Source organism: Pseudomonas solani (assembly GCF_026072635.1).
In the GTDB taxonomy this organism is placed as follows: Bacteria; Pseudomonadota; Gammaproteobacteria; order Pseudomonadales; family Pseudomonadaceae; genus Metapseudomonas; species Metapseudomonas solani.
In genome coordinates this window covers 2,399,748-2,454,828 of record NZ_AP023081.1, presented here as the reverse complement: position 1 = coordinate 2,454,828, position 55,081 = coordinate 2,399,748, and the positions used below count along the sequence as shown (strand labels likewise).

Below are 55,081 nucleotides of genomic sequence, written 5' to 3'. Positions count from 1 at the left end.
CGGCGCGGAGCCGGGCCATGGCGCTTACAGGTTGTAGCCGCGCTCGTTGTGCTGAGCCAGGTCGAGGCCTACGGTCTCTTCCTCTTCGCTGACGCGCAGGCCCATCACCAGGTCCAGTACCTTGAGGATCACGAAGGTGACGATGGCGGTGTAGACCACGGTGAAGGCGACGCCCTTGAACTGGATGAACACCTGGCTGGCGATGTCTTCGACGGCGCCGAAGCCACCCAGGGCCGGGGCCGCGAACACGCCGGTCAGCAGGGCACCGATGATGCCGCCGATGCCGTGTACGCCGAAGGCGTCCAGGGAGTCGTCGTAGCCCAGCTTGCGCTTCAGGCTGGTGGCGCTGAAGAAGCACAGGACGCCAGCGGCCAGGCCGATGATCAGGGCGCCCATCGGGCCGACGGTGCCGGCAGCCGGGGTGATGGCGACCAGGCCGGCGACCACGCCGGAAGCGATGCCCAGGGCGCTCGGCTTACCGTGGGTCAGCCACTCGGCGAACATCCAGCCCAGGGCAGCGGCGGCCGTGGCGATCTGGGTGACCAGCATGGCCATGCCGGCGGTACCGTTGGCGGCAACGGCGGAGCCGGCGTTGAAGCCGAACCAGCCGATCCACAGCATGGCGGCGCCGACCAGGGTGTAGCCCAGGTTGTGCGGGGCCATCGGAGTGGTCGGGTAGCCCTTGCGCTTGCCCAGTACCAGGCAGGCCACCAGGCCGGCGACACCGGCGTTGATGTGCACCACGGTACCGCCAGCGAAGTCCAGTACGCCCCAGTCCCACATCAGGCCACCGTTGCCGCTCCACACCATGTGGGCGATCGGTGCATAGACGAGGGTGAACCAGATGGCCATGAAGATCAGCATCGCGGAGAACTTCATGCGCTCGGCGAAGGCACCGACGATCAGGGCCGGGGTGATGATGGCGAAGGTCATCTGGAAGGTGATGAACACGCTTTCAGGGAAGGCGGAGGTCAGGCTGTCGACGGTCAGACCGGACAGGAAGGCCTTGCCGAAGCCACCGACGAAGGAGTTGAAGTTGACGACGCCCTGCTCCATCCCGGTGGTGTCGAAGGCCAGGCTGTAGCCGAAGACGACCCAGAGGATGCTGATCAGGCCGGTGATGGCGAAGCACTGCATCATCACCGAGAGGATGTTCTTGGAACGCACCATGCCGCCGTAGAACAGCGCCAGGCCGGGAATGGTCATGAACAGCACCAGCGCGGTAGCGGTCAGCATCCACGCGGTATCACCGCTGTTCAGCACGACCTCGTCAGCGGCCATGGCGAGGCCGGGGGTAACGAGGGACAAAAGGGCTCCTAGCCCTGCGGCTTTACGCAGAGTCATGTTGTTTTCTCCTGGGGCGTTGGGGTTCGGAGGCTTAGATCGCGTCTGTGCCGGTTTCGCCGGTACGGATGCGGATGGCCTGTTCCAGATTGACGACGAAGATCTTGCCGTCACCGATCTTGCCGGTGTTGGCTGCCTTGGTGATGGCCTCGATCACGCGATCCAGTTGATCGTCGGCGATGGCGACATCGATCTTCACCTTGGGCAGGAAATCGACCACGTATTCCGCGCCACGGTACAGCTCGGTATGACCCTTCTGCCGACCGAAGCCTTTGACTTCAGTAACGGTGATGCCCTGCACGCCGATCTCGGACAGCGACTCGCGCACGTCATCGAGTTTGAACGGCTTGATGATGGCAGTGACTAGCTTCATGAAACTCTCTCCCGTATTTGGTGGACTTGCCCCAGGAAAAACGAACCCGGCTCAAGTCTAAGCGCAGTGTCTGGCTTTGTAACGCGTCGAACCGCCCTGGCTCGGCCACTTCGAACGCAGACCAACCGCTTCCGGCGAAACACTCCCCCGCCTCGCCCGACACACCGGTACTGCATCGGTGCATGCGTCGTATGGCCTAAAGCAGAAAGCTTGCCAGCTCCACCAAAAGCGCAGTTTTTCAAGCAGATACTGGCCGTATGCCCCCTCGGCGCCGGAAGATGCCCCGGCATCGCGCACCAAGATGGCGCACCCGGCGAACAGCCATTGCTCAAAAATTGTGCGCCGCCCATCGGGATCGGCCATTCACCCCGCGTGGTAGACTGCCCGCCGCCTGACTATGGAAGCCCATCATGCTGCCACCCAAAGCTCTGCTAGACGCCCTCGGTGCCCACGCCTCCCGCTTGTTCAGCGGCGATACCCCGCTGCCCCGCGCCGAATTCGAAACCCAGTTCAAAGCCCTGCTGCAGAGCGCCTTCAGCAAGCTCGACCTGGTAAGCCGCGAGGAATTCGACAGCCAGATGGCCGTCCTCGCCCGTACCCGCGCCCGCCTCGAGGCCCTGGAAGCCAAGGTCGCCGAGCTGGAAGCCACGCCCACCCCTCCGCCGAACGAGTGACCCGGCGGGCGGGTGACGCGATCAAGGAGCGATCATGTCCCTGGCCCTCGTTCACAGCCGCGCCCAGGTAGGCGTCGAAGCGCCTGCCGTAACCGTGGAAGCGCACCTCACCAACGGCCTGCCGTCCCTGGCCCTGGTCGGCCTGCCGGAAGCGGCGGTCAAGGAAAGCAAGGACCGCGTGCGCAGCGCCATCCTCACCGCGGCTTCGAGTTCCCGCTGCGGCGCATCACCCTGAACCTGGCGCCGGCCGACCTGCCCAAGGACGGCGGGCGTTTCGACCTGGCCGTGGCCCTCGGCATCCTCGCCGCCAGCGGCCAGGTGCCGGTCGCCAGCCTGGCCGAGGTGGAATGCCTCGGTGAGCTGGCCCTCTCCGGCGCGCTGCGCCCGGTCCAGGGCGTCCTCCCCGCTGCCCTTGCCGCCCGCGCGGCAGGGCGCACCCTGGTGGTGCCGAAGGACAATGCCGAAGAAGCCAGCCTCGCCAGCGGCCTGCGGGTGATCGCCGTCGGCCACCTGCTGGAACTGGCCGCGCACCTCACCGGGCAAACGCCCCTCGAACCCTATGCCTCCGCCGGCCTGCCGAACCGCGCCGACGCCTACCCGGACCTCGCCGAAGTACAGGGCCAGGTGGCCGCCAAGCGCGCCTTGCTGGTGGCCGCCGCCGGTGCCCACAATCTGCTGCTCTCCGGGCCGCCCGGCACCGGCAAGACGCTGCTCGCCAGCCGCCTGCCCGGCCTGCTGCCGCCCTTGCAGGAGCAGGAGGCACTGGAAGTCGCCGCCATCCACTCGGTGGCCAGCAACACCCCACTGGACAGTTGGCCGCACCGCCCCTTCCGCCAGCCGCACCACAGCGCCTCCGGGCCCGCCCTGGTGGGCGGCGGCAGCAAGCCCCGCCCCGGAGAAATCACCCTGGCCCACCAGGGCGTGCTGTTTCTCGACGAGTTGCCGGAGTTCGACAGAAAGGTTCTCGAGGTCCTGCGCGAGCCCCTGGAAAGCGGCGAGATCGTCATCGCCCGGGCCAACGACCGGGTGCGCTTCCCGGCGCGTTTCCAGCTGGTCGCCGCCATGAACCCCTGCCCCTGCGGCTACCTGGGCGACATCACCAACCCATGCCGTTGCACCCCGGAGCAGATCCAGCGCTACCGCGCCAAGCTCTCCGGCCCGCTGCTCGACCGCATCGACCTGCACCTCACCGTCGCCCGCGAAGCCACCTCGCTGGACGACCCCAAGCCCGGCGGCCAGGACAGTGCCAGCGCGGCGAAAACCGTGGCCCTGGCCCGCCAGCGCCAGCTCGATCGCCAGGGCTGCGCCAACGCGTTTCTCGACCTCCAGGGCCTGCGTCGCCACTGCCCGCTGGTGGTGGAGGACCGTCGCTGGCTGGAAAACGCCTGCGAACGCCTCGGCCTGTCGTTGCGCGCCGCACACCGCATCATCAAGGTCGCCCGCACCCTCGCCGACCTCGATGGCACCCCGGCCATTGCCCGCCAGCACCTGGCCGAGGCGCTGCAGTACCGCCCGGCCACCGAGCCCTGAGCCCCGTAAAGCAGGGAAACACTTGCGCCGCCGGGCCACGCCAGGGCCGATGGCATACTGCGGCCCCACCCGCCAAGCCACCTGGTCCACCTCAATGAACAGCCTGCAAATCGGCCCTGTCGCCCTTTCCGCCTCCCAGGCGCTTTTCTACCTGGGCTTCTTCGCCGCACTCGGTTGTGGCTGGTGGCTGGGGCGCAAACGAGGCGCCAATCCCGAAGGCGCACTATTCGCCATGCTGGTCGCCGGGGGGCTGGCGGCGCGTCTCGCCTTCGTCGCTTTCTATTTCGCCGAGTACCGTGCCGAACCCTGGCGCATGCTGGATATCCGCGACGGCGGCTTCCTCCTGCTGCCCGGCCTGGCGCTGGCGGCACTGGTGGGCATTCTCCATGCCCGTCGCCACCCAGCCGTGCGCCGCCCCTTGGGTATCGCCCTGCTGGTGGGCGCCACGCTCTGGGGCGGGGGCAGCGCACTGCTGGGGGCACTGGAACGTGGCCGGCTGCTGCCGGAGGTGGCACTGAGCGACCTCGACGGCAAGCCTGTGGATATCCGCGAACTGGACGGCCGGCCGCTGGTGATCAACCTCTGGGCCACCTGGTGCCCGCCGTGCCGCCGCGAGATGCCGGCCCTGCAAGCGGCCCAGCAGGCCCGGCCCGACCTGCGCTTCGTGCTGATCAACCAGGGCGAGAACGCCGAGCACGTGAAACGCTTCCTGCAGGAGCAGGGCCTGGAGGTGCAGGACGTGCTGATCGACGGCGGCAACCGCTTCGGCGCGCTGACCGGCTCCTACGGCCTGCCGACCACACTGTTCTACGACGGCCAGGGGCGGATGCTGAAGAGCCACATGGGCGAACTGTCCCGGGCCAGCCTCAACCGTGAGCTGGAGAGCCTGACCACCGAGTGAGCGCCCTGGCAGAACGCGACCCAAAGAAAAGGCGCCCATCGGGGCGCCTTTTTCATTGCGGCGGAACGGCCGGACTCAGCGGAAGCGCCCCACTTCCTGGCACAGTTCCTCGGCCAGGCGGTCCAGCTCCTGGGCGGTCGGCAGAGGGCACGGCAACGCTGAAGAAATCTTACGCACCGTCATTCCAGAAGCGGCCATGGTCGGGCTCGCGGGCAAACCCGCCCAAATTGTCGTCAATGGACTCGGGGAGGTTTCGTTCATCAACGCCAGGGAGCAGACCTTGCCGATGCAGAAGCTCCAAAGGATGACTACCGAAGCTAAAGCCCAACTAGAAGCTTCTAAACCCTGGCCGGAGGTAAACGCCAGCGTCAGGAACAGCTCACTCGGACACCTCGCTCGCACTTTCTGAGTGACCTCGCGAGGAATCTGGCCTCGTCTTAGCGCCGAATAAAATTGACGCCAGAACCAGCCCCATGCCGATCAGGTGACCTGTCGACATCAACTCCCCCAGTACTAGCAAGCCGATCAATGCTGCACTGACGGGCATAACCCCAGTGAACAGGCCTGCTACGTTGGCTGGCACCTCTGAGATACCTCTGTACCACAGAAGAAAGGAGAGCACGCTAGCAGTAATGGAGTACAGCAAAATCCAACACCATAGCTCTACACTAGGCGTGCTCCAGTCAAAAGCAATTGCTTGGGGAATAGCGAGAGGAAGAAAAAGCAGTGCACCTATGAGGTTAACTCCAAACGCCATAGCCCACGGGTGAACAGATAACGAAAGCCGACGAGAGAAAACCGCAAATAGCGCCTCAGCAAGAACCGCACAAAGTACCAGCACATTACCCAGCATGCTGCTCTTTTCAGAAGAGCTTGCGTCGTGCACGTTTAGCAACGCGATGCCCAGCACAGCAAGCGCGATAGCAGTTGCACCCCGGCCATCTACTCTTTCACGAAGCCATAGCCATGCTAAAAGTGCTATGACTGACGGAAGTGCGCTCGTGATGATGCCGGCACTTGTCGCCGAAGTGTAGATCACGCCATAGAGCATAAAGAGGCTAAAAAGAAAGCAGCCAAAGAAAGACTGCATAAAAAGCCCACCCCAGCTAGACGAATTAAGCCCATGTCGAAATGAGGGCCTGATCATACCAGGGGCAAGAATGAGAGTTGCAATTAGAAAGCGCAACGCAGCGAAGAGAAAAACCGGCAGTTCTGCTACAACTATCTTACCAATACCGATATTACTACCGACCATACACATTGAGAGAGCAAGGCAGAAATAGGCGATTATTGGTGTCTTGTAGTTTTTTTGCGGCATAACCCCACCATGCATCTATGTGCTTGCTTGTACAAGGAGCTAATTTCTCGCCCCGAGAATTCTTGCTCCAACCCGTACCATAGTTGCCCCATGCGAAACTGCGCACACGTAGTCATCACTCATGCCAATGCTAAGCTCAGGCAATCCATAGGTATCTCTGATTTTTTTCATACGCAAGAAATATGGAGACGCGTCAACTCCAGCGGGAAGAATACACATAACCCCTGATATATTCAGGCAGTACTCCTCCGTAGACAGACGGAATAATTTTTCAAAATCTTCCGGCGACACGCCGGATTTTTGTGGTTCCCGACCGATATTTATTTGAATAAGACAGCTCACGCTTCTATTTTGCCGATCAATTTCTTTAGCGACTCGCATTGCAGTCTCTGGCTTATCTATAGACTGAATCACATCGAAAATTTTGACGATATCTTTAATTTTCTTTGACTGCATTGCTCCTATGTAATGAAGGCTAACGTCATTAAATTCCGCAGCAAGGGTTGACCACTTTTCCCGCGCCTCCTCCAACCTGCTTTCACCGAAGGTGCGATGACCATCTTCAAGCAAGGGGCGGATCCGCTCAACACCGTGAAATTTTGAAACTACGACTAACTGCACCTTCCTATCTTGCTCCGCACGGCGTTGGAGTTCCGAGTCGATCTCACTACTGACAACTCGAAAATTACTAACTACCTCATTCATTGGCTAGTACCTCCACACCAGCCTCTGCTACAGATATCTTCATTATCGTTTTAACGACGATTCCGGTCTCATTGAGAACCCGCTCAACTCCACGGCTTTCGACCTTCTCTACCACGCAGACGACTTCACCAACAGTTCCACCAGCTTCACGAATAGCTTTAATCAAAGCGATCAAAGCACCGCCTGTGCTTATAGTGTCATCAATAATTGCGACTGTGTCGCCCGGGAGAACACCATTCAAGTACAAATCACCGCGAAAGTACTCAGAATCAATTTTTACCTTTACCTCATTATGAGTGCCTAAGCTATAGGGGTACCAGCGAGCAATAGCCAGCGGAGTGTTTGTCATGACAGAGACCAAAGTGGCCAATGGCGCACCTTTATCCTCCTCTGTCACGATTTTATCCACAGTGAAATTGCCAGCCTTAACCACCGCTAAGGCCGCTTCCCAGAGGACCTTGGGGCGAAGTGCAGGCAACTGATCCGTGAACTCGTTGACGGTAGTGAAATGGCTTCCTGACCTTACTACTTTGGCAGATGTGTAAACGTCCTTGAGAAGCATATGTCTCTCCTTAGCGCTCAATAAAAATGGATTAGCCACCATTGTATTCCGGGTAAACCCCTGACCAACGACTCTTATACTTCCATGCAGAATCAAAGAACAGGGTAACTATCGTCTTACCCGTGACCGCCCTAGAGAGCTGCTCACAGACATACAGATTAGCTCCGCATGTAGGCCCAACACCAAGCTGCTCTTCTTCGATGAATTTCTTCATTCGGTTCCACGAGTAAGCCCCATCGACGACAACCACCTCATCGATGACCTGCTCATTAGTATTGCAAGACAGCACGCCTGCACCAAGGCCCATCATATTGTGTGGCCTATGACAAAACTCCAAATTGTTCTTTTTAGCGTAAAGCGGCGCAGACCTATCTACCTCAATGCCTATAGTTTTTATATTAGGGTATTTAGCTTTTAGAACCTCAGATATTCCAGAGAAGGTCCCACCAGTCCCAATAGAACACACAAAATAATCAGGTATTTCTTTCTGCTCTTCTAGCTGAGCAGCGATTTCATTACCACACTGGATCCATGCAGATTTATTTAGCAAACTGGAGCCCTGATCCAAAAAATAAAACTTATCGGAGGGCTTGTCCGCTACGTAATCTCTTGCCGCCTGCACCGAGCCATTGAGAAACTCATTTCTGTTTGTCTCGATGATGTCAGCACCAAACTCACGAATTTGACGCTTGCGCTCTTCGGTCATTCCCTCAGGCATAAAAATTACAACGTTGTACCCTTTCATCTTTCCAACCCATGCCAGAGCAGCTCCCCCATTTCCTGTGGAGCAGTCGACCAAGGTCATTCCAGGAGCTATTTTTCCTGCGGACTCAAGTTCAGCAACCATGTGCAAAAATGTTCTATCTTTATGGCTTCCTGTTGGATTCATAAATTCGCATTTTGCAAAAATCTTATTACCATTTGCACTGGCGCTTATTACCCGATGCATTCGGGTATTACCGACATTGTGAAGCCCCAACTCCGCCAACATAGTAGTGCAACTCCATCGCTCGTGATAATTGGCAACCAAGCCCTCTTCGCAAAGCAGGGCAAAGCCTTATTAGAGCTAATCAACTGACAGTTCGAGAACCGTGTCCTCCTGGCCATGAGTGCATTGCAAATGGCAAGAAATAGAGCTAGTGCTTGCAGATCTGGCGAGGGTACGAGGCATCGTGGGAGTCCTTGTCTTTTCGTTCCACCCGCGAAATGCTGCAGTGGGTAGAAGCTCAGTTCCTATGAATTTTAGCTTCGCATCGTTTCTGATAGGTCTGGGCGCAAGACTGGAGACGCCGCAAATTAAAATAACTACTGGCGCTAACTGATTTAATAAAGTGTCAGCTAGCTTCCTCACTGGATATTTATTTAACTTTTCCAATATTACAAGGCGAGAGCTTCACCTGTGGCACTCTACCTACATGAGTTATAGAGACTTCATACAGGTGGGAATTTTTAGCGCGCGACCTGCAATGGCAGGGTATACGCCTCCCTTGAACCGGATCCTGCCCGTTTTGCTTTGAGTCACCCCTGGCTTCGTAGTCACCTTCGAGCCTCATGCCAAGGCCCATCAGGGGTGCGACGAACAACCCGCGTTACTCTTAAGAACTCAAAACCGAAGCAGTCCAGCAAGTGACCAAGCGTGCCCGCGAATAGCCTGGACGCCTGGATCCAGCGCTACAGCAAGCCCCGGCTTGCGGGTGATAAGCAAGCCGAGCTGCGCCGTCTGCGCGAAGAATGCAAGCGGGTGTACGAAGAGCGAGACATCCTGAAAAAGGCCGCCGCGCACTCTGCAAAGAGTCTGGCTGAAGTACGCCTTCAGCACTACCCAATCGCTTGAGGCATCAGTTCACTGCTAGCGAGCCCAGCAAAGTACCTATGAAGGCTGGATGTACTTGGCGGTGGTGCAGGATCTGTCAGGTGTTTGGATGGTCGATGAAGCCATGGATGCTCAGCGAACTGACCATCGATACATTGTTGCTGGCGGTTTGGCGGCGCCAGTTCAAGCAAGAGAGAATTTAGCCACCGAGAGAGCACTCGGGCAGAACGCGACCCAAAGAAAAGGCGCCCATCGGGGCGCCTTTTTCATTGCGGCGGAACGGCCGGACTCAGCGGAAGCGCCCCACTTCCTGGCGCAGTTCCTCGGCCAGGCGGTCCAGCTCCTGGGCGGTCTGCGCCAGGTTGGCGACCACTTCGCGCTGCTCGCTGTTGGCCAGGGCGATGCTCTGCAGGTTGCTGCTGAGCAGGGTCGCGGTGCTGCTCTGCTCCTGGGTGGCGGTGGTGATGGCGGCGAATTGCTCACCAGCAGCGGTGCTCTGCTGGGCGATCTGCGCCAGGGCGGCGGCGACCTTGGCGTTGCGCTCCAGGCCGTCCTGCATCAACGCCTTGCCGTGCTCCATGGTGCTGATGGCACTGGCGGTCTCATCCTGGATGCTGCCGATCATGCTGGAGATCTCGGTGGTCGCCTCGCGGGTACGGGCCGCCAGGTTGCGCACCTCATCGGCCACCACAGCGAAGCCCCGGCCCTGCTCGCCGGCACGCGCCGCCTCGATGGCAGCGTTGAGTGCCAAGAGGTTGGTCTGGTCGGCGATGGCGGTGATGACCCCGACGATGCCGCCGATTTCCTGGGAGCGCTGGCCCAGGGTGTTGATCACTTCGGCGGTGCCGTTGAGGGCTGTGGATATCTGCTCCAGCGCCGCAGAGGCCTCGCCCATGGAGCTCTGGCCGATGCGGGTCTGCTGGGCGTTGTCGCTGGCCATGCGCTCGGTGGCACGCATGTTGTCGGCGATGTTCAGCGAGGTGGCGCTGAACTCCTCCACCGCGCCGGCCATGCTGCTGATCTCACCGGACTGCTGCTCCATGCCTTCATAGGCGCCGCTGGATAGACCCGACAGCACCTGGGAGCGACTGCCGACCTGCTGCGCCGAGCTGCGGATGTGCGCCACCATGGTCGACAGCGCCTCGCCCATCTGGTTGAAGCTGCGCGCCAGCTCGCCGATCTCGTCGTTGCTGGATACATCCAGGCGCACGCTGAGGTCGCCGGCGCCCAGCGCCCGGGCCTGCTCCACCAGTTCGCCCAGCGGACGCAGGCGCTTGCGCAGCAGCCAGATCACCGAGGTTACCGCCAGCACCATGGCCAGCAGGCTGCCGAAGGCCAGCTGGCCGCCGACGCTCCAAGTCACCTCGTGGATCTCCGCCTTGGGCATGCTCGCCACCACCTGCCAGGGGCCATCGGCGAAGGACACGGCAACGCTGAAGAAGTCCTCTTCGCCGTCGCTCCAGAAACGGCCATGGCCGGGCTCGCGGGCCAGCGCGGCGAGGGTGTCGCCGATGGCTTCCGGGCGGCGCACGCCGGCCGGGGTCACCAGCCACTTGCCGGTTTCGTCCATCAGCGCCAGGGAGCCGGTCTTGCCGATGCGGAAGCGCTGCAGGTTGGCGAACTGGGCATTCTGCGCATCGGTGTAGTCGAAGCCGACGAAGAGCACCGCGATGACCTGGCCGCCGCTGTCGCGCACCGGCGTGTACTGGGTCATGTAGTAGCGGTCGAAGAGCAGGGCGCGCCCCACGTAGTTCTGCCCGGACAGCAGGCGCTGGTAGGCAGGGTGGGCGTGGTCGAGCACGGTGCCGATGGCGCGGGTGCCGTCCTGCTTGTTCAGCGAAGTGGTGACGCGGACGAAGTCGGCGCCATCGCGGACGAACACCGTGGCCACGCCGGCGGTGAGGTGGCGGAACTCGTCCACCAGGGTGAAATCGTTGTTCAGCACCTGGCCGTTGAGGTACAGGGCCGGCGGGCTCAGTGCGGCGACCGGCACGCGCTCGTCGGCGTGCAGCGCGAGGCCGCTGGCGAAGCGCTGCTCGAACAGACTGGCGAGGCGCTGGGTGCTTTCGCGCAGGCTGCCGTGGAAGGTGCTGAGCTGGTCGGCGAGCAGGCGGGCCTCGCTGGCCAGGTGCTCTTCGCGGGTGGCCAGGTTGGCCTGGTCCAGGGAGCGCAGGGCGAAGAGCGTGCTGCCACTGATCAGCAACACGAGGATCAGGGCGAGGGCGGCGGCGAGCTGCCAGGCGATACGAGACCTGGGCGGGTTCATGGGGTTTCTCCAGTTTTTTGCAGGCAGGGCTGACGAGGAGCTTCTGGGGCTCCTTCGGCGGGCGGCGAGAATACTTGACCGTCCTACTGAGGTATAGGACGCATCTGCCGAAAGCACCGGAAAATTGTGTAAGCGCAGGCCACGCCGCTCTAGCGCTTGAAGCTCACCGGCGGCAAACGCATCGCCGCCACCTCGGCCAGCAGGTAATCCCGCAGGCGACGCAGGCGATCCTGGCCGCTGCGTGCCTTCGGCCACACCAGGTAGTAGCTCTGGCCGCTGGGCACGGCGCTGGGCCAAGGCAGGCCGATGCGCCCTTCCTCCACATCCTCGGCGACCATCACCAGGTCGCCGATGGAGATGCCGTAGCCCCGCGTCGCCGCGACTATGCCCAGCTCCAGGGTGTCGAACACCTGGCCGCCCTTGAGCGGCACGTCCTGCTCCAGGCCCATGGCGTGCAACCAGCGCCGCCAGTCGCGGCGATCCGGCGTGGGGTGCAGCAGCTCGGCGCCGCGCAGTCGCGCCAGGTCCCAAGGCCCCTCGGCGGCGGCCGACGGCGCGCTGACCGGGATCAGCCATTCGGCGAACAGCTCGACGCTCTCCCATTCATCGCTGAAGCCGCCGCTGCTCAGCAGCACCGCGCAGTCGAAGGGCTCGTGGTTGAAGTCGACCTTGTCCACATCCATCCAGGCGCTGGTCAGCTGCACCTCCACGTCCGGGTTCTGCAGGCGGAAGCGCGACAGCCGTGCCAGCAACCAGCGCATGGTCAAGGTCGAGGGCGCCTTGAGGCAGAGGATGCTGTCGTCCACCCGCAGCGTGGCGCAGGCACGCTCCAGGGAGTCGAAGCCCTCGCGCAGGCCGGGCAGGATCATCCGCGCCGGCTCAGTGAGCTGGAGGCTGCGCCCCTTGCGCTCGAACAGGCGGCAGGCGAAATGCTCCTCCAGGGTGCGGATATGCCGGCTCACCGCGCTCTGGGTGATGGCCAGCTCCTCGGCGGCACGGGTGAAGGAGGCATGGCGCGCCGCGGCTTCGAAGGCACGCAGGGCGTAAAGCGGTGGCAGGCGACGCGTCATGGTTGAGCCCATTCATGAGTCAGAGTCATGGAAGGCATCATTTTTTTCCCTTTGTGGCGCGGATTCAAGCGCTGGAGAATCCACCGTCTCTGGCCCGATGCGTTTTCGGGCCCGCCATGACAAGTGATCCAGACTCATGCCACAGCAGATCCGCTCCGAACTCCTGGCCATCCTCCGCCTCGCCGGCCCGCTGATCGCGGCGCAGCTGGCCAACGTGCTGATGGTGTTCACCGACACGGTGATGATGGGCCTGCTCGGCCCGGCGGAGCTGGCGGCCGGCGGCCTGGGCGCGGCGAGCTATTCATTCGTGTCTATCTTCTGCGTCGGGGTGATCGCCGCCGTGGGCAACCTGGTCGCCATCCGCCACGGCGCCGGGGACATCGCCGGCGCCGCGCGCCTGACCCAGGCCGGCCTGTGGCTGGGCTGGGGCCTGGCCCTGGGCGCAGGGCTGCTGTTGTGGAACCTAGGCCCATTGCTGACGCTGTTCGGCCAGGAGGCCCACAACATCGAGGGCGGCATGCGCTTCCTCTCCACCCTGGTATTCGCCTTGCCCGGCTACATGAGCTTCATGGCCCTGCGCGGCTTCACCAGCGCCATCGGCCGCCCCGGCCCGGTGATGGCCATCAGCATAGGCGGCGCGCTGGCCAACTTCGCCCTCAACTACATGCTGATCCATGGCTGGTTCGGCCTGCCGTCGCTGGGCCTGGCCGGCATCGGCCTGGTCACCGCCCTGGTGATGAACGTCATGGCGCTGCTGCTGGCCTGGCACCTCACCCGCCACCCGGCCTACGCCGCCTATTCCCTGCGCCAGGGCCTGTTCCAGCCGCGCCTGGACGACCTGCGCGAGCTGCTGCGCCTGGGCCTGCCCATCGGCGGCACCTATGCGGTGGAGTCCGGCCTCTTCGCCTTCGCCGCGCTGTGCATGGGCGCCCTGGGCAGCCTGTCGCTGGCGGCGCACCAGATCGCAATCATGTCGGTGTACGTGGCCTTCATGGTGCCGGTGGGCATCTCCTACGCGGTGACCTTCCGCATCGGCCAGCACTTTGGCGCCGGTCGCCTGGAAGACGCACGCCGCGCCGGGCGCCTGGGCATCGCCGTGGGCGCCGGCTGCATGCTCAGCTTCGCCGCGCTGTTCTGGTTGGCGCCGGAATGGGTGGTGGGCCTGTTCCTCGACCGCACTGCCGACGAGTACCAGGAGGTGGTCGCCCTGGCGGTGAGCCTGCTGGCCATCGCCGCACTGTTCGAGCTGTTCGACGGCATCCAGACCATCGCCATGGGCGCCATCCGCGGCCTCAAGGACGCCAAGACCACCTTCCTCGTCGGCCTCGGCTGCTATTGGCTGGTGGGCGCGCCCGCGGCCTGGCTGCTGGCCTTCCCCCTGGGAATGGGTGCCCAGGGCGTGTGGTGGGGCCTGGCGTCGGGCCTGGCCTGCGCCGCGGTCGGGCTGACCCTGGGGTTCGAGTGGAAGACCTTGCGCATGCTGCGCTCGCAGGCACCGCTCGGCGACGCCTGCAAGGCGGGCTGAGCGGGGTGCGCTAGAGGTTGGGCTGGCTGCTGAACAGCGGTTGGCGCACGCCGAATACCAGGAAGCGCGCCAGGTCGGCCAGGGGCAGCGGCTTGCTGATCCAGTAGCCCTGCACCTGGTCACAGCCGAACTGGCGCAGCAGGGCCAGTTGCTCGGCGGTTTCCACCCCTTCGGCCACCACCTCCAGGTTGAGGTTGTGCGCGAGGTTGATCATCGCGCGTACCAACTGGCGGTTCTCGGGGCGATCCTGCATGCCGCCGACGAAGCTCTTGTCGATCTTCAGCAGGGTGATGGGCAGGCTGTTGAGGTGGACGAAGGACGAGAAGCCGGTGCCGAAATCGTCCAGGGAGAAGCGCACGCCGACCTTGCCCAGGGCCTGCATGGTCTGCTGCACCTGTTCGCTGCGGCGCATCACCGCCGTCTCGGTCAGCTCGAACTCCAGCCACTGGGCGTCGACCCCGCGCTCGCTGATGAGGCGGTTCAGGGTCGGCAGCAGCTGGCTGTCCTGGAACTGGCGGAACGACAGGTTCACCGCCATGTGCAGGGCCGGCAGGCCGCGCCCGCGCAGCCACTGCATGTCGCGCAGGGCTCGGGAGATGACCCAGTAGCCGAGGGGAACGATAAGCCCGCTTTCCTCGGCCAGGGGCACGAATTCATTGGGCGACAGCAGGCCACGCTCGGCATGGCGCCAGCGCACCAGAGCCTCGAGGCCGACGATGCGGCCGGTCTCCAGGCACAGGCGCGGCTGGTAGTGCAGCTCCAGCTCGTCGCGGCGCAGAGCACGGCGCAACTCGCTTTCCAGGTCGGCCAGGCTGCGCGCACTGCGGTTGATACGCTCGTCGAACACATGGAAGGTGCAGCCCTGCACGGCCTTGGCCTGCTGCATGGCGATGTGTGCATGCCACATCAGCGGGTCGGCACCTTCGTCGGAGCGGGCATGGGCAATGCCCAGGCTGCAGCCGATGAGCAGGCTCTCGCCGTCGACCCAGTAAGGCTCGCCGAGGGCTTCGGCGATGCGTTCGGCGACCTTCTCGGCACGGGACGGGTCGCGGCGGGTATCCAACAGCAGGGCGAACTCGTCGCTGCCCAGGCGGGCCAACTGGTCGCCGGCAGCCAGTTCGCCCTTGAGCCGCGCCACCACCTGGAGGATCAGGCGGTCGCCGGCCTGGTAGCCGAGGGCGTCGTTGGCGTGGCGGAAATTGTCCAGGTCCAGGTGGCCGAGGGCCAGGCCGCGCCCGGCGAATTCGGCCAGGCGCCCCGCCAGCAGGGTCTGGAAGCCCTGGCGGTTGGCGATGCCGGTGAGCGGGTCCTGCTCGGCGAGGCTTTGCAGGGTGTTCTGCAAGGCGCTGCGCTCGCGCATGTAGCGCAGGCTGCGGCGCAGCACGTCGGGGCCCAGTTGGTCACGCACCAGCCAATCACAGACGCCGGCCGGCGCTTCATCGGGCTCCTGTTCCAGCAGCAGGATGGTGGGCAGGTGGCAACGGCCGGGGGCCGGCAGCAATTGCGGGGTGCAGAGCAGCAAGCCGCCCTCGCTGTCGTCGAACAGGCTGCTGGCGGCCTCCCAGGAGGGGGCGGTGATCAGGGGTGAAAGGCTGCCCAGCGAGCTGAGCAGCTCGCGTAAGGATTCCGCCCAGCCAGGCGATTCCGCCAGCAGGAGCATGCGCATGGGCTCGGCAAGCGCGGACAAATGACCTCCCCGGGGTCACAAAAACAGTGGGCAATTGGCCCAATTCGCGTCGTGATCGACGTCGTTCTTTTAGGTGTGCTCTTGAGGCGACTTGGCGAACTTTGCGCCAAATGTGAACAGCCATCAACAGTGTGTGTCGGAACAATCGTACTTGATGGTTCGAAATAGCCAAGCGCCAAGCTTCACCAAAGGGCGCTACGTCACACTGTTCGGCGCGCATCGGCAGATCGGGGCCGGCCTGTTAGAATGCGCGGCCATTCCCCCGCGAAAAATCGACCCGCATGTCCCGACTCAATCCCCGGCAGCAGGAAGCCGTGAACTATGTCGGCGGCCCGCTCCTGGTGCTCGCCGGTGCCGGCTCCGGCAAGACCAGCGTGATCACCCGCAAGATCGCCTACCTCGTCCAGCAGTGCGGCGTCCGCGCGCAATACATCGTCGCCGTGACCTTCACCAACAAGGCCGCCCGCGAGATGAAGGCCCGCGTCGGCACCCTGCTGCACGGCGCCGAAGGTCGTGGGCTGACGGTGTCCACCTTCCACAACCTGGGCTTGAACATCATCCGCAAGGAACATGCGCGGCTGGGCTACAAGCCGGGCTTCTCGATCTTCGACGAGACGGACATCAAGGCGCTGCTGACGGACATCATGCAGAAGGAGTACGCCGGGGACGATGGCGCCGATGAGGTGAAAAACTACATCGGCTCCTGGAAGAACGACCTGATCCTGCCCGAGGAGGCGCTGGCCAACGCGCGCAACCCCAAGGAGCAGACGGCAGCGGTGGTCTACCTGCACTACCAGCGCACCCTCAAGGCCTACAACGCGGTCGACTTCGACGACCTGATCCTGCTGCCGGTGAAGCTGTTCCAGGAAAACCCGGACATCCTCGAAAAATGGCAGCAGCGCGTGCGCTACATGCTGGTGGATGAATACCAGGACACCAACGCCAGCCAGTACCTGCTGGTGAAGATGCTGGTGCAGCACCGCGCGCAGTTCACAGTGGTGGGCGACGACGACCAGTCGATCTACGCCTGGCGGGGTGCGCGGCCGGAGAACCTGATGCAGCTGAAGGAGGACTTCCCCTCGCTGAAGGTGGTGATGCTGGAGCAGAACTACCGCTCCACCAGCCGCATCCTCAAGTGCGCCAACGTGCTGATCGCCAACAACCCCCACGTGTTCGAGAAGCAACTGTGGAGCGAGATGGGCGTCGGTGACCCGATCCGGGTGATCCGCTGCCGCAACGAGGACGCCGAGGCCGAGCGCATTGCCATGGAGATCCTCACGCTGCACCTGAAGACCGAGCGGCCCTACAGCCAGTTCGCCATCCTCTACCGCGGCAACCACCAGGCCAAGCTGATGGAGCTGAAGCTGCAGCACCACCAGGTCCCCTATCGGTTGTCGGGCGGCACCAGCTTCTTCGGCCGCCAGGAAGTGAAGGACCTGATGTCCTACTTCCGCCTGCTGGTGAACCCGGACGACGACAACGCCTTCCTCCGGGTGATCAACGTGCCGCGCCGCGAGATCGGCTCCACCACCCTGGAAAAGCTCGGCAACTACGCCACCGAGCGCAAGATTTCGATGTACGCCGCCGCCGACGAGATCGGCCTCGGCGAGCACCTGGACAGCCGCTACACCGAGCGCCTGCAGCGCTTCAAGCGCTTCATGGACAAGGTCCGCCAGGACTGCGCGCAGACCGACCCCATCGCCGCCCTGCGCAGCATGGTGATGGACATCGACTACGAGAACTGGATCCGCCAGAACGCCTCCAGCGACAAGGTCGCCGAGTTCCGCATGGGCAACGTCTGGTTCCTCATCGACGCCCTGAAGAACACCCTGGAGCGCGACGAAGAAGGCGAGATGACCATCGAGGAAGCCATCGCCAAGCTGGTGCTGCGCGACATGCTCGAGCGCCAGCAGGAAGAGGAAGAGGGCGCCGATGGCGTGCAGATGATGACCCTGCACGCGTCCAAGGGCCTGGAATTCCCCTACGTGTTCATCATGGGCGTTGAGGAAGACATCCTGCCGCACCGCTCCAGCATCGAGGCCGACACCATCGAGGAGGAGCGCCGGCTGGCCTATGTCGGCATCACCCGTGCCCGGCAGAACCTGGCCATGACCTTCGCTGCCAAGCGCAAGCAGTACGGCGAGATCATCGACTGCTCGCCGAGCCGCTTCCTCGACGAACTGCCCCAGGAAGACCTGCAATGGGAAGGCTTGGAGGACACCCCGGTGGAGGTCAAGGCGGTGCGCGGCAACACGGCGCTGGCGGACATCCGCGCCATGCTCAAGAAGCCCTGAGGCCGCCGGCCAATGGGCAACCGGGGGCCGTGGCGCGACCTGTCAGAAGGGCATCGCGCGAAGCCCCCGCGCCAAGGTAGAATGCCGCGCTTCATCAGCGACAGCAGCTTCGCAGGAAGCCCCTCCCGTGAACATTCTCAAAGAAAAGATCCTCTCCGAAGGCATCGTGCTTTCCGACCAGGTGCTGAAGGTAGACGCCTTCCTCAATCACCAGATCGACCCGCAGCTCATGAAGCACATCGGCCATGAATTCGCCGAACGCTTCCGTGGCCAGGGCATCACCAAGATCGTCACCATCGAAGCCTCGGGCATCGCCCCGGCGGTGATGGCCGGCCTTGAGCTGGGCATCCCGGTGATCTTCGCCCGCAAGTTCCAGTCGCTGACGCTGAAGAACGACCTGCTGATCTCCAAGGTGTTCTCCTTCACCAAGCAGACCGAGAGCACCATCGCCATCTCCGCCAAGCACCTGACGGCATCCGACCACGTGCTGGTGATCGATGACTTCCTCGCCAACGGCCACGCCGCCAAGGCCCTGATCGACCTGATCGGCCAGGCAGGCGCGAGCATCGCCGGCATGGGCATCGTCATCGAGAAGTCGTTCCAGGAAGGCCGCACCCTGCTGGAAAGCGAAGGCTACCGGGTCGAGTCCCTGGCGCGGGTCCAATCCCTGGCCAACGGCACCGTGACCTTCATCGATTGAGTGCCCGGCGCTGCGACAATAAGCCGCAGCAGCCAGACACGAAAAAGCCGCCCGAGGGCGGCTTTTTCGTTGATGCCGGGTCCCTGTTACAGGCCGGACATCTTCTTGATGGCGCCTTTCAGCTCATCATCGGTGCAGTCGGCGCAGGTGCCTTTAGGCGGCATTGCGTTGATACCGGTGATGGCCTTGGCCAGGATGCCGTCGAGGCCGCCCTGGTGGTCGGCACGCTCTTTCCAGGCGGCGGTGTCGCCGATCTTCGGAGCGCCGAGAACGCCGGCGGTGTGGCAGGCGCCACAGTGCTTGGCGATGATGTCGTCCGGCGTCTTGGCGCCGCCGCCTGCGGAGGCTGCTACAGCTTCCACACCCTTGCACTCCTGGCCCTGGACACAGACTTCGCCTACCGGCTTGATACGCTCGGCGATGGCGTCATCGGTCGCGGCCTGGGCGCTAACAGCCCAAAGGGCCAATACGGCAACATGCGCTGCCAGCATCTTATTTATCAGGTTCACCCTTACACCCTCATCCTGGCTAGTGACGCCCGCGGCCACGGTTTCGCGGGCGGGCGCCAGTATAACGGTTAGCCCGCCATGCTGAAACAACCCTACTTGTCGCACGACTAAAGCATGAGCGCCTTGCGACCAGAGGCTGATCAGCCCGATACCTTCGCCCTCTCGACCGCACGCACATAGGTGCCGAAGACGTGGTCCCAGAGCGGCGAGGAAACCCCGAAGTTCTTCTCCACGCCCTTCTGGTGGTGCAGGTCATGGTTGAACACCAGCCCAGGGATGAAACGGTAGAACCAATGCCCGGGGCGGTGCATCACGTAGTGCAGCGAGATATAGAGAAAGTAGCCGGCAACCAGCCCGGCGAACAGCGAAGCCAGACCCAGGTAGGCACACAACGGCAGCAGCAGCGCATAGACCGCACTGGTCTTCCAGCTGGAGATGCCGATGAACGCCAGCACGTCGAGATGGTGGGTCCAGTGTTCACGGCGATACAGCGAGTGGAACAGGAAGCGATGCACCCCGTACTCGATGAGCGACCAGAGCAGCAGGCCGGCCAGCAGTTGCCAGGGCAGGATCGGGCCGACGAACAGGGCGATGAGGATGAATAGCGGAGCGGTGAAGAAGTCCAGGTAATAGGCGAGCGAGGACATCAACCATTTGTTCGAGGCAGCCACGGGACCTTCCTTGTCATGCGCCGTTGCGCTGGGCACGGCCTTGAGTGGATGAGCACGCCGCCTTTGCGGCGATGCGTGCGCAAACCTAGCATGCCGGCGCCGGTCCGATGACCGGCTCGGGTGAAGACCGCGCAGTGGCTCACGAAGCCACGCGCCGGAGGCTGGAACGGACTAGAAGTTGGCCGGCGTGGTCGCGCTGATCAGGCGGGCCGGAACGTCGAAGGGATTGCTGAAACGGTGCGGCTTGCTGCTTTCGAAGTAGTAGCTGTCGCCCGGTTCGAGGATGAACAGCTCGTTGCCGACGGTGAGCTCGAGACGGCCCTCCACCAGCATCCCGGCCTCTTCGCCCTCATGGGCGTACATCTCGTCACCGGTGTTGGTGCCCGGCGGGTAGGTTTCGTCGAGGAAGGCGATCGCGCGGCTCGGATGGGCCTTGCCCACCAGCTTCATGGTGATCGCACCACTGCAGATATCGGTAAGTTCGGAAGCCCGGTAGACCACCTGGGTCTGGTTGTCCTGTTCCAGATCGAGGGAAAAGAATTCCACCAGCGACATGGGGATGCCCCCGAGCACCTTCTTCAGCGAACTGATGGAGGGGCTGACGCTGTTCTTTTCGATCATGGAAATCGTGCTGTTTGTTACGCCTGCACGTTTGGCGAGTTCACGCTGGGAGAGGCCTTTGAGCTTGCGGATGGATTGCAGTCGAACACCGACGTCCAATGGTGGGATCCTCCTTGGGATTCTTGTTGAGGGGGGTGGTCACGGTGGCCGTATGATGCGGCCAGCGTTCAGTATTTACAACACTTCGGCCGTAAATCCTGCGCAAACTTTCACCACCCCGGAAAACCCCGAGGAAAATCAATTATTTGAACCATCATCAGCTGCGTAGATGGCTCTTTCAGAGCCGCTTCAGCGGTAGATCAACGGCACCCGGCGCAGGTTGCAGAAGATCTGGTAGGGAATGGTTCCGGCCTGGATGGCGACATCGCTGGCCAGGACCTGACCACCCCAGAACTCGACCCGGCTGCCGAGCCCGGCCTGGGGCAGGTCGGTGAGGTCGACGGTGAGCATGTCCATGGACACCCGGCCGATCAGCCGCGACAGCTGCCCGTCGATGGCCACCGGGGTGCCGGTGGGTGCATGCCGGGGATAGCCGTCGGCATAACCCATGGCGACCACGCCGACGCGGGTCGGGCGCTCGGTGATGAAGCGCGCGCCGTAGCCGACCGGCTGGCCGGCGGGCAGTTCGCGCACGCTGATGACCTTGGACTCCAGGGTCATCACCGGCTTCAGGCGCGAGGCCAGCTCATGGGCCTGCTCGAAGGGCGTTGCGCCGTAGAGCATGATGCCGGGGCGCACCCAGTCACTCGGCACCTGCGGCCAGCCGAGCACGGCGGGCGAGTTGCGCAGGCTGATCTCGGCGGCAAGGCCGGCGCGGGCCTGCTCGAAGACCGCCACCTGTTCGGCGGCGCTGTCGCTGTCCAGTTCGTCGGCACGGGCGAAGTGGCTCATGAGCACGATCTTGCCGACCTTGCCGCTGGCCATCAGGCGCTGGTAACCGTCGCGGTATTCCGCCGGGTGCAGGCCCACGCGGTGCATGCCCGAGTCCATCTTCAGCCACACCGTCAGGGGGCGGCTTAGGCTGGCGCGCTCGATGGCCTCGAGTTGCCAGGTGGAATGCACCACGCACCAGAGGTCGTAGCGCTCGATCAGCGACAGCTCATCGGCTTCGAAGAAACCCTCCAGCAGCAGGATGGGGCCGACGATGCCGGCATCGCGCAGCTCCAGTGCTTCCTCTATGCAGGCCACGGCGAAACCGTCGGCTTCCGCCTGCAACGCCTGGGCGCACCGCACCGCGCCATGCCCGTAGGCATCCGCCTTGACCACGGCCAGTGCCTTGGCACCGGTGGTTTCGCGGGCGAGACGGTAGTTGTGGCGCAGCGCTTCGAGGTCGATCAGGGCACGGGCGGGACGCATGGCAAAGGCTTCTTCTGGTTATATGAAAAACCCGGCGCGGACGCCGGGCAGAGCAAGGGTTCAGGGCAAGGCGGCAACCACGGTCATTTCCACCAGCACCTCGGGCGAGTACATCTTCGCCTCAACGCAGGCACGGGCCGGGGCGGCGCCCTTGGCGACCCAGGCGTCCCACACGGCGTTCATGCCGGCGTAGTCCGCGTCGATGTCATTCAGGTAGATGGTCACCGAGAGGATGCGGCTCTTGTCGGTGCCGGCTTCGGCGAGCATGCGGTCGACGGCATCCAGGGTTTCGCGGGTCTGGCGCTCGATGCCCGGGTTCAGCCCTTCATCCAGCTGGCCCGCCAGGTAGACAGTGCCGTTGTGGATGACGATCTCGCTGTAGCGGGCTTCAGTGCGCAGGCGCTGTAGTGACATGTTTCTGGCTCTCCTTGGTGTTGCCATAACGGAAGATATCCAGGCCTTCGGCGCTGATCTGCGGACGCTTGCGCGCCATCAGGTCGGCGAGCAGGCGGCCGGAACCGCAGGCCATGGTCCAGCCAAGGGTACCGTGTCCGGTATTCAGGAACAGGTTGCGGAACGGGGTCGCGCCCACGATCGGCGTGCCGTCCGGGGTCGCCGGGCGCAGGCCGGTCCAGAACTCGGCGCGAGTCAGGTCGCCGCCCTGGGGGTAGAGGTCGGCGGTGATCATTTCCAGGGTTTCGCGGCGACGCGGGTTAAGCGACAGGTCGAAACCGGCGATCTCGGCCATGCCGCCCACGCGGATGCGGTCGTCGAAGCGGGTGATGGCGACCTTGTAGGTCTCGTCGAGGATGGTCGAGGCGGGCGCCATGTCCGGGTTGGTGATGGGCACGGTCAACGAGTAACCCTTGAGCGGGTACACCGGCGCCTTGATGCCCAGCGGTTTGAGCAGCTGCGGGCTGTAGCTGCCGAGGGCCAGCACGTAGCGGTCGGCGGTCTCCAGCTTGCCGTCGATCCACACGCCGTTGATGCGATCACCGGCGAAGTCCAGGCGCTGGATGTCCTGGCCGAAGCGGAATTCCACGCCCAGGCCACGGGCCATCTCGGCGAGGCGGGTGGTGAACATCTGGCAGTCGCCGGTCTGGTCGTTGGGCAGGCGCAGGGCGCCGGCCAGCTTTTCGGTGACCTTGGCCAGGGCCGGCTCGGCACGGGCGATGCCGGCACGGTCGAGCACTTCATAGGGCACGCCGGAGCTTTTCAGCACGGCGATGTCCTTGGCGGCGGCGTCGAGCTGGGCCTGGGTGCGGAACAGTTGGGTGGTGCCGAGCTGGCGGCCTTCATAGGCGATGCCGGTTTCGGCACGGAGTTCGTCGAGGCAGTCGCGGCTGTACTCGGACAGGCGCACCATGCGCTCCTTGTTCACGGCATAGCGCGAAGCGGTGCAGTTGCGCAGCATCTGCGCCATCCACAGGTACTGGCCGATGTCGCCAGTGGCCTTGATGGCCAAGGGCGCGTGCTTCTGCAGCAGCCACTTGATGGCCTTCAGCGGCACGCCGGGAGCGGCCCAGGGCGAGGCATAGCCGGGGGAGACCTGGCCGGCGTTGGCGAAGGAGGTTTCCATGGCGACGGCGCTCTGCCGATCGACCACCACGACTTCGAAGCCTTCCCGGGCCAGATAGTAGGCACTCGCCGTACCGATCACACCGCTGCCCAGCACCATCACTCGCATGTCTGCCTCCAGCGCAAACGGGGGTAACCGCTGCGTTTGTTATTTTGAGCGTAGATGCCGCGCAGTATATGAAGAGCGCCCCAGTGATATTCACTATATAGCCAGCTATATTTGGCGATAATTCTTGGCCAATACGGCTTTTGCGGAGGGGCATCCACCATGCGTACCCAGCATCAATCGCGTCGTGAGTTAGACAAGATAGACCGGAATATTTTACGAATTCTCCAGGAGGACGGACGTATCTCCTTCACCGAGCTGGGCGAACGGGTCGGCCTCTCCACCACTCCCTGCACCGAACGCGTACGTCGCCTGGAGCGCGAGGGGATCATCATGGGCTACAACGCCCGGCTGAACCCGCAGCACCTCAAGGCGAGTCTGCTGGTGTTCGTCGAGATCAGCCTGGACTACAAGTCCGGCGATACCTTCGAGGACTTCCGCCGCGCCGTGCTGAAGCTGCCCCATGTACTCGAATGCCACCTGGTTTCCGGCGATTTCGACTACCTGGTTAAGGCGCGGATCAACGAAATGGCCTCCTACCGCAAGCTGCTCGGCGACATCCTGTTGAAGCTGCCGCACGTGCGCGAGTCGAAGTCCTACATCGTGATGGAAGAGGTCAAGGAATCCCTCAACCTGCCCATTCCCGAGTGAAGCCGGGGGCGCCGACGCCCCTGCCGATAGTTGCCTGCGAGGCACAGGGATTTTTCCTGGACGCCCCTTGGCGGTTGGCGTGCTTCGTGCTTATCCTCCGTCAAATTTTCCAAACATAATAATCAGGATTCCGCACATGAACGCCCGCGTTCGCCATCCGGTCCACAGCGACCAGCACGCCCCCTCCTACTACGCCGCGACCGCCAACCGTCGTATCGAACATCCGCCGCTGGCGGGCGAGGAGGTGGCCGACGTCTGCGTCGTCGGCGGTGGCTTCTCCGGGCTGAACACGGCCATCGAACTGGCCAAGCGTGGCTTCTCGGTGGTGCTGCTGGAGGCGCACAAGGTGGGCTGGGGTGCCAGCGGGCGCAACGGCGGCCAGCTGATCCGCGGCGTCGGCCACGATGTCGAGCACTTCGAATCGGTGGTGGGCAAGGACGGCGTCCGCGCCCTCAAGCTGATGGGCCTGGAGGCGGTGGAGCTGGTGCGCCAGCGGGTGGAAGAGTTCGCCATCGACTGCGACCTGACCTGGGGCTATTGCGACCTGGCCAACACCGCCCGTGACCTCGCCGGCTTCGCCGAAGACCTGGAAGACCTGAAGAGCCTCGGCTACCGCCATGAAATGCGCCTGCTGCAACCGGGCGAGATGCGCAGCGTGGTGGGCTCCGATCGCTACGCCGGCGGCCTGATCGACATGGGTTCCGGCCACCTGCACCCGCTCAACCTGGCCCTGGGCGAAGCCGCCGCCGCCAGCTCGCTGGGCGTGCGCATCTTCGAGCACTCGGCGGTACTGCGCATCGATTACGGCCCGGAAGTGAAGGTGCACACCGCCCAGGGCCAGGTCCGCGCGAAGACCCTGGTGCTCGGCTGCAACGCCTACCTCAACGACCTCAACCCCACACTCGGCGGCAAGGTGCTGCCGGCGGGCAGCTACGTCATCGCCACCGAGCAACTGCCCGAGGCACTCACCCGGCAGTTGCTGCCGCAGAACATGGCGGTGTGCGACCAGCGCGTGGCCCTGGACTACTACCGTCTTTCCGCCGACAACCGCCTGCTGTTCGGCGGCGCCTGCCACTATTCCGGCCGCGACCCCGCGGACATCGCCGCCTATATGCGGCCGAAGATGCTGGACGTCTTCCCCCAGCTGGCCGATGTGCGCATCGACTACCAGTGGGGCGGGATGATCGGTATCGGTGCCAACCGCCTGCCGCAGATCGGCCGCCTGCCGGACCAGCCCAACGTCTACTTCGCCCAGGCCTACTCGGGCCACGGGGTCAACGCCACCCACCTGGCGGGCAAGCTGCTGGCCGAAGCTATCAGCGGCGAGCAGAGCAACGGTTTCGACGTGTTCGCCAAGGTGCCGCACATCACCTTCCCCGGCGGCAAGCTGCTGCGCTCACCCTTGCTGGCTCTCGGCATGCTCTGGTACCGGATCAAGGAAAACGTCGGCAACAGCCTGGCGAAATGACCCTCGCCCCGCGCCACACGCGGGCTGCCTGAATCTTCCGGCTGCGCTGGCGTCTGAGCTCAAGGACCCGGCGAGTCGGAGGCCGACGTGCGCATTCCCCTGCTATTCATCTGCCTGCTGGCCGCACTCGGCGGCTGCGCCAGCCCGCCCCCGGCCCCCCCGAGCCAGGCGATCGCCGCTGCAGCGTCGCCCTTCGGCCAGCGCCTGCAGGCACTGGCGGCCGCGCACCCGGGGCAATCCGGCTTCCGCCTGCTGCCCGCCAGCAACGAGGCGTACAGCGCCCGCGCCGAGCTGATCCGCTCGGCCCGCAGCAGCCTCGACCTGCAGTACTACATCGTCCATGACGGCCTCTCCACCCGTGCCCTGTTCGACGAACTGCTACGCGCCGCCGACCGCGGCGTGCGTGTGCGCCTGCTGCTCGACGACACCAGCAGCGACGGCCGCGACGCCAGCATCGCGCTGCTGACCGCACACCCGAATATCCAGGTGCGGCTGTTCAACCCCCTGCACCTCGGCCGCGTCACCGGCGTCACGCGGACCCTCGGCAGGGCGCTGGACCTGGGCCAGCAGCACCGGCGCATGCACAACAAGCTGTGGCTGGCCGACAACGCGGCGGCCATCGTCGGCGGGCGCAACCTGGGGGATGAATACTTCGACGCCGAGCCCAGCCTCCACTTCACCGACATCGACCTGCTGGCCATCGGCCCGGTGGCGGAACAGCTGGGGCAGAGCTTCGACCAGTACTGGAACAGCGCGCTGAGCAAGCCCATCCAGCAGTTCCTCTGGCGCCAGCCGCAACGCCAGGAGCTGGACGAGGCGCGCCAGCGCCTGCGGGGCTACCTGGCCGAAGCGCGAGTACAGCAGAAGACCCTGTACGACCGGCTGCATACCTACCGCGACGACCCGCGACTCGACCTCTGGCTGCGCGAACTGATCTGGGCACCGGCCAGCGCCCTGTGGGACGCGCCGAGCAAGGTCCTGGCCAGTGGCACACCCGACCCGCACTTGCTCCTGGCCAACCAGTTGCAGCCGGTGCTGGCCGGGGTGAAGCAGGACCTGGTGCTGATCTCGGCCTACTTCGTGCCCGCCCGGGAGGGCATGGACTACCTCGTCGGCAAGGCCGACGCCGGCGTCGACATCCGCCTGCTGACCAACGCCCTGGAGGCCACCGACGTGCCCGCCGTGCATGGCGGCTACGCGCCCTATCGCCAGCGGCTGCTGGAGCATGGCGTCCGCTTGTTCGAGCTGCGTCGCCAGGCCGGGGATGGCGCCGGCAGCGGCGAGTACAGTTTCAGCGGCTCTTCCAACTCCAGCCTGCACAGCAAGGCGATGATCCTCGACCAGCGCCACGCCTTCATCGGCTCCTTCAACTTCGACCCGCGCTCGGTGCTGTGGAACACCGAGGTCGGTGTGCTGATCGACAGCCCGGAACTGAGCGCACACCTGCGCCGCCTGGCCCTGGAGGGCATGAGCCCCGGGCGCAGCTACCAGGTGCGCCTGCGGCCGGACGGCGGCATGGAGTGGATGACGGAGGAGGGCGGCCGCCAGCAGGTACTGCGGCAGGAGCCGGGTAGCCTGTGGCGGCATTTCAATGCCTGGTTCGCCGAGCGCGTGGGCCTGGAGCGGATGCTCTGACTCAGGGGTTTCCGGTCACGGCCGGCTCGCCACCCTCGTCGTCGAACAGCTCGCGGGTCCAGGCCAGCCAGACGAAGCCGGCTGCGCCGATGGCCATCATCAACGGCAGTGCATGGCCGCTGATCCACTGGCTGGCGGCACCGGTGACCAGCGGGCCGATCAGGCAGCCGATGCCCCAGAGCTGGGCGACATGGGCGTTGGCACGCACCAATTCGTCATCCCGGTAGCGCTCGCCGATAAGAATAAGCGCCAGGGTGAAGAGCCCGCCCGCGCTGGCACCGAATATCACCCAGATCGGCCAGATCAGCGGCGTGTGTAGGAACAGGGGAATACTCAGGCTGGACAGCAGCAGGGCCAGCCCGCAGCCGCGGAACAGCGTACGTCGCGACATGTGGTCCGCCAGCAGGCCGATGGGCAGCTGCAAGGCGGCATCGCCGACCACCACCACGCTGGCCATCAGCAACGCCACTTCCTGGTTGAAGCCCTGGCGCAGGCCGTAGATGGGCAGCAGGGTCAGCATCATCGCCTCGAAGGCGGCGAACAGCACCACCGCCCAGGCGATGGTCGGCAACCGTGCACAGAAGGTCAGCAGGCCGCGCCCCGAGGCGCTGTGGGCGTCCACGCTGGGCGCGCCGGTGCGCCCCAGCAGCAACAACGAGCCGCCTACCAGCAGGCCGGTACCGGTCCAGAAGCCGAGGTCGTTGCCGGTACCCAGCACGCTGAGCAGCAGCGGCCCGGACAGCTGGCTCAGGGCGTAGCCGGTGCCGTACAACGCCACCAGGCGCCCGCGCCACTTTTCCACGGCCAACTGGTTGATCCAGCTCTCGCCGAGGATGAATACCACCGTCAGCGCCACGCCAATGAACAGGCGCAGGGCCAGCCAGATGGGGTAGCTCTGCACCAGCGCCAGCATCGCCACCGAGACGGCGCTGACCAGCAGGCACAGCTGCATCAGGGGAGTGGTGCCGAAGCGCGCGGCGAGGCGCCCTGCCAGGGAAGCGCCGAGCAGCACGCCCACCGCCGGGGTGCCGGCCATCACACCGATGGCGAAGGCGTCATAGCCCCAGCTTTCCAGGCGCAACGAGACCAGGGGCATGGTCACGCCCAGCGCGAGCCCGATGCTGATCACCGCGCCGCAGACGGCGAAGTAGGTCCCCCAACGCATGGCGGTGTCCTCCGTTCCATGGGCCAGCATCCCGGGGGATTCTGGCAGGCAGAAAAGCAAAAGCGGCCGGGCTCCTGTGAAGGAAACCCGGCCGCAGGTGTGGCTCCAGGGGAGCCGGCCTCCCGAAGGAAGGCGGACCTTGTCAGGCGGTCATGCCGCCCTTTTTCAGAGCTTGATCCAGGTGGATTTCAGCTCGGTGTACTTGTCGAACGCGTGCAGCGACTTGTCGCGGCCGTTGCCCGACTGCTTGAAGCCGCCGAAGGGCGCGGTCATGTCGCCACCGTCGTACTGGTTGACCCAGACGCTGCCGGCGCGCAGCGCCTTGGCGGTCAGGTGGGCCTTGGACAGGTTGCTGGTCCAGACCGCAGCGGCCAGGCCGTAGACGGTGTCGTTGGCGATGGCGATGGCATCCGTCACGTCGTCGAAGGCGATGACCGAAAGCACCGGGCCGAAGATCTCTTCCTTGGCGATGCGCATGGCGTTGTCCACGCCGTCGAAGATGGTCGGCTCGACGTAGGTGCCGCCGGTCTCTTCCATCACGCGCTTGCCGCCGGCCACCAGCTTGGCGCCGTCGTCATGGCCGGCCTGGATGTAGGACAGCACGTTGTTCATCTGGGTGGTGTCGACCAGCGCACCGACGTTGGTTTCCGGGTCAAGCGGGTTGCCCGGCTTCCAGGTCTTGATCGCCGCGACCACCATGGGCACGAATTTGTCCTTGATCGAACGCTCCACCAGCAGGCGCGAGCCAGCGGTGCAGACCTCGCCCTGGTTGAAGGCGATGGCGCCCGCGGCGGCGTCGGCGGCGGCCTGCAGATCAGGCGCGTCGGCGAAGACGATGTTCGGGCTCTTGCCGCCGGCTTCCAGCCAGACGCGCTTCATGTTGGATTCGCCGGCATAGATCATCAGTTGCTTGGCGATCTTGGTGGAGCCGGTGAACACCAGGGTGTCGACGTCCATGTGCAGGGCCAGGGCCTTGCCCACGGTGTGGCCGAAACCCGGCAGCACGTTGAACACGCCGGCGGGGATGCCGGCCTCGATGGCCAGCTGGGCGATGCGGATAGCGGTCAGCGGCGACTTCTCGGACGGCTTGAGCACCACCGAGTTGCCGGTGGACAGCGCCGGGCCGAGCTTCCAGCAGGTCATCAACAGAGGGAAGTTCCAGGGCACGATGGCGGCGACCACGCCCACCGGCTCGCGGGTCACCAGGCCCAGTTCGTTGTGCGGGGTGGCCGCGACTTCGTCGTAGATCTTGTCGATGGCCTCGCCGCTCCAGCGGATGGCGCGGGAAGCGCTGGAGACGTCGATGTTCAGCGAGTCGCTGATCGGCTTGCCCATGTCCAGGGTTTCCAGTAGCGCCAGCTCTTCGCCATGTGCGTCGATCAGGTCGGCGAAGCGGATCATCACTTCCTTGCGCGCGGTGGGCGCGAGGCGCGACCAGACACCGGACTCGAAGACGGCGCGGGCATCCTTCACCGCCAGCTCGGCATCGGCCAGGTCACAGCTGGCGACCTGACCCAGCACGCGCCCATCCACCGGGCTGATGCAGTCGAAGGTCGCGCCGGAAACGGCGTGGGTGTACTCGCCATGGACGAAGGCACGGGTTTCGATCTGCAGGGACTTGGCGCGCTGTTCCCAGTCGGCACGAGTCAGGGTGGTCATGGGGCATTCCTCTTATTAGTAGAAAAGTGCCGGATCCTGGCTCCGGCACTGTCAAGAATTCTGCAAGGCCAGCATGCGGCCGAACCTGATCGCAACCCTAAACCAGAGGGCCCTGGGTTTTCAATATTTTTGACAAAATTCCAGCAAACGCCCTTGTCATGTTCGTTTTATTAAACATAGACTGCGGATCGGATCGCCCGGGCGTTTTCCCTCCCTCCCACGGGCATAGGGGAAGCCGCCGACAACTGGGCAGAATAAAAAACAGGTCCGCCGGGCGCGGACCACCCGCCAGCTGCAACGGAACCGCCATGAACATCGAATCCATCGTCGACTTCGCCAACAGCCCAGCCGCCGCCGAGCGCTACCGCCCAGCCCCCGAGAAAGTCCTCAAGGGCGACCCGGAGCAGAGCGTGCGCAACCACTACGGCAGCCCCTGCGGGCAGTTCAACGTGGGCATCTGGGAAGGCGCAGTCGGCCACTGGACCGTCAGCTACACCGAACACGAATACTGCGAGATCCTCCAGGGCGTTTCCGTCCTGCGTGACGCCGACGGCAACGCCAAGACCGTTCGCGCCGGCGATCGCTTCGTCATTCCCGCCGGCTTCTCCGGCACCTGGGAAGTGCTCGAGGCCTGCCGCAAGGTCTACGTGATCTTCGAACAGAGCAAATGATCCACCGCTTCACCTCCAGAAGCTCGTAATCCCCTTGAGCCCGCGAAAGCGGGCTTTTTTATGGGCGCGGGAAAGGCCGGACGACAAATCGCGGGCATGAAAAAGCCCGCCATGTAGGCGGGCTTCTTCGACAAGGGCCGGATCAATTACTTGATCTTGGCTTCCTTGTAGATCACGTGCTTACGCACGACCGGATCGAATTTCTTGATTTCGATCTTGTCGGGAGTAGTGCGCTTGTTCTTGTCGGTGGTGTAGAAGTGGCCGGTACCGGCGCTGGACACCAAACGGATCAGTTCACGCATGATTAGCTCCTTATACCTTCTCGCCGCGAGCACGCAGCTCGGACAGGACTACGTCGATACCACGCTTGTCGATGATGCGCATGCCCTTGGCGGAAACGCGCAGACGCACGAAGCGCTTCTCGGACTCGACCCAGAAGCGGTGGTGCTGCAGGTTCGGCAGGAAACGACGACGGGTTTTGTTGTTAGCGTGGGAAACGTTGTTCCCGGTAACCGGACCCTTACCGGTTACTTGACAGACTCTAGACATGCCTCAGCCCTCTAAACCTCATGCCCAACCCGGCATGGGTTGGCCGCTTGAACTCTCACTTGTGGGCGTTTTAGCGCCCGTCTCGTCAGGGTCTTACCGGCCACACACAGACTGCGAAAGACCGGGCCCCTAGAAAAGAGCGCTGCTTTATATCAGAAACCCCCTAGTGCAGCAAGGACTGCACCACTTTTGCCGAAAGCGGTGCCCAACCGCGAGGGCCTGCAACCGCAGCGACGCGGGCTGCGCAGAAAATAACCGCTCGTCGCCAGAAGCGCATTGCCCCGCTCCTGGCCATGGTCTAGCGTAGGGCCTCCGCCCGCCGCCACCGGCCAGGGCCACCGCAAATGGAGCCTGCCCATGCGATTCGCCGCCCTTCCCCTGCTGCTCGCCCCGCTGTTCGCCCAGGCGGCCAGCCTGAGCGTCTGCACCGAGGCCAGCCCCGAAGGCTTCGACGTGGTGCAGTACAACTCGCTGACCACCACCAACGCATCCGCCGATGTGCTGATGAACCGCCTGGTGGAGTTCGATGCCCAGCGTGGCGAGCTGGTGCCCGGGCTGGCGCAGAGCTGGGAGGTCTCCCCCGGCGGCCTGGCCTACACCTTCACCCTGCGCCCCGGTGTACGCTTCCACACCACCGAGTACTTCAAGCCCGGCCGCGAGCTGGATGTCGATGACGTGCTGTTCAGCTTCCAGCGCATGCTCGATGCGGCCAACCCCTGGCACAAGGTCGCCCAGAGCGGCTTCCCCCACGCCCAGTCGATGCAGCTGCCGCAACTGATCAAGTCCATCGACAAGGTCGCGCCACTGCAGGTGCGCTTCACCCTGAACAAGCCCGACGCCACCTTCCTCGCCACCCTGAGCATGGGCTTCGCCTCCATCTATTCGGCCGAATACGCCGAGCAACTGATGAAGGCCGGCACGCCGGAGAAGCTCAACGCCCAGCCGATCGGCACCGGCCCCTTCGCCTTCAAGCGCTTCCAGAAGGACGCCGTGGTGCGCTATAGCGCCAACCCGGACTATTTCGCCGGCAAGCCGGCGGTGGACGGCCTGATCTTCGCCATCACCCCGGACGCCAATGTGCGCCTGCAGAAGCTGCGCCGCGGTGAATGCCAGATCGCCCTGTCGCCCAAGCCGCTGGATGTCCAGGCCGCAAGCAAGGACGCCGCGCTCAAGGTGGTGCAGACACCGGCCTTCATGACCGCCTTCATCGGCATCAACAGCCAGCACCCGCCGCTGGACCAGGCCAAGGTGCGCCAGGCCATCAACCTGGCCTTCGACAAGCAGAGCTATCTCAAGGCCGTGTTCGAAGGCAGCGCGAGCGCCGCCAACGGCCCCTATCCGCCCAACACTTGGAGCTATGCCAAGGACCTGCCCGGCTACGCCCATGACCCGGAGAAGGCCCGCGCGCTGCTGGCCGAGGCCGGCTTCAAGGATGGCTTCAAGACCACGATCTGGACCCGCCCTTCCGGCAGCCTGCTGAACCCCAACCCCAGCCTCGGCGCCCAGTTGCTGCAGGCGGACCTGGGCAAGGTGGGCATCCAGGCCGAAATCCGCGTGATCGAATGGGGCGAGCTGATCCGCCGCGCCAAGGCCGGCGAGCATGATCTGCTGTTCATGGGCTGGGCCGGCGACAACGGCGACCCGGACAACTTCCTCACCCCGCAGTTTTCCTGCGCCTCGGTGCAATCGGGGCTCAACTTCGCACGCTATTGCGACGCCGAATTGGACAAGCTGATCAGCGACGGCAAGGGCCTCGCCGACCAGGCCGAACGCACGGCCCTCTATATAAAGGCGCAGCGCATCATCCAGGAACAGGCGCTGTGGCTGCCGCTGGCCCATCCCACCGCCTTCGCCCTGACCCGAGCCGGCGTCGAGGGCTACCAGGCCAATCCCTTCGGTCGCCAGGACTTTTCCCACGTCAGCGTGAAACCCTGATGGAGCTGAGCCAGCGCTACCTGTCGCAGTTCCAGTTCGTCGAGCGGCACCAGCTGCCACTGCGGGCAACGCCACGCCAGGCACTGGATGCGGTCGGCGAACTCGCCGTGCATGACGACCCGCTGGTGCGCACCCTGCTGTATATCCGCGAAGCGCCGGCACGCCTGGCTGGCGCGCTCGGGCTTAACAACAACCTCAAGGGCCGCGCGACCTTTGGCCTGCACGAATTCACCCTGCTGGAGCGGGACGCCGATCGCGCCATGGCCTATGGGCTCATCGGACGCTTCTGGCGCAGCGACTTCGGCCTGCAGCCGGTCAGCGACGCCAGCGCCTTCGGCGCCTATGCCGAGCCCGGCGTCGCCAAGCTGGTTTTGAGTTTTCACTGCAACCCTGGCGCGGATGGCCGCACGACCCTGCACACCGAAACCCGGGTCTATTGCCCGGACCGCCGCAGCCGCCTGCTGTTCACACCCTACTGGCTGGCCATACGCCCGGCCAGCGGGCTGATCCGCCGGCGTTTGCTGGCCGCCATCCAGCGCCGGGTCGACGACACGCGCTAGAGCCAGCCGTACTCGGCCATCGACAACGGCTCGCCGTCCCCCACCACGAAGTGGTCGAGCACCCGCACCTCGACCAGTGCCAGGGCCTCCTGCAGGCGCTGGGTCAGCAGGCGATCCGCCTGGCTGGGTTCGGCAACCCCGGAAGGGTGGTTGTGGGTGAGGATCAGCGCGGCCGCGTTGTGCGCCAGGGCCCGCTTGACCACCTGGCGCGGATAGACGCTGGCTCCGTCGATGGAGCCATGGAACAGCACCTCGAAGGCCAGCACCCGGTGCTTCGAGTCGAGGAACAGGCAACCGAACAGCTCATGGGGTTCATGGCGCAGCTGCGCCTTCAGGTAATCGCGCACCGTCTGCGGACTTTCCAACACCGAATTGCGGCGCAGCCCTTCGGCCAGGTGCCGACGCGACATCTCCAGCACCGCCTGCAACTGGGCGTATTTGGCCGGCCCGAGGCCGAGGCGGCTGCAGAAGGAGTCGATGTCCGCTTCCAGCAGCAGGCGCAGGCCGCCGAAGTCGTTGAGCAGATGGCGGGCGAGGTCCACCGCGCTCTGCCCGGCCACCCCGATACGCAGGAATATGGCGAGGAGTTCGGCGTCGGTGAGGGCCGCCGCGCCCTGCTCTAGAAGCTTCTCCCGCGGCCGCTCCGCCGCAGGCCAGTGACGAATGCTCATGGCGCCTCCGTGGTTGAGCGCACCGCTGTTCCCATGCGGTCGCTGTGCTATCTTAATCCACCTTTTTTGCGCGGCGATTGGCCTGGGGAGGCGTCGTCGCCGCTGCGCAATCTAAACATCCATAAGGCAGGCCTATGCAGCGGCTCTATCGGAAACGCATCGTACTGGGCGTGGGCGGCGGCATTGCGGCCTACAAGAGCGCGGAGCTGGTTCGCCGCCTGCGCGACCAGGGCGCGGAAGTACGGGTCGTGATGACCCATGGCGGGCGCGAATTCATCACCCCGCTGACCCTACAGGCCCTTTCCGGCCACCCGGTGCACCTCGATCTGCTCGACACCGCTGCCGAAGCGGCCATGGGTCATATCGAGCTGGCACGCTGGGCCGACCTGGTGCTCATCGCCCCTGCCACCGCCGACCTCATGGCCCGCCTGACCCAAGGCGTGGCCGACGACCTGCTGACCACCCTGGTGCTGGCCACCGACGCACCGGTTGCCCTGGCCCCGGCGATGAACCAGGCCATGTGGCGCGACCCGGCGACCCAGGCCAACGCCGAAGCCCTCGCCAAGCGTGGCCTGCACCTGTTCGGGCCGGCATCCGGCAGCCAGGCCTGTGGCGACATCGGCCTCGGCCGCATGCTCGAAGCCGACCAGCTCGCCCAGCTGGCCGCCGACCTGTTCCAGCACAAGGCCCTGACCGGCCGCCACGTGCTGATCACCGCCGGCCCGACCCAGGAAAACATCGACCCGGTGCGCTACATCACCAACCACAGCTCCGGGAAGATGGGCTTCGCCCTCGCCGAAGCCGCGGTGGAGGCGGGCGCCAAGGTCACCCTGATCACCGGCCCCGTGCACCTGCCGACGCCGGACCGGGTCAACCGCATCGATGTGGTCAGTGCCCGCGACATGCTCGCGGCCTGCGAAGCGGCGATGCCCTGCGACCTGCTGATCGCCGCGGCCGCCGTGGCCGACTACCGCCCGGAAGTGGTGGCGGCGCACAAAATGAAGAAGGACCCCACCAGCGGCGAAGGCCTGCTGCTGCAACTGGTGCGCAACCCGGATATCCTCGCGACCCTCGCCGGGCGCGCCGATCGCCCCTTCAGCGTCGGCTTCGCCGCCGAGACCGAGAACCTGCTCGAGTACGCCTCGCGCAAGCTCAAGGACAAGAACCTCGACCTGATCGTCGCCAACGATGTGGCCAACCCCAGCATCGGCTTCAACAGCGAGGAAAACGCGATCACCATCATCGATCGCGCGCTGCACCAGAACAGCTTCGCCCAGACCAGCAAGGGCAAGATCGCCCGCCAGCTGATCGCCTTCATCGCCGATCGCCTCAACCAGGCCTGAGACCCCATGCACTCATTGCAAGCCAAGATCCTCGACCCCCGCATCGGCCGCGACTTCCCGCTGCCCCAGTACGCCACGCCGGGCTCCGCCGGCCTCGACCTGCGCGCCATGCTCAAGGAAGACCTGACCCTGGAACCGGGCCAGACCGTGCTGATCCCCACCGGCCTGTCCATCTACATCGCCGACCCGGGCCTCGCCGCGCTGATCCTTCCGCGCTCGGGCCTGGGCCACAAGCACGGCATCGTGCTGGGCAACCTGGTCGGCCTGATCGACTCCGACTACCAGGGCGAGCTGATGGTCTCCTGCTGGAACCGTGGCCAGAGCGCCTTCACCATCGCCATCGGCGAGCGCATCGCTCAGCTAGTCTTGGTGCCAGTCGTGCAGGCGCACTTCGAGCTGGTCGACGAGTTCGACGAGAGCCAGCGCGGCGCGGGCGGCTTCGGGCACTCCGGCAGCCACTGATCCGGAACGACTTCAGGATGATCCGCGGGGGAGACCTTCAGTGAAACTCTTCAAGCGCAGCGCCAAGGATGCCGACACCGAGATCCTGGCCAGCCCTGCCGAAAAGAACAAACCGGCCCGTGACAAGGGCCTCGGCGACCTGCTGCCCGGCGCCATCGCTGCGGCACTGGGCGTGGCCGCCGCCGGCGTGCTGCTCTGGGCCGCACTGATCAACGGCGCCCAGCAGACCCAACGCAACCAGCTCAGCCAGGCCTGGGGTGAAAGCCAGGCCAGCGCCCTGCGCCAGGCCCTGGCGCAACTGGTCGCCGACACCGCCGCTGCCGCCCGCAACCCGGCGCTGGCCGAAGCGCTCAACAGCGCCGACACCGCCCAGGTGCAAGCGGCCGAGCGCGGCCTCGGCTACTGGAACGCCGTGGTCGACGCCCACCTCAACCTGCCCGGCCAGGCCCAGCAGAACAGCCAGCGCGCGGCACCGATGAACTTCGCCGCCCTGGACATGCTGCGCCGCGTCGAAGCCGGCCAGAAACCTGCGCCGGAAGCCTATCGGGTCGGCCAGCGCTGGCTGGTCTACAGCGCCGCACCGCTGCGCCTGACCGACAGTTCGCCGATCCAGGGCACCCTGCTGCTGGTGGTCGACCTCGACCGCCTGCTCGGCGCCCTCGCACCGCTGCCCGACGGTGTCGGCCAGCTGCAGTTCACCCAGCAGTTCGGCAACGCCCCGGCCCAGACCCTGACCCTGCGTGGCGCCCAGGCCGAAGGCGTACCCATCGCCCTGAACACCGGCAACCCCAACTGGAAACTGTCGTTCATTCCCGGCCCGCAACTGAGCGATTCGGGCATGTCCCCCATCCTGCTGGCAGTGGCCGCGCTCCTGGCCCTGGCCGGCGCCCTGATTGGCCTGTATCTGCTGCGGGGCGGCTTCAATCGCAAGCTGCATGCAGACGTGATCCAGCTCAACCAACTGGTGCAAGAACTCTCCAGCGGCAAAAGCGTCAAAGCCTTCAGTCTGCGCCTGTCGGCGCTTGACGCCCTGGCCCAGTCGCTCACCCGGCAGTCACGGCGCAAGCCGGAGCCGGCGGCGGGCAGCGCTAACGGCGATCGGCAACCCGGCCCGGCGGTTACCCCCGCCCCGGCCAAGATGATCGAGCCACCCGTGTTGGCCGATCCGCTTTTCCAAGATACCGACATCCTCGATATCGACATCCTCGACGAAGACCAGGACCTCCTGGGATTGGAGCAAGCCCCCGTCATGAGCACCCCGCAAGCCGCACCCAACCTGCCCGCTAGCATCTTCCGCGCCTACGACATCCGTGGCGTGGTCGGCGACACCCTGACCGCCGAAACCGCCTACTGGGTAGGCCGTGCCATTGGCTCCGAAAGCCTCGCCCGCGGCGAGCCGGCCGTATCGGTCGGCCGTGACGGTCGCCTGTCCGGCCCCGAACTGGTCCAGGCACTGATCCAAGGCCTGCTGGACTGCGGCTGCCAGGTCACCGACGTCGGCATGGTGCCGACCCCGGTGCTCTACTACGCCGCCAACGTGCTGGCCGGCAAATCCGGCGTGATGCTCACCGGCAGCCACAACCCGCCGGACTACAACGGCTTCAAGATCGTCGTCGCCGGCGAGACCCTGGCCAACGAGCAGATCACCGCGCTGCACACCCGCATCAAGAACAACGACCTGGCCAGCGGCGTCGGCAGTGTCGAACAGGTCGAGATCCTCGACCGCTACTTCAAGCAGATTCGCGACGACATCGCCATGGCCAAGCCCATGAAGGTGGTGGTGGACTGCGGCAACGGCGTGGCCGGCGTGATCGCCCCGCAACTGATCGAAGCCCTGGGCTGCACCGTCATCCCGCTCTACTGCGACGTGGACGGCACCTTCCCCAACCACCACCCGGACCCGGGCAAGCCCGAGAACCTGGTCGACCTGATCGCCAAGGTGAAGGAAGAGAAAGCCGACCTGGGCCTGGCCTTCGACGGCGACGGCGACCGCGTCGGCGTGGTGACCAACCAGGGCACCATCATCTACCCCGACCGCCTGCTGATGCTCTTCGCCAAGGACGTGGTTTCGCGCAACCCGGGCGCCGACATCATCTTCGACGTCAAATGCACCCGTCGCCTGACCGCCCTGATCAGTGGCTACGGCGGCCGCCCGGTGATGTGGAAGACCGGCCATTCGCTGATCAAGAAGAAAATGAAGGAAACCGGCGCACTGCTGGCTGGCGAGATGAGCGGCCACATCTTCTTCAAGGAGCGCTGGTTCGGCTTCGACGACGGTATCTACAGTGCCGCCCGCCTGCTGGAGATCCTCAGCCAGGACAAGCGCGACGCCGAGCACGTGTTCTCCGCCTTCCCCAGCGACATCTCGACGCCGGAGATCAACATCACCGTTACCGACGAGAGCAAGTTCCGCCTGATCGAGCGCCTGCAGCGCGACGGCACCTGGGGCGACGCCAACCTCACCACCCTGGACGGCGTGCGCGTCGACTATCCCAAGGGCTGGGGCCTGGTGCGCGCCTCCAACACCACGCCGGTGCTGGTACTGCGCTTCGAAGCGGACACCGAGGAGGAGCTCGAGCGCATCAAGGAAGTGTTCCGCGCCCAGCTCTACACCGTAGCCCCCGATATCAACCTGCCGTTCTGATCCACCGGAGCCCTGCATGACCCTCAGCCGTGACGCCGCATCCCAAGTCGCCCAGGTCCTGTCCGAAGCGTTGCCGTACATTCGCCGCTTCGTCGGCAAGACCCTGGTCGTGAAATACGGCGGCAACGCCATGGAAAGCGACGAGCTGAAAGCCGGCTTCGCCCGCGACATGGTCCTGATGAAGGCCGTGGGCATCAACCCGGTGGTCGTGCACGGCGGCGGGCCGCAGATCGGCGATCTGCTCAAGCGCCTGTCCATCGAGAGCCACTTCATCGACGGCATGCGCGTCACCGACGCGCAGACCATGGACGTCGTGGAAATGGTCCTCGGCGGCCAGGTGAACAAGGACATCGTCAACCTGATCAACCGCCATGGCGGCAGCGCCATCGGCCTGACCGGCAAGGACGCGGAGCTGATCCGCGCCAAGAAGCTCACCGTCAGCCGCAAGACGCCGGAGATGACCCAGCCGGAAATCATCGACATCGGCCACGTGGGCGAGGTCACCGGGGTCAATATCGAGCTGCTGAACATGCTGGTGAAGGGCAACTTCATCCCGGTCATCGCCCCCATCGGCGTTGGCCCGGAAGGCGAGTCCTACAACATCAACGCCGACCTGGTGGCCGGCAAGGTGGCGGAAGCGCTGAAAGCCGAGAAGCTGATGCTGCTGACCAACATCGCCGGCCTGATGGACAAGCAGGGCCAGGTGCTCACCGGGCTCTCCACCGAGCAGGTCAACGAGCTGATCGCCGACGGCACCATCTACGGCGGCATGCTGCCGAAGATCCGCTGCGCCCTCGAAGCGGTGCAGGGTGGCGTGACCAGCGCGCACATCATCGATGGCCGCGTGCCCAACGCGGTGCTGCTGGAGATCTTCACCGACAGCGGCGTCGGCACCCTGATCAGCAACCGCAAGCGTCACTGAGTCTTCAACAGGCCCAGGCGGTACCCGAATAAGCCGGAGCGATCCGGCTTATTCACATCCGCGATCCAGCCATACCGCTCTTGCCGGCCCGCCTCCTTGCGCAGAAGCTGACCGCTCACTGCAAGGAGCACGAGATGGCAGCAACCCCCTCCCTGAACGACTTCACCTTCTTCATGCCGCTGCGCGTGCGCTGGGCCGAAGTGGACCCGCAAGGCATCGTCTTCAACGGCCACTACCTGACCTACGCCGACGTCGGCATCACCGAGTACTTCCGCGCCCTGGGCGTGCGCTACCCGGAGGACCTGGCGCAGGACGGTGGCGACTTCTTCGCCGTGCGCACGCTGCTGGAATACCTGGCCCCGGCGCGCTTCGACGACGAGCTGTCCATCGGCGTAAGGGTAGGGCGGCTGGGTGGCTCGAGCCTCACCTTCAATATCGGCATCTGGCACGGCGAAGCGGCGCTGACGGCAGGCGAGATCGTTTACGTCCACGCGGATGGCGCGAGCCGCAGCAGCAAGCGGCTGCCGGACTGGCTGCGGGAGAAGGTCAGGGCATTCGAGCGGCACGCCGCCGGGGAATGAGGCTCAGCGCTGCAGCAGCTGGGCCAGGCGGGCGCGGTCGGCGGCGAAGCCGGCCTGGGCGTTCTTGCGATCCTGCTGGTAGCGGGCGATGTCCTGCTCCAGGCGCTGCTGCTCGGCACGCAGGTCGCTGATCTGCGCCACCAGCTGGTCGGGAACCTGGCGGCCGGCACGCTCGTTGTCGGCGGCCTGGGCCTGCAGGTTGGCCTGCTGGGTGCGCAGGGACTGCTGGTTGCCACGGGCGACGCTGATCACCCCGTCGAGCTCCGCCAGCTTGCGCTGCAGGGCACGGTCGACGTCTTCGACGCTGGTGTACAGGCGCAGCAACTGGGCGTCGGAGCCGGCACGGGCCTTCTCCTCCTGCATGCGCTTGCGCTCTTCCAGGGTGGGCGCCGGCGGTACCGTCTTGGTCACACGGCCCTGGTCGTTGAGGACTTCGTAGCCCTTGTCGATGTACTGCGAGGGCACGCCAAGGCGATCGAGCACAATCACGCCCTTGTCATTGGTGTAGCGATAGAGCTCGGCTTGCGCCAGAGCAGGCATCAGCACACCCATGAGCAAGGCAAAACGGACTGCACCCGATTTCGGCATGAAGACACCCTGTCGTTGTTGGCGAATCAGATTCCGTAGTTCGCGCGGTAGCTTTCCACTGCCGGCAGATACTTCTTCAGTTCAGCATCACCTGCGAGATATTCCAGCACCTGTTCCAGGGAAACGATGCTCACCACCGGCATGCCGAAGTCACGCTCGACTTCCTGGATCGCCGACAGCTCGCCCTTGCCGCGCTCCTGGCGGTTCAGCGCGATGAGCACGCCGGCGGCCTGGGCCTGCTGGCCCTGGATGATCTGCATGACTTCGCGGATGGCGGTACCGGCGGTGATCACGTCGTCAATGATCAGCACACGGCCGGCCAGCGGCGCGCCCACCAGGGTGCCGCCCTCGCCATGGTCCTTGGCTTCCTTGCGGTTGAAGCACCAGGGGATATCGATCGCGTGATGTTCGGCCAGCGCCACGGCCGTGGCCGCAGCCAGCGGGATGCCCTTGTAGGCGGGTCCGAAGAGCACATCGAAGGGAATGCCGCTGTCGACCACTGCCGCCGCATAGAAGCGGCCCAACTGGGACAGCGCGAGCCCGCTGTTGAACAGGCCGGCATTGAAGAAATAAGGGCTGGTACGCCCGGATTTGAGAGTGAACTCACCGAAACGCAGCACACCGCGTTCGATGGCGAAGCGAATGAAATCGCGTTGATACGCCTGCATGTAAAAGCCCCGGACGGCACGGATTTAGCTAAATAGAAAGAGCTCGGGTATCATACACGCACGAGTTTTTGGGGGCCATTTATGCGGATCATCAGTGTGAACGTGAATGGTATTCATGCCGCAGCCGAACGAGGACTCCTCAGTTGGTTGCAAGCACAGAATGCCGACGTGATCTGCCTGCAAGACACCCGTGCCTCTGCCTTTGATCTGGACGACCCAGCCTTCCAACTGGACGGCTATTTCCTCTATGCCAGCGATGCTGAAGTGCCAAGCCAAGGCGGCGTGGCGCTTTATTCGCGTTTGCAACCCAAGGCAGTGATCTGGGGTCTCGGTTTCGAGACCTGTGATCGTTATGGGCGCTACCTGCAGGCGGATTTCGACAAAGTGAGTATCGCTACCCTGCTGCTGCCTTCGGGCCAGGGCGGCGATGAGAACCTGAACCACAAGTTCAAGTTCATGGACGACTTCACCCATTATCTGAACAAGCAGCGCCGCAAGCGCCGCGAGTACATCTATTGTGGTTCGCTTTACCTCGCCCATCAGAAGCTGGACGTGAAGAACTGGCGCGACTGCCAGCAGCTGCCCGGCTTCCTCGCGCCCGAGCGCGCCTGGATGGACGAAGTGTTCGGCACCATGGGTTACGTGGACGCGCTGCGCGAAGTCAGCCGCGAAGGCGACCAGTACAGCTGGTGGCCCGACAGTGAACAGGCCGACATGCTCAACCTCGGCTGGCGTTTCGACTACCACATCCTCACGCCGGGCATGCGTCGCTCCGTGCGCAGCGCTCGCCTGCCGCGCCAGCCGCGCTTCTCCCAGCACGCGCCGCTGATCGTCGACTACGACTGGCTGCTGAGCATCTGAGACGTCGCACCCGTAAAAAAGCCGGCTGATGCCGGCTTTTTCGTTTCTCGTGTTCCTACTTCACCGGACGCCAGGTGAAGGGATAGCGATAGGCCTGGCCTTCGTTGGCCTTGATGCCACCGATGATGGTCAGCACCAGCGCTACCAGACCCACCAGGGGCAGCAGCACGAAACCGATCAGCACCAGCATCAGCAGCATGCACACCAGGCCGGCGAGGGTGACGGTGATCTGGAAGTTCAGCGCTTCCTTGCCCTGCTGGTCGATGAAGGGATCGACGTCCTTCTTCACCTGCCAGAGGATCAGCGGGCCCAGCAGGTTGCCGAAGGGCAGCACCACACCGAGGAAAGCGGCGAAATGGCAGAACATCGCCCATTGCCTAACTTCCTGGTTGGGCTGTGGAACTTGGGTTGGCTCATTCATGCGAGTTTCCTCGGGTGGGTGATCAGTCGACCAGCGCGGCGCGCTGCAGCTCGAACAGCTCGGTGACGCCTTTCTTGGCCAGGGCCAGCATGGCGTTCAGCTCTTCCGGCTGGAAGGGCGCGCCTTCGGCGGTGCCCTGTACCTCGATGAAACCGCCGGCGTCGGTCATGACCACGTTCAGGTCGGTCTCGGCCGCGGAGTCTTCCAGGTAGTCGAGGTCCAGGACCGGCTCGCCCTGGTAGATGCCAACGGACACGGCGGCAACCATCTGCTTCAGCGGCTCGCCCTTCAGCGCGCCACGCTTCTTCAGGACCTTCAGCGCATCCATCAGGGCCACCATGGCACCCGTGATGGAGGCAGTGCGGGTGCCACCGTCGGCCTGGATCACATCGCAATCCAGGTAGATGGTGTTCTCGCCCAGCTTGCTCATGTCCAGCGCAGCGCGCAGCGAACGGCCGATCAGGCGCTGGATCTCCAGAGTGCGACCACCCTGCTTGCCACGACTGGCCTCGCGCTGGTTACGCTCGCCGGTGGCGCGCGGCAGCATGCCGTACTCGGCGGTCAACCAACCCTGGCCCTGGCCCTTGAGGAAACGCGGGACACCGGATTCGACGCTGGCGGTGCAGATCACCTTGGTATCCCCGAATTCGACCAGCACCGAGCCTTCGGCATGCTTGGTGTAGTTGCGGGTGATGCGGATCGAACGCAGCTGGTCAGCCACTCGGCCACTGGGACGTTTCATCTGGGTATACCTGTCAGGGGGGAAAACTGCCGGGCATTATAGAGGGCTGCCGGCCACTGGGACATCGCCGCGTTGGGAGGGCCGCCGCTCTGGGCTACAATCGCCCTCTTCGAACCTGCCATCACCGAGAGGAAACCCCATGGTGCACAGCATGACCGCCTTTGCCCGCGTCGAGCAGGCCGGCACCCACGGCACCCTGAGCTGGGAACTGCGCTCGGTCAACCACCGCTACCTCGAGCCCCACCTGCGCCTGCCCGAGTCCTTCCGCGACCTCGAAGGCGCGGTGCGCGAAGCCCTGCGCCAGGGCCTCTCCCGCGGCAAGGTGGAGTGCACCCTGCGCTTCGCCGAAGAGAACGCCGGCAAATCCCTGCAGGTCGATCGCGAACGCGCCGCCCAGCTGGTCGAAGCCGCCGAAGCCGTCGCCGCACTGGTCAAGCAGCCGGCACCGCTCAACCCCCTGGAAATCCTCGCCTGGCCCGGCGTGCTGGTGGCCGATGCGGCCGACCCGCAAGCACTGAATGCCGCCGCCCTGGAGATCTTCGCCAAGGCCCTCGACGAACTGCGCAACGGCCGCGCCCGTGAAGGTGCCGACCTGGCTCGCCTGCTCAATGAGCGGCTCGACGGCATCCTCGAAGAGGTCGAAGCCCTGCGCAAGCTGGTGCCGCAGATGCTCACCACCCAGCGCCAGAAGATCCTCGACCGCTTCGGCGAGATGAAGGCCGAGCTGGACCCGCAACGCCTGGAGCAGGAACTGGTGCTGCTGGCACAGAAAAGCGACGTCGCCGAGGAGCTGGATCGCCTCAGCACCCACGTCAGCGAAGTCCGTCGCGTACTCAAGGCCGGCGGTGCGGCGGGCCGTCGCCTGGACTTCCTGATGCAGGAACTCAATCGCGAAGCCAACACCCTGGGCTCCAAGGCCTTCGACTCGCGCTCCACCCAAGCAGCGGTCAACCTCAAGGTGTTGATCGAGCAGATGCGCGAACAAGTGCAGAACATCGAGTAAGAGACAGACAAATGAGCGTCACTCCCGGCACCCTCTACATCGTTTCCGCGCCCTCCGGCGCCGGCAAGACCAGCCTGGTCAAGGCCCTGATCGACGCCGAGCCGCAGATCCGCGTCTCGGTCTCCCACACCACCCGGGACATGCGCCCGGGCGAGGTGGACAGCGTCAACTACCACTTCGTCAGCCGCGAACAGTTCGTGCAGATGCTCGAGCACGGTGACTTCCTCGAGCACGCCGAGGTCTTCGGCAACCTCTACGGCACCTCCCAGCGCTGGCTGCAGAAGACCCTCGCCGAAGGTTTCGACCTGATCCTCGAGATCGACTGGCAGGGTGCCCAGCAGGTGCGCCACCTGATGCCCCAGGCCAAGTCCGTGTTCATCCTCCCGCCGAGCCAGGAAGCCTTGCGCCAGCGCCTGGACAACCGTGGCCAGGACAGCGCCGAGATCATCGACCGGCGCATGCGCGAGGCCGTCAGCGAGATGAGCCACTACGTCGAGTACGACTATCTGGTGATCAACGACGACTTCACCGTGGCCCTGGAAGACCTCAAGGCGATCTTCCGCGCCAACCGCCTGCAGCAGCCGCAGCAACAGCTGGCCCACGGCACGCTGCTGGCGCAGTTGCTGGACTGACCGCCTGGAAGCGCTGTTAAATCAGCGCTTCCATAAATGCTGGTGATTTTTTAGACTATCCAGTCCGCTCGCCCACTCGGGCAAAAGCTTCCGCATCCCAATCTAGTGCTACGAGGAACACCATGGCCCGCGTTACCGTTGAAGACTGCCTGGACAACGTCGATAACCGCTTCGAGCTGGTCATGCTCGCGACCAAGCGTTCCCGTCAGCTCGCTACCGGCGGCAAAGAGCCCCGCGTAGCCTGGGAAAACGACAAGCCCACCGTTGTGGCCCTGCGTGAAATCGCTGCCGGCCTGGTGGACTATGACGTGATCGCCCAGGACGACATCGTCGAAGACGAGCCGCTGTTCGCTGCATTCGATGACGAGGCCAACGAGGCCCTCTAAGTCCATGCCGGGTCGACGTCGTACGGCGCAGGGCCGCAGCAGCCGGGAAGGAGTAACGCCTTGCCGAGCATAGAGGCCTTCGCCGAACGCCTTTCGACCTACCTCGGCAACGACCAGGTCAACCTGGTCCGCCGAGCGTATTTCTACGCCGAGCAAGCCCATGACGGGCAGCGCCGCCGCAGCGGCGAGGCCTACGTCACCCACCCGCTCGCCGTCGCCAACATCCTCGCCGACATGCACATGGACCATCAGAGCCTGATGGCCGCGATGCTGCACGACGTGATCGAGGACACCGGCATCGCCAAGGAAGCGCTCACCGCGCAATTCGGCGACACAGTCGCGGAGCTGGTGGACGGGGTCAGCAAGCTGACCCAGATGAACTTCGAGACCAAGGCCGAGGCCCAGGCCGAGAACTTCCAGAAGATGGCCATGGCCATGGCGCGCGACATCCGCGTGATCCTGGTCAAGCTGGCCGACCGCCTGCACAACATGCGCACCCTGGAAGTGCTGTCCGGCGAGAAGCGTCGGCGCATCGCCAAGGAAACCCTCGAGATCTACGCCCCCATCGCCAACCGCCTGGGCATGCACAGCATGCGCATCGAGTTCGAGGACCTGGGCTTCAAGGCGATGCACCCGATGCGCTCCGAGCGCATCCGCGCCGCGGTCCGGCGCGCCCGTGGCAACCGCAAGGAAATCGTCAACAAGATCGAGGAGTCGCTGACCCACTGCCTGGCCCGCGAAGGCATGGAAGGGGAGGTCATCGGCCGCGAGAAGCACCTCTACAGCATCTACAAGAAGATGCGCGGCAAGCGTCGAGCCTTCAACGAGATCATGGACGTCTACGCGTTCCGCATCATCGTCGACAAGGTCGATACCTGCTACCGCGTGCTCGGCGCCGTGCACAACCTGTACAAGCCGCTGCCCGGCCGCTTCAAGGACTACATCGCGATTCCCAAGGCCAACGGCTACCAGTCGTTGCACACCACGCTGTTCGGCATGCACGGCGTGCCCATCGAGATCCAGATCCGCACCCGCGAGATGGAAGAGATGGCCAACAACGGCATCGCCGCCCACTGGCTGTACAAGTCCGCCGAGGACGACCAGCCCAAGGGCACCCACGCCCGCGCCCGCCAGTGGGTGAAAGGCGTGCTGGAGCTGCAGCAACGTGCTGGCAACTCCCTGGAATTCATCGAGAGCGTGAAGATCGACCTGTTCCCGGACGAGGTCTACATCTTCACCCCCAAGGGCCGCATCATGGAGCTGCCCAAAGGCTCCACGGCCGTCGACTTCGCCTACGCGGTTCACACCGACGTCGGCAACACCTGCATCGCCTGCCGCATCAACCGTCGCCTGGCGCCGCTGTCCGAACCGCTGCAGAGCGGCGAAACGGTGGAGATCGTCACCGCCCCCGGCGCGCGCCCGAACCCGGCCTGGCTCAACTTCGTGGTCACCGGCAAGGCCCGCACCCACATCCGCCACGCCCTCAAGCTGCAGCGTCGCTCCGAGTCCATCAGCCTCGGCGAGCGCCTGCTGAACAAGGTGCTGGCCGGCTTCGAGAGCGGTCTCGACCGCATCGCTCCGGAACGGGTGCAGGCCGTGCTCGCCGAGTACCGCCTCGACGTCATCGAGGACCTGCTGGAAGACATCGGCCTGGGCAACCGCATGGCCTATGTGGTCGCCCGGCGCATGCTGGCCAGCGAAGGCGAGCAGCTGCCCAGCGCCGAAGGCCCGCTGGCCATCCGCGGCACCGAGGGCCTGGTGCTCAGCTACGCCAAGTGCTGCACGCCAATCCCCGGCGACCCCATCGTCGGCCACCTGTCCGCCGGCAAGGGCATGGTCGTGCACCTGGAAAGCTGCAAGAACATTGGCGACATACGCCATAACCCGGAGAAGTGCATCCAGCTCTCCTGGGCCAAGGACGTCGCAGGCGAATTCAACGTCGAGCTGCGCGTCGAGCTGGAACACCAGCGCGGCCTGATCGCCCTGCTGGCCAGCAGCGTCAACGCCGCCGACGGCAACATCGAGAAGATCAGCATGGACGAGCGCGACGGCCGCATCAGCGTCGTCCAGCTGGTGGTCAGCGTGCACGACCGCGTGCACCTGGCCCGCGTGATCAAGAAGCTGCGTGCGCTGAAGGGGGTGATCCGCATCACCCGGGTGCGCGCGTAGCAGAACCCTCAGGACCAAGGAGTTCCGCATGAGCAAGACCGTGATCAACAGCGACAAGGCCCCTGCCGCCATCGGCACCTACTCCCAGGCGATCAAGGCCGGCAACACCGTCTACATGTCCGGGCAGATCCCCCTCGACCCCAAGACCATGGAACTGGTGGAAGGCTTCGAAGCCCAGACCGTCCAGGTCTTCGAGAACCTGAAGGCCGTGGCCGAAGCCGCAGGCGGCTCCTTCAAGGACATCGTCAAGCTCAACATCTTCCTCACCGACCTGTCGCACTTCGCCAAGGTCAACGAAGTGATGGGCCGCTATTTCGAACAACCCTATCCCGCCCGTGCCGCCATCGGTGTAGCCGCCCTGCCGCGCGGCTCGCAGGTGGAAATGGACGCCATCCTGGTGATCGAATAACGATCACCCGTGCGGGGCTCCGGCCCCGCCGCTCCACCGTTTCATGAAGGAACCCGTCATGCGCTCGACCCTCGCCCTGCTGATCGCCGCAGCCGTACTCGCCGGCTGCTCCAGCGCCCCCACCGATCCCAGCGGCATCTGGATCAACCAGGCCGCCATCGATGAAGCGGCGAAGGAAGGCAAGCTGCGCGAATCCCTTCTCGCCTACGGCCCCAACCTGGAATGGCAGATCGACGCCAAGGCCGGCACCGCCAACTACAGCAACGGTTTCGAGCTGGGCGAAGGCCGCCTGGTCAGCCAGGGCAAGGCGAACTGGCGCGTCGACTTCTATGGCGATGAATTCCACGAACAACTCGGCCTCGACGGCAAGGAGCTGGTGCAGAAATCCAGCGAGAACCTGCCCGAGCAGCGCTTCGTCCACCCGGCCAAGCCCGCCGCAGCCGATGCCCCCGAAGGCAGCAGCTTCGAGTACGCCCTCTACGAGGCCTACCTCGGTGGAACCTGGAAGATTCTCGAAGGCATGGGCCAGGGTGGCCTGGTGCTGTTCCACCCCGACGGCAGCCTCGAAGGCCTGCCCGGCGCCGACCGCTTCGCCCTGTGTCTAGCCGGTGATTGTGCGGCCATGAGTGGCGAAAACGACAGCATCTGGCTGCAACTGGGCGCCCAGGGCAGCCCGTGGATCTTCGTCCACGACGGCAATCGCCTGGAGATCCTCGAAGCCGGCAACCGCGCACAGATCGACGAGATGCCCGAGTACGCCCCCGGCAAGCGCGCCTGGTTGCTGGAACGCCAGTAACCAGCCGACTCAGAAGGCGCTGCCCACCAGCCAGGCGCCCAGCGCCGCCAGCAAGGCCCCGCAGCCCCTGTCCAGCAGCGCCACCCGGCGTTGCAGCCACAGCCGCCAGCGCGAGTGCCCCAGCAGGCGCACCAACCCCATGTCCCAGCCCAGCACCACCAGGGTCATCCACAACATGGACAGCCCCAGCCCCCACGCGGGCATGGCCGAATTACGCAACACGCCGAACAGCCCTGCATAGAAGATCGGCAGCTTGGGATTCAGGCTGCTCGCCGCCAGCCCCTCCAGCAGCCCCTGCCGCCAGCAACCCTCGTGCCCGGCCTCGCCGCCTTCCGGCAATTGCAGGCGCCGGTGCGCCATCAGGGCCTGCCCGCCGAGCCAGAGAAAATAGGCGCCGCCCAGCAACTGCAGGGCTCGCCACAGCCAGCTGCCATCGGCCGGTAGAAAGCTCAACGCCAGCAGCACCAGCAGCATGCTCGCCAGATTGGCCAGGGCGATGCCCGCCGCACAGCCATCGGCATGGCGGAGGCCACGGGTCAGCGCCGCACGCAGCAGCAGGAAGAAATCCGGGCCCGGGGAAAGCAACGCGGCGAAATGGGTGCCGGCAACCAGCAGGAACAGGGCGAACATCGACGGGGCCTCCAGGGAACGAGGCGCCAGTGTCGTGGCCCGGTGGCGGCCCGGTCTTGGAGAAAACTCAGGTGCGCGCGGCGCGACGGAACTGCCCCGGCGTCACGCCGGTGAAACGCTTGAAGGTGCCGGAGAAATGCGCCTGGTCGTAAAAACCGAGGCCGAGCGCCACCTCCAGCGGTGACTGGTCACCTAGCAGCAGGCGCTTGGCTTCGCGCACCCGGCGTTGCAGCAGGTAGGTATGGGGCGGCACGCCATAGGCGCGGCGGAAGGCCTCGATCAGGTGGCGCGGGTGGCGCTGCACCAGGGCCGCCAGCTGCTCCAGGCTCACCGCCTCGGCATGGTGGGCCTCCAGATAGTCCCGCAGGAAGGCGGTCATGCCGCCATCCCGGCTTGCCGGCGCTGCCGCACGCAGCCCGCCATGGCGCACGAAGACCCGCTCCAGCAGCGCCAGCAGCTCGCTCTCCAGGGCCAGCGGGTCATTACGCCCGAACTCCTCGGCCAGGCGCGCCAACCCTGCTGCCACGGCACCATCGTCCCCTGGATTGAGCGTGGTGAAACCGGTGGGCAGGCGCTTGCGCCCCAGCAACGCCGGCAGCCGGGACTCTTCGATGTAGAGCATGCGGTAGACCAGGCGCTCGCTGATGGCGTGCCCGGTGTGGGGTTCCTCGGGGTTCATCAGCGACAGCGTGCCGGCGGCCAATGCATGGCGGGCGCCCCGGCACTGATAGCCTCCAACACCCTCGAGAATGGCGCCGATGGCGAAGGCATCATGGCTGTGGCGGCCGAAAGGCTGCCCGGAAAAATCCGCATGGAACAGCTCCACCCCTGGCAGCCAGGGGCGGGCGAGCATGCGGTTGGCGTCCAGCCTCAGGCGCCTTTCAGCACGGCGGCATAGCCTTCGCGGTAGCTGGGGTAGAGCGGCTCCCAGCCGAGGGCGCGGGCGCGGGCATTGCTGCAACGCTTGCTGCCGGAGCGGCGCACGGTGGATTCCTCCGCCCACTCGGTGACGCCCAGGGTCTCGCGCAGCCAGCCCACCACTTCGTGCAGCGGTGCCGGTGCGTCGTCGACGCCCAGGTAGTCCTCGGCCAGTTCGACGCCACGGGCATCGGCCTGGAGCAGAAAGGCCAGCAGGCCGGCGGCGTCCTCGGCATGAATGCGGTTGGCGAACAGCGGCGGCTCGCTGACCACGCGGTAGCCCATGCGCACCTGCTTCAGCAGCCACTCGCGGCCGGGGCCGTAGATGCCGGTCAGGCGAACCACGGTCGCCGGAATGCCGCTCTCGCGGGCCAGGCGCTCGGCATCCAGCATGATGCGCCCGGAATACCCCTCGGCCTCGGCCGGCGAGGTCTCGTCGATCCACTCACCATCCTTCTGCGCGTACACGCCGCTGCTGGATACGAAGAACAGGCGGCGCGGACGCTGGCCGGACTGCTCCAGCCAGGCCAGCACATGGCGCAGGCCCTCGACGTAGGCGGAGCGGTAGCCGGCCTCATCGTGCTGGGTGGCAGCGGCGCAGTACACCAGGTAATCCAGCTGGCCCTCGGGCCAGGCGGCCGGGCGCTCGGGCACCTCCAGGTCACCGGCCACCGGCAGCACGCCTGCAGGCAGCGCCGAGGCATTTCGTCGCAGCCCATGGACCGGCCAGCCAGCCTCGAGCATCCGCAGGGCGAGACGGCTGCCAACATCGCCGCAACCGGCGATCAGCAAGGAGGGAGAAGCGGACATAGGGGGCGTACTCCAGGGAAAAGTGCAGAGCATAGGGGCCGGCGGACCAATCGCCAAACCCCTGCCGCCCGGCCGAACAAAGGTAATAAAGTTACATTGTCACTTTTATAAACAAGAATTACTTGCAATAATGTTCGCCCTTTTGTCCGTGACCTCTCCATCGAATACGGACGAAACCGCAATTTTCTCGTCAGGTCCGGCCATGAAACCTATTGCATCCCTCGCCCAGCCCACCATCGTCTCCCGCTTTTCCCGCCCCGTTGCGGCACTGATGATCAGCCTGATGCTGCTCCCGGCTGGCGCGGCGTTCGCAGAGGAGCCGACCACTCCGGCACCGGCCGCTGCCGAAGCCCAGGCCCCCGCTGCAACACCCGTCGCCGCGCCGGTTGCTGGCGAACCGGTTGCCGCCCCCGAGTCCGTCGGCCTGACCGCCCTGCGTGAGTCGATCGAAACCCTCGGCCCGCAGGCCACCCCGGAGCAGATCCGCGAAGCGACCCGCCAGAAGATGCAGGAACGTGGCGCCTCCCCGAGGAAATCACCACCACCATGGACCGCCTCACCGAAGGCGAGAAGCTCGGCCAGGACCTGGCCGCCGCGCTGAGTGGCGGTGCCCTGGACGGCGCGCTGGCTGGCGAGGAAGCCGACAACGGCCTGGGCCACGACCTGTCGCCCTGGGGCATGTACCAGAACGCCGACATGGTGGTTAAGAGCGTGATGATCGGCCTGGCACTGGCCTCGATCCTCACCTGGACCGTCTGGGTCGCCAAGGGCATCGAACTGCTGGGCGCCAAGCGTCGCCTGCGCCAGGAGCTGGCCAACCTGAAGGCCGCCCGCAACCTGCCGGAAGCCGCCGAAAGCGCCAGCCGCGAAGGCAGCCTGTCGCGTGTCCTGGTGCACGACGCCCTGGAAGAAATGAAGCTTTCGGCCAATACCCGCGAGAAGGAAGGCATCAAGGAACGCGTCAGCTTCCGCCTGGAGCGCCTGGTCGCCGCCAGCGGCCGTCAGATGAGCCAAGGCACCGGCGTACTCGCCACCATCGGTTCCACCGCGCCCTTCGTCGGCCTGTTCGGCACCGTGTGGGGCATCATGAACAGCTTCATCGGCATCGCAAAATCCCAGACCACCAACCTCGCCGTGGTCGCCCCCGGTATCGCCGAGGCCCTGCTGGCCACCGCCATGGGCCTGGTCGCGGCCATCCCCGCGGTCGTCATCTACAACGTCTTCGCCCGCTCCATCGCCGGCTACAAGGCCCAGGTGGCCGACGCGTCCGCCCAGGTCCTGCTGCTGGTCAGCCGCGACCTCGACCACCTGCCTGCCGATCGCAGCCAGGCCCCGCACATGGTCAAGGTGAGCTGATCCAATGGGCCTGCATCTGAACGAAGGCGGTGACGATCTCCAGGAAACCCACGAGATCAACGTCACCCCATTCATCGACGTCATGCTGGTGCTGCTGATCATCTTCATGGTCGCAGCGCCCCTGGCCACCGTCGACATCAAGGTCGACCTGCCGGCCTCCACCGCCAAGCCCGCGCCCCGTCCGGACAAGCCGATCTACCTGAGCATCAAGGAAGACCAGAGCCTGTATCTGGACAACATCCAGGTCCCGCAGGAAAGACTGGGCGCCGAACTGGACAAGCTGACCAACGCCGACAAGGACAAGACCATCTTCGTCCGCGGCGACAAGTCGGTCGATTACGGCAAGCTGATGGAAGTGATGGACGCCATGCGTGGCGCCGGTTACCTGAAAATCGGCCTGGTGGGACTCGAGACGGTCGGGAAGTAAATGAGCGAGGTCAAACGCACCCTCTCGTGGTCCACCAGCTTCCTCGTGATACTGGGCATCCATGCCCTGGTGTTCTGGTGGGCGCTGTTCTGGCATGCCACCGTTGAGCCCATCGAACTGCCGCCGGCGGCGATGATGATCGAGCTGGAGCCGCTGCCCGCACCAGCCCCGATGCCCACTCCGCCGCCGCCCCCGCGCGTCGAGCCGGAGCCGGACCCGCTGCCCAAGCTGGCCGAGGCGCCCAAGCCGACCATCGCCATCGCACCCAAGCCGAAGCCCAAGCCGAAGCCGCCGAAACCCAAGCCCCCGGAGCCCAAGCCCGAGCAGAAGCCCCAGGAGCAGGAGTCGGTCAAGGAAACGGTCTCCGCGCCGACCACCGCAGCCCCCAGTGACGACAAGCCGGCCGCACCGCAGCAGAGCATGGCCAGCGCGCCCTCACAGGCCAAGGAAACCTGGCAGAGCAAGCTGATGGCTCACCTGGCCCGCTTCAAGAAGTACCCGGAAGACGCCCGTCGCCGGAACTTCGAAGGCGTCAACCGCCTGCGCTTCACCGTGGATGGCGAAGGCAAGGTCACCGCCTACAGCATCACCGGCAAGTCGGGCAGCGCCTCCCTGGATCGCGCCACCCTGGAAATGATCCGCCGCGCCCAGCCGCTGCCGCCGCCACCACCGGAGCTGCTGACCAACGGCGTGCTGGAAGTGACGGCGCCCTTCGTCTACTCGCTGGACCGTCGCCGCTGAGTGAATCCGCCCCCGCAAAGGGGGCGGCTGCTGTTGGTTCCATTGAGAGCAGCCGCTATGCTTGGGCCACTCCAATGGAATAAGACTATGACCCTCACCGAACTGCGCTACATCGTCACCCTCGCCCAGGAACAGCACTTCGGCCGTGCAGCGGAACGCTGCCACGTCAGCCAGCCGACCCTGTCGGTGGGTGTGAAGAAGCTCGAGGACGAGCTGGGCGTGCTGATCTTCGAGCGCAGCAAGAGCGCCGTGCGCCTGACCCCGGTCGGCGAGGGCATCGTCACCCAGGCACAAAAGGTCCTCGAACAGGCCCAGGGCATCCGCGAACTGGCCCAGGCCGGCAAGAACCAACTCACCGCACCGCTCAAGGTCGGCGCCATCTACACCGTCGGCCCCTACCTGTTCCCGCACCTGATTCCCCAGCTGCACCGCGTCGCCCCACAGATGCCGCTGTACATCGAAGAAAACTTCACCCACGTGCTACGCGACAAGCTGCGCACCGGCGAGCTGGATGCCATCATCATCGCGCTGCCTTTCGCCGAAGCCGATGTACTGACCAAACCGCTCTACGACGAACCCTTCTACGTGCTGCTGCCGGCTAACCACCCCTGGACGGCGAAGAAGACCATCGACAGCGAGCTGCTCAACGACAAGAGCCTGCTGCTGCTCGGCGAAGGCCACTGCTTCCGCGACCAGGTGCTGGAAGCCTGTCCCACCCTGCGCAAGGGCGGCGAGGACAGCGCCAAGCACACGACGGTCGAATCCAGCTCCCTGGAAACCATCCGCCACATGGTCGCCTCCGGCCTCGGCGTATCGATCCTGCCGTTCTCCGCCGTCGACAGCCACCACTACGCCCCCGGCGTGATCGAGATCCGCCCGCTGACGCCGCCGGTGCCGTTCCGCACCGTCGCCATCGCCTGGCGCGCCAGCTTCCCGCGTCCGCGCGCCATCGAAGTGCTGGCCGACTCCATCCGCCTCTGCTCGGTCGCACGTCCGGAGCAGGCA

At 64.8% G+C, this 55,081-nt stretch carries 55 protein-coding genes and 3 pseudogenes (1 of these 58 running past the window's edge); 30 read left to right on the top strand and 28 right to left on the bottom strand.

The features are described 5' to 3' along the window. Positions 1-24: 24 nt before the first annotated feature. A complete protein-coding gene (locus tag PSm6_RS11030) occupies positions 25-1,344 on the bottom strand; it encodes an ammonium transporter (RefSeq protein WP_043241097.1) in 1,320 nt (439 codons plus the stop codon). A 34-nt stretch (positions 1,345-1,378) separates the two neighbouring features. Next, the gene (gene glnK, locus PSm6_RS11025) at positions 1,379-1,717 is read right to left on the bottom strand and encodes a P-II family nitrogen regulator (protein WP_003457590.1); all 339 of its coding nucleotides are present in this window, start codon (positions 1,715-1,717) and stop codon (positions 1,379-1,381) included. Positions 1,718-2,127: 410 nt separating this feature from the next. Between glnK and PSm6_RS11020 the strand changes: the two genes are divergently transcribed. From PSm6_RS11020 to PSm6_RS11010, 3 genes and pseudogenes are all read left to right on the top strand, one after another. Next, entirely contained in the window at positions 2,128-2,391 is a 264-nt protein-coding gene (locus PSm6_RS11020; protein WP_021218955.1) for an accessory factor UbiK family protein, read from the top strand. A 34-nt stretch (positions 2,392-2,425) separates the two neighbouring features. Next, a pseudogene (locus PSm6_RS11015) lies at positions 2,426-3,921 on the top strand (YifB family Mg chelatase-like AAA ATPase). 94 nt (positions 3,922-4,015) lie between these two features. After that, the gene (locus PSm6_RS11010) at positions 4,016-4,822 is read left to right on the top strand and encodes a TlpA disulfide reductase family protein (RefSeq protein ID WP_265170215.1); all 807 of its coding nucleotides are present in this window, start codon (positions 4,016-4,018) and stop codon (positions 4,820-4,822) included. Between the two features lie 379 nt (positions 4,823-5,201). On the opposite strand, the gene PSm6_RS11005 is transcribed toward PSm6_RS11010, so the two are convergent. From PSm6_RS11005 to PSm6_RS10990, 4 genes are read right to left on the bottom strand one after another with little or no spacing between them, the layout of a single operon-like run. Next, positions 5,202-6,140 (bottom strand): DMT family transporter, encoded by a 939-nt coding sequence (locus PSm6_RS11005; protein ID WP_081672170.1) that lies wholly within the window; start codon positions 6,138-6,140, stop codon positions 5,202-5,204. 39 nt (positions 6,141-6,179) lie between these two features. Continuing rightward, entirely contained in the window at positions 6,180-6,845 is a 666-nt protein-coding gene (locus tag PSm6_RS11000; RefSeq protein WP_265170214.1) for a YggS family pyridoxal phosphate-dependent enzyme, read from the bottom strand. Further along, positions 6,838-7,407: a phosphoribosyltransferase family protein gene (locus PSm6_RS10995; RefSeq protein WP_021218952.1), complete on the bottom strand. Its 570-nt coding sequence runs from the start codon at positions 7,405-7,407 to the stop codon at positions 6,838-6,840. Before PSm6_RS10995 ends, PSm6_RS11000 begins: the two co-directional genes overlap by 8 nt. A gap of 31 nt (positions 7,408-7,438) precedes the next feature. Further along, positions 7,439-8,398 (bottom strand): cysteine synthase family protein, encoded by a 960-nt coding sequence (locus tag PSm6_RS10990; protein WP_081672166.1) that lies wholly within the window; start codon positions 8,396-8,398, stop codon positions 7,439-7,441. Between the two features lie 877 nt (positions 8,399-9,275). On the opposite strand from PSm6_RS10990, the pseudogene PSm6_RS30480 reads away from it, so the two are divergent. Further along, positions 9,276-9,414, top strand: a pseudogene (locus tag PSm6_RS30480) (IS3 family transposase); the annotation flags it as partial. Between the two features lie 95 nt (positions 9,415-9,509). Here the strand turns inward: PSm6_RS30480 and PSm6_RS30475 are convergent. From PSm6_RS30475 to PSm6_RS10975, 3 genes and pseudogenes are all read right to left on the bottom strand, one after another. Beyond that, positions 9,510-10,232 (bottom strand): methyl-accepting chemotaxis protein, encoded by a 723-nt coding sequence (locus tag PSm6_RS30475; protein WP_371877126.1) that lies wholly within the window; start codon positions 10,230-10,232, stop codon positions 9,510-9,512. A 132-nt stretch (positions 10,233-10,364) separates the two neighbouring features. Continuing rightward, positions 10,365-11,486: pseudogene (locus PSm6_RS30470) on the bottom strand (Cache 3/Cache 2 fusion domain-containing protein); the annotation flags it as partial. A gap of 149 nt (positions 11,487-11,635) precedes the next feature. Continuing rightward, complete coding sequence (locus tag PSm6_RS10975; protein ID WP_043241005.1) at positions 11,636-12,556, bottom strand: LysR substrate-binding domain-containing protein; 921 nt, start codon at positions 12,554-12,556, stop codon at positions 11,636-11,638. 136 nt (positions 12,557-12,692) lie between these two features. Between PSm6_RS10975 and PSm6_RS10970 the strand changes: the two genes are divergently transcribed. Further along, positions 12,693-14,081, top strand: a complete 1,389-nt coding sequence (locus PSm6_RS10970) for a NorM family multidrug efflux MATE transporter (RefSeq protein ID WP_265170213.1) — start codon at positions 12,693-12,695, stop codon at positions 14,079-14,081. A 10-nt stretch (positions 14,082-14,091) separates the two neighbouring features. On the opposite strand, the gene PSm6_RS10965 is transcribed toward PSm6_RS10970, so the two are convergent. Further along, on the bottom strand, positions 14,092-15,768 hold the full coding sequence (locus PSm6_RS10965) for a putative bifunctional diguanylate cyclase/phosphodiesterase (protein WP_031287534.1): 1,677 nt from the start codon (positions 15,766-15,768) through the stop codon (positions 14,092-14,094). A 281-nt stretch (positions 15,769-16,049) separates the two neighbouring features. Between PSm6_RS10965 and rep the strand changes: the two genes are divergently transcribed. Beyond that, the gene (gene rep / locus PSm6_RS10960) at positions 16,050-18,062 is read left to right on the top strand and encodes a DNA helicase Rep (protein WP_265170211.1); all 2,013 of its coding nucleotides are present in this window, start codon (positions 16,050-16,052) and stop codon (positions 18,060-18,062) included. 127 nt (positions 18,063-18,189) lie between these two features. Further along, positions 18,190-18,762 (top strand): xanthine phosphoribosyltransferase, encoded by a 573-nt coding sequence (locus PSm6_RS10955; protein ID WP_021218946.1) that lies wholly within the window; start codon positions 18,190-18,192, stop codon positions 18,760-18,762. A gap of 86 nt (positions 18,763-18,848) precedes the next feature. Here PSm6_RS10955 and PSm6_RS10950 read toward each other — a convergent pair whose 3' ends face one another. The 6 genes from PSm6_RS10950 to dadA form a co-directional block, all read right to left on the bottom strand. Beyond that, positions 18,849-19,271 carry a c-type cytochrome gene (locus PSm6_RS10950; protein ID WP_031287532.1) on the bottom strand — a complete coding sequence of 141 codons (423 nt, stop codon included), beginning with the start codon at positions 19,269-19,271 and terminating at the stop codon, positions 18,849-18,851. A gap of 140 nt (positions 19,272-19,411) precedes the next feature. Further along, positions 19,412-19,942 carry a sterol desaturase family protein gene (locus PSm6_RS10945; protein WP_031287531.1) on the bottom strand — a complete coding sequence of 177 codons (531 nt, stop codon included), beginning with the start codon at positions 19,940-19,942 and terminating at the stop codon, positions 19,412-19,414. A gap of 171 nt (positions 19,943-20,113) precedes the next feature. Next, positions 20,114-20,662 (bottom strand): cupin domain-containing protein, encoded by a 549-nt coding sequence (locus PSm6_RS10940; protein ID WP_021218943.1) that lies wholly within the window; start codon positions 20,660-20,662, stop codon positions 20,114-20,116. A gap of 189 nt (positions 20,663-20,851) precedes the next feature. Continuing rightward, on the bottom strand, positions 20,852-21,919 hold the full coding sequence (gene alr, locus PSm6_RS10935; protein WP_184488263.1) for an alanine racemase: 1,068 nt from the start codon (positions 21,917-21,919) through the stop codon (positions 20,852-20,854). A gap of 60 nt (positions 21,920-21,979) precedes the next feature. Further along, positions 21,980-22,333: a RidA family protein gene (locus PSm6_RS10930; RefSeq protein WP_021218941.1), complete on the bottom strand. Its 354-nt coding sequence runs from the start codon at positions 22,331-22,333 to the stop codon at positions 21,980-21,982. Continuing rightward, on the bottom strand, positions 22,308-23,606 hold the full coding sequence (gene dadA, locus PSm6_RS10925) for a D-amino acid dehydrogenase (protein ID WP_021218940.1): 1,299 nt from the start codon (positions 23,604-23,606) through the stop codon (positions 22,308-22,310). The genes PSm6_RS10930 and dadA overlap by 26 nt, the downstream gene beginning before the upstream one ends. A 159-nt stretch (positions 23,607-23,765) precedes the next feature. Here dadA and PSm6_RS10920 point away from each other — a divergent pair, with 159 nt between their 5' ends. The 3 genes from PSm6_RS10920 (at position 23,766) to PSm6_RS10910 (ending at position 27,357) form a co-directional block, all read left to right on the top strand. Next, positions 23,766-24,254: an Lrp/AsnC ligand binding domain-containing protein gene (locus tag PSm6_RS10920; protein ID WP_031287530.1), complete on the top strand. Its 489-nt coding sequence runs from the start codon at positions 23,766-23,768 to the stop codon at positions 24,252-24,254. A gap of 136 nt (positions 24,255-24,390) precedes the next feature. Beyond that, positions 24,391-25,722: an NAD(P)/FAD-dependent oxidoreductase gene (locus tag PSm6_RS10915; RefSeq protein ID WP_021218938.1), complete on the top strand. Its 1,332-nt coding sequence runs from the start codon at positions 24,391-24,393 to the stop codon at positions 25,720-25,722. A gap of 87 nt (positions 25,723-25,809) precedes the next feature. Next, the gene (locus PSm6_RS10910) at positions 25,810-27,357 is read left to right on the top strand and encodes a phospholipase D family protein (protein WP_021218937.1); all 1,548 of its coding nucleotides are present in this window, start codon (positions 25,810-25,812) and stop codon (positions 27,355-27,357) included. Position 27,358: 1 nt separating this feature from the next. Here the strand turns inward: PSm6_RS10910 and PSm6_RS10905 are convergent, their stop codons facing one another. Both PSm6_RS10905 and PSm6_RS10900 read right to left on the bottom strand, forming a co-directional pair. Continuing rightward, on the bottom strand, positions 27,359-28,522 hold the full coding sequence (locus tag PSm6_RS10905) for an MFS transporter (protein ID WP_037021609.1): 1,164 nt from the start codon (positions 28,520-28,522) through the stop codon (positions 27,359-27,361). 165 nt (positions 28,523-28,687) lie between these two features. After that, positions 28,688-30,181 carry an aldehyde dehydrogenase gene (locus PSm6_RS10900; protein ID WP_021218935.1) on the bottom strand — a complete coding sequence of 498 codons (1,494 nt, stop codon included), beginning with the start codon at positions 30,179-30,181 and terminating at the stop codon, positions 28,688-28,690. Positions 30,182-30,489: 308 nt separating this feature from the next. Here PSm6_RS10900 and PSm6_RS10895 point away from each other — a divergent pair, with 308 nt between their 5' ends. After that, positions 30,490-30,852, top strand: coding sequence for a cupin domain-containing protein (locus PSm6_RS10895; RefSeq protein WP_021218934.1), 363 nt, complete (start codon positions 30,490-30,492; stop codon positions 30,850-30,852). A 146-nt stretch (positions 30,853-30,998) separates the two neighbouring features. On the opposite strand, the gene rpmG is transcribed toward PSm6_RS10895, so the two are convergent. Further along, positions 30,999-31,154: a 50S ribosomal protein L33 gene (gene rpmG / locus PSm6_RS10890; RefSeq protein WP_003457707.1), complete on the bottom strand. Its 156-nt coding sequence runs from the start codon at positions 31,152-31,154 to the stop codon at positions 30,999-31,001. 10 nt (positions 31,155-31,164) lie between these two features. After that, positions 31,165-31,401, bottom strand: coding sequence for a 50S ribosomal protein L28 (rpmB, locus tag PSm6_RS10885; protein ID WP_021702024.1), 237 nt, complete (start codon positions 31,399-31,401; stop codon positions 31,165-31,167). 357 nt (positions 31,402-31,758) lie between these two features. Here rpmB and PSm6_RS10880 point away from each other — a divergent pair, with 357 nt between their 5' ends. After that, positions 31,759-33,336: an ABC transporter substrate-binding protein gene (locus PSm6_RS10880; RefSeq protein WP_265170210.1), complete on the top strand. Its 1,578-nt coding sequence runs from the start codon at positions 31,759-31,761 to the stop codon at positions 33,334-33,336. After that, positions 33,336-33,896 carry a hypothetical protein gene (locus PSm6_RS10875; RefSeq protein ID WP_265170209.1) on the top strand — a complete coding sequence of 187 codons (561 nt, stop codon included), beginning with the start codon at positions 33,336-33,338 and terminating at the stop codon, positions 33,894-33,896. The genes PSm6_RS10880 and PSm6_RS10875 overlap by 1 nt, the downstream gene beginning before the upstream one ends. Here the strand turns inward: PSm6_RS10875 and radC are convergent. Continuing rightward, entirely contained in the window at positions 33,893-34,567 is a 675-nt protein-coding gene (radC, locus tag PSm6_RS10870) for a RadC family protein (protein ID WP_021218927.1), read from the bottom strand. The two genes, PSm6_RS10875 and radC, sit on opposite strands and share 4 nt — an antisense overlap. 134 nt (positions 34,568-34,701) lie before the next feature. On the opposite strand from radC, the gene coaBC reads away from it, so the two are divergent. The 5 genes from coaBC to PSm6_RS10845 all read left to right on the top strand — a co-directional run bounded on the left by coaBC (position 34,702) and on the right by PSm6_RS10845 (position 40,519). Beyond that, on the top strand, positions 34,702-35,910 hold the full coding sequence (gene coaBC, locus PSm6_RS10865) for a bifunctional phosphopantothenoylcysteine decarboxylase/phosphopantothenate--cysteine ligase CoaBC (protein WP_043240985.1): 1,209 nt from the start codon (positions 34,702-34,704) through the stop codon (positions 35,908-35,910). A 6-nt stretch (positions 35,911-35,916) separates the two neighbouring features. After that, a complete protein-coding gene (gene dut / locus PSm6_RS10860; RefSeq protein ID WP_021218925.1) occupies positions 35,917-36,372 on the top strand; it encodes a dUTP diphosphatase in 456 nt (151 codons plus the stop codon). A 40-nt stretch (positions 36,373-36,412) separates the two neighbouring features. After that, the gene (locus PSm6_RS30465) at positions 36,413-39,016 is read left to right on the top strand and encodes a phosphomannomutase/phosphoglucomutase (protein WP_043240982.1); all 2,604 of its coding nucleotides are present in this window, start codon (positions 36,413-36,415) and stop codon (positions 39,014-39,016) included. A gap of 16 nt (positions 39,017-39,032) precedes the next feature. Then, positions 39,033-39,938 (top strand): acetylglutamate kinase, encoded by a 906-nt coding sequence (gene argB, locus PSm6_RS10850; RefSeq protein ID WP_021218923.1) that lies wholly within the window; start codon positions 39,033-39,035, stop codon positions 39,936-39,938. Between the two features lie 134 nt (positions 39,939-40,072). Further along, on the top strand, positions 40,073-40,519 hold the full coding sequence (locus PSm6_RS10845) for an acyl-CoA thioesterase (RefSeq protein ID WP_265170208.1): 447 nt from the start codon (positions 40,073-40,075) through the stop codon (positions 40,517-40,519). 3 nt (positions 40,520-40,522) lie between these two features. Here the strand turns inward: PSm6_RS10845 and PSm6_RS10840 are convergent, their stop codons facing one another. Continuing rightward, on the bottom strand, positions 40,523-41,107 hold the full coding sequence (locus tag PSm6_RS10840) for a DUF4124 domain-containing protein (protein WP_265170207.1): 585 nt from the start codon (positions 41,105-41,107) through the stop codon (positions 40,523-40,525). A 26-nt stretch (positions 41,108-41,133) separates the two neighbouring features. Next, the gene (pyrE, locus tag PSm6_RS10835; protein WP_021218920.1) at positions 41,134-41,775 is read right to left on the bottom strand and encodes an orotate phosphoribosyltransferase; all 642 of its coding nucleotides are present in this window, start codon (positions 41,773-41,775) and stop codon (positions 41,134-41,136) included. Between the two features lie 81 nt (positions 41,776-41,856). Between pyrE and crc the strand changes: the two genes are divergently transcribed. Beyond that, the gene (gene crc, locus PSm6_RS10830; protein ID WP_031287526.1) at positions 41,857-42,636 is read left to right on the top strand and encodes a catabolite repression control protein Crc; all 780 of its coding nucleotides are present in this window, start codon (positions 41,857-41,859) and stop codon (positions 42,634-42,636) included. A gap of 55 nt (positions 42,637-42,691) precedes the next feature. Here crc and PSm6_RS10825 read toward each other — a convergent pair whose 3' ends face one another. Together PSm6_RS10825 and rph are read right to left on the bottom strand one after the other, a co-directional pair. After that, positions 42,692-43,057 carry a DUF4870 domain-containing protein gene (locus tag PSm6_RS10825; RefSeq protein ID WP_031287525.1) on the bottom strand — a complete coding sequence of 122 codons (366 nt, stop codon included), beginning with the start codon at positions 43,055-43,057 and terminating at the stop codon, positions 42,692-42,694. Between the two features lie 22 nt (positions 43,058-43,079). After that, positions 43,080-43,799, bottom strand: a complete 720-nt coding sequence (gene rph, locus PSm6_RS10820) for a ribonuclease PH (protein ID WP_021218917.1) — start codon at positions 43,797-43,799, stop codon at positions 43,080-43,082. A 139-nt stretch (positions 43,800-43,938) separates the two neighbouring features. On the opposite strand from rph, the gene PSm6_RS10815 reads away from it, so the two are divergent. From PSm6_RS10815 to PSm6_RS10790, 6 genes are all read left to right on the top strand, one after another. Continuing rightward, positions 43,939-44,802 carry a YicC/YloC family endoribonuclease gene (locus PSm6_RS10815; RefSeq protein WP_021218916.1) on the top strand — a complete coding sequence of 288 codons (864 nt, stop codon included), beginning with the start codon at positions 43,939-43,941 and terminating at the stop codon, positions 44,800-44,802. An 11-nt stretch (positions 44,803-44,813) separates the two neighbouring features. Next, complete coding sequence (gene gmk / locus PSm6_RS10810) at positions 44,814-45,434, top strand: guanylate kinase (protein ID WP_021218915.1); 621 nt, start codon at positions 44,814-44,816, stop codon at positions 45,432-45,434. A gap of 122 nt (positions 45,435-45,556) precedes the next feature. Beyond that, positions 45,557-45,820, top strand: a complete 264-nt coding sequence (gene rpoZ / locus PSm6_RS10805) for a DNA-directed RNA polymerase subunit omega (RefSeq protein ID WP_021218914.1) — start codon at positions 45,557-45,559, stop codon at positions 45,818-45,820. A 60-nt stretch (positions 45,821-45,880) separates the two neighbouring features. Then, positions 45,881-47,989 carry a bifunctional GTP diphosphokinase/guanosine-3',5'-bis pyrophosphate 3'-pyrophosphohydrolase gene (gene spoT, locus PSm6_RS10800; protein WP_021218913.1) on the top strand — a complete coding sequence of 703 codons (2,109 nt, stop codon included), beginning with the start codon at positions 45,881-45,883 and terminating at the stop codon, positions 47,987-47,989. A gap of 28 nt (positions 47,990-48,017) precedes the next feature. Beyond that, positions 48,018-48,398: a deaminase RidA gene (gene ridA, locus PSm6_RS10795; protein WP_021218912.1), complete on the top strand. Its 381-nt coding sequence runs from the start codon at positions 48,018-48,020 to the stop codon at positions 48,396-48,398. Between the two features lie 58 nt (positions 48,399-48,456). After that, a complete protein-coding gene (locus PSm6_RS10790) occupies positions 48,457-49,194 on the top strand; it encodes a hypothetical protein (protein WP_265170206.1) in 738 nt (245 codons plus the stop codon). Positions 49,195-49,203: 9 nt separating this feature from the next. Here the strand turns inward: PSm6_RS10790 and PSm6_RS10785 are convergent, their stop codons facing one another. From PSm6_RS10785 to PSm6_RS10775, 3 genes are all read right to left on the bottom strand, one after another. Then, positions 49,204-49,824, bottom strand: coding sequence for a LysE family translocator (locus tag PSm6_RS10785; RefSeq protein WP_265170205.1), 621 nt, complete (start codon positions 49,822-49,824; stop codon positions 49,204-49,206). 67 nt (positions 49,825-49,891) lie between these two features. Further along, positions 49,892-50,692: a helix-turn-helix transcriptional regulator gene (locus PSm6_RS10780; RefSeq protein WP_031287550.1), complete on the bottom strand. Its 801-nt coding sequence runs from the start codon at positions 50,690-50,692 to the stop codon at positions 49,892-49,894. A 2-nt stretch (positions 50,693-50,694) separates the two neighbouring features. Next, positions 50,695-51,552, bottom strand: a complete 858-nt coding sequence (locus PSm6_RS10775; RefSeq protein ID WP_265170204.1) for an NAD-dependent epimerase/dehydratase family protein — start codon at positions 51,550-51,552, stop codon at positions 50,695-50,697. A gap of 202 nt (positions 51,553-51,754) precedes the next feature. On the opposite strand from PSm6_RS10775, the gene PSm6_RS10770 reads away from it, so the two are divergent. The 5 genes from PSm6_RS10770 to PSm6_RS10750 form a co-directional block, all read left to right on the top strand. Then, entirely contained in the window at positions 51,755-52,153 is a 399-nt protein-coding gene (locus tag PSm6_RS10770; RefSeq protein ID WP_265170203.1) for a hypothetical protein, read from the top strand. A 77-nt stretch (positions 52,154-52,230) separates the two neighbouring features. Beyond that, positions 52,231-52,908 (top strand): tonB-system energizer ExbB, encoded by a 678-nt coding sequence (exbB, locus tag PSm6_RS10765; RefSeq protein ID WP_371877125.1) that lies wholly within the window; start codon positions 52,231-52,233, stop codon positions 52,906-52,908. A 4-nt stretch (positions 52,909-52,912) separates the two neighbouring features. Next, the gene (gene exbD, locus PSm6_RS10760; protein ID WP_021218906.1) at positions 52,913-53,335 is read left to right on the top strand and encodes a TonB system transport protein ExbD; all 423 of its coding nucleotides are present in this window, start codon (positions 52,913-52,915) and stop codon (positions 53,333-53,335) included. After that, on the top strand, positions 53,336-54,076 hold the full coding sequence (locus PSm6_RS10755) for an energy transducer TonB (RefSeq protein WP_021218905.1): 741 nt from the start codon (positions 53,336-53,338) through the stop codon (positions 54,074-54,076). It abuts the gene before it with no gap. Between the two features lie 87 nt (positions 54,077-54,163). Next, positions 54,164-55,081, top strand: partial view of a hydrogen peroxide-inducible genes activator gene (locus PSm6_RS10750; protein WP_021218904.1) — the 5' portion only. 24 nt of this gene lie beyond the right edge of the window; 918 of the gene's 942 nt are visible here — the first part of the coding sequence; its start codon is at positions 54,164-54,166; the stop codon falls past the right edge of the window.

Excerpts from the sequence above, each read along its gene's own strand:
- PSm6_RS10895 (WP_021218934.1), top strand. The coding sequence starts at position 30,490 with ATGAACATCGAATCCATCGTCGACTTCGCCAACAGCCCAGCCGCCGCC.
- PSm6_RS10915 (WP_021218938.1), top strand. The coding sequence starts at position 24,391 with ATGAACGCCCGCGTTCGCCATCCGGTCCACAGCGACCAGCACGCCCCC.
- PSm6_RS10840 (WP_265170207.1), bottom strand. The coding sequence starts at position 41,107 with ATGCCGAAATCGGGTGCAGTCCGTTTTGCCTTGCTCATGGGTGTGCTG.
- rpmG (WP_003457707.1), bottom strand. The coding sequence starts at position 31,154 with ATGCGTGAACTGATCCGTTTGGTGTCCAGCGCCGGTACCGGCCACTTC.
- PSm6_RS10920 (WP_031287530.1), top strand. The coding sequence starts at position 23,766 with ATGCGTACCCAGCATCAATCGCGTCGTGAGTTAGACAAGATAGACCGG.
- PSm6_RS10785 (WP_265170205.1), bottom strand. The coding sequence starts at position 49,824 with ATGTTCGCCCTGTTCCTGCTGGTTGCCGGCACCCATTTCGCCGCGTTG.
- PSm6_RS10970 (WP_265170213.1), top strand. The coding sequence starts at position 12,693 with ATGCCACAGCAGATCCGCTCCGAACTCCTGGCCATCCTCCGCCTCGCC.
- PSm6_RS10825 (WP_031287525.1), bottom strand. The coding sequence starts at position 43,057 with ATGAATGAGCCAACCCAAGTTCCACAGCCCAACCAGGAAGTTAGGCAA.
- exbD (WP_021218906.1), top strand. The coding sequence starts at position 52,913 with ATGGGCCTGCATCTGAACGAAGGCGGTGACGATCTCCAGGAAACCCAC.
- PSm6_RS11005 (WP_081672170.1), bottom strand. The coding sequence starts at position 6,140 with ATGCCGCAAAAAAACTACAAGACACCAATAATCGCCTATTTCTGCCTT.
- ridA (WP_021218912.1), top strand. The coding sequence starts at position 48,018 with ATGAGCAAGACCGTGATCAACAGCGACAAGGCCCCTGCCGCCATCGGC.
- coaBC (WP_043240985.1), top strand. The coding sequence starts at position 34,702 with ATGCAGCGGCTCTATCGGAAACGCATCGTACTGGGCGTGGGCGGCGGC.
- dut (WP_021218925.1), top strand. The coding sequence starts at position 35,917 with ATGCACTCATTGCAAGCCAAGATCCTCGACCCCCGCATCGGCCGCGAC.
- gmk (WP_021218915.1), top strand. The coding sequence starts at position 44,814 with ATGAGCGTCACTCCCGGCACCCTCTACATCGTTTCCGCGCCCTCCGGC.
- PSm6_RS11000 (WP_265170214.1), bottom strand. The coding sequence starts at position 6,845 with ATGAATGAGGTAGTTAGTAATTTTCGAGTTGTCAGTAGTGAGATCGAC.
- rpoZ (WP_021218914.1), top strand. The coding sequence starts at position 45,557 with ATGGCCCGCGTTACCGTTGAAGACTGCCTGGACAACGTCGATAACCGC.
- PSm6_RS30475 (WP_371877126.1), bottom strand. The coding sequence starts at position 10,232 with ATGGCCGGCGCGGTGGAGGAGTTCAGCGCCACCTCGCTGAACATCGCC.
- radC (WP_021218927.1), bottom strand. The coding sequence starts at position 34,567 with ATGAGCATTCGTCACTGGCCTGCGGCGGAGCGGCCGCGGGAGAAGCTT.
- PSm6_RS11030 (WP_043241097.1), bottom strand. The coding sequence starts at position 1,344 with ATGACTCTGCGTAAAGCCGCAGGGCTAGGAGCCCTTTTGTCCCTCGTT.
- PSm6_RS10975 (WP_043241005.1), bottom strand. The coding sequence starts at position 12,556 with ATGACGCGTCGCCTGCCACCGCTTTACGCCCTGCGTGCCTTCGAAGCC.
- dadA (WP_021218940.1), bottom strand. The coding sequence starts at position 23,606 with ATGCGAGTGATGGTGCTGGGCAGCGGTGTGATCGGTACGGCGAGTGCC.
- PSm6_RS11010 (WP_265170215.1), top strand. The coding sequence starts at position 4,016 with ATGAACAGCCTGCAAATCGGCCCTGTCGCCCTTTCCGCCTCCCAGGCG.
- alr (WP_184488263.1), bottom strand. The coding sequence starts at position 21,919 with ATGCGTCCCGCCCGTGCCCTGATCGACCTCGAAGCGCTGCGCCACAAC.
- PSm6_RS10900 (WP_021218935.1), bottom strand. The coding sequence starts at position 30,181 with ATGACCACCCTGACTCGTGCCGACTGGGAACAGCGCGCCAAGTCCCTG.
- PSm6_RS10990 (WP_081672166.1), bottom strand. The coding sequence starts at position 8,398 with ATGTTGGCGGAGTTGGGGCTTCACAATGTCGGTAATACCCGAATGCAT.
- glnK (WP_003457590.1), bottom strand. The coding sequence starts at position 1,717 with ATGAAGCTAGTCACTGCCATCATCAAGCCGTTCAAACTCGATGACGTG.
- rep (WP_265170211.1), top strand. The coding sequence starts at position 16,050 with ATGTCCCGACTCAATCCCCGGCAGCAGGAAGCCGTGAACTATGTCGGC.
- PSm6_RS10815 (WP_021218916.1), top strand. The coding sequence starts at position 43,939 with ATGGTGCACAGCATGACCGCCTTTGCCCGCGTCGAGCAGGCCGGCACC.
- rph (WP_021218917.1), bottom strand. The coding sequence starts at position 43,799 with ATGAAACGTCCCAGTGGCCGAGTGGCTGACCAGCTGCGTTCGATCCGC.
- PSm6_RS10755 (WP_021218905.1), top strand. The coding sequence starts at position 53,336 with ATGAGCGAGGTCAAACGCACCCTCTCGTGGTCCACCAGCTTCCTCGTG.
- PSm6_RS10775 (WP_265170204.1), bottom strand. The coding sequence starts at position 51,552 with ATGTCCGCTTCTCCCTCCTTGCTGATCGCCGGTTGCGGCGATGTTGGC.
- PSm6_RS11020 (WP_021218955.1), top strand. The coding sequence starts at position 2,128 with ATGCTGCCACCCAAAGCTCTGCTAGACGCCCTCGGTGCCCACGCCTCC.
- PSm6_RS10770 (WP_265170203.1), top strand. The coding sequence starts at position 51,755 with ATGAAACCTATTGCATCCCTCGCCCAGCCCACCATCGTCTCCCGCTTT.
- PSm6_RS10790 (WP_265170206.1), top strand. The coding sequence starts at position 48,457 with ATGCGCTCGACCCTCGCCCTGCTGATCGCCGCAGCCGTACTCGCCGGC.
- PSm6_RS10880 (WP_265170210.1), top strand. The coding sequence starts at position 31,759 with ATGCGATTCGCCGCCCTTCCCCTGCTGCTCGCCCCGCTGTTCGCCCAG.
- PSm6_RS10845 (WP_265170208.1), top strand. The coding sequence starts at position 40,073 with ATGGCAGCAACCCCCTCCCTGAACGACTTCACCTTCTTCATGCCGCTG.
- pyrE (WP_021218920.1), bottom strand. The coding sequence starts at position 41,775 with ATGCAGGCGTATCAACGCGATTTCATTCGCTTCGCCATCGAACGCGGT.
- crc (WP_031287526.1), top strand. The coding sequence starts at position 41,857 with ATGCGGATCATCAGTGTGAACGTGAATGGTATTCATGCCGCAGCCGAA.
- exbB (WP_371877125.1), top strand. The coding sequence starts at position 52,231 with ATGTACCAGAACGCCGACATGGTGGTTAAGAGCGTGATGATCGGCCTG.
- PSm6_RS10875 (WP_265170209.1), top strand. The coding sequence starts at position 33,336 with ATGGAGCTGAGCCAGCGCTACCTGTCGCAGTTCCAGTTCGTCGAGCGG.
- PSm6_RS10995 (WP_021218952.1), bottom strand. The coding sequence starts at position 7,407 with ATGCTTCTCAAGGACGTTTACACATCTGCCAAAGTAGTAAGGTCAGGA.
- PSm6_RS10905 (WP_037021609.1), bottom strand. The coding sequence starts at position 28,522 with ATGCGTTGGGGGACCTACTTCGCCGTCTGCGGCGCGGTGATCAGCATC.
- PSm6_RS10930 (WP_021218941.1), bottom strand. The coding sequence starts at position 22,333 with ATGTCACTACAGCGCCTGCGCACTGAAGCCCGCTACAGCGAGATCGTC.
- argB (WP_021218923.1), top strand. The coding sequence starts at position 39,033 with ATGACCCTCAGCCGTGACGCCGCATCCCAAGTCGCCCAGGTCCTGTCC.
- rpmB (WP_021702024.1), bottom strand. The coding sequence starts at position 31,401 with ATGTCTAGAGTCTGTCAAGTAACCGGTAAGGGTCCGGTTACCGGGAAC.